This is a genomic window from Amycolatopsis sp. MEPSY49 (assembly GCF_051337345.1).
GTDB lineage: Bacteria > Actinomycetota > Actinomycetes > Mycobacteriales > Pseudonocardiaceae > Amycolatopsis.
Genome location: NZ_JBDLYJ010000011.1, coordinates 166,792 through 220,106, shown reverse-complemented (window position 1 = coordinate 220,106; position 53,315 = coordinate 166,792). Strand labels below are relative to the sequence as shown.

The 53,315-nt window shown below is 69.5% G+C and carries 59 protein-coding genes, 1 tRNA gene and 1 pseudogene (2 of these 61 only partly in view); 42 read left to right on the top strand and 19 right to left on the bottom strand.

Features of this window, described 5'->3' with window-relative positions; translation table 11 throughout:
- The 6 genes in view from ABFJ78_RS37925 to ABFJ78_RS37900 are tightly spaced (at most 22 nt apart) and all read left to right on the top strand, a layout consistent with a single transcriptional unit that may run on beyond the window.
- On the top strand, positions 1-306 hold the end of the coding sequence (locus ABFJ78_RS37925; RefSeq protein WP_436392255.1) for an ABC transporter ATP-binding protein. The gene continues 588 nt to the left of window position 1, outside the view; 306 of the gene's 894 nt are visible here — the last part of the coding sequence; its start codon lies beyond the left edge, outside the window; the stop codon is at positions 304-306.
- A gap of 22 nt (positions 307-328) precedes the next feature.
- Positions 329-1,048: an ABC transporter permease gene (locus ABFJ78_RS37920; RefSeq protein WP_400869680.1), complete on the top strand. Its 720-nt coding sequence runs from the start codon at positions 329-331 to the stop codon at positions 1,046-1,048.
- The gene (locus tag ABFJ78_RS37915) at positions 1,045-2,010 is read left to right on the top strand and encodes an ABC transporter substrate-binding protein (RefSeq protein ID WP_436392254.1); all 966 of its coding nucleotides are present in this window, start codon (positions 1,045-1,047) and stop codon (positions 2,008-2,010) included. Before ABFJ78_RS37920 ends, ABFJ78_RS37915 begins: the two co-directional genes overlap by 4 nt.
- Positions 2,007-2,711 carry an isochorismatase family protein gene (locus tag ABFJ78_RS37910; RefSeq protein ID WP_436392253.1) on the top strand — a complete coding sequence of 235 codons (705 nt, stop codon included), beginning with the start codon at positions 2,007-2,009 and terminating at the stop codon, positions 2,709-2,711. Before ABFJ78_RS37915 ends, ABFJ78_RS37910 begins: the two co-directional genes overlap by 4 nt.
- Positions 2,708-4,126: a UbiD family decarboxylase gene (locus ABFJ78_RS37905; protein WP_436392252.1), complete on the top strand. Its 1,419-nt coding sequence runs from the start codon at positions 2,708-2,710 to the stop codon at positions 4,124-4,126. Before ABFJ78_RS37910 ends, ABFJ78_RS37905 begins: the two co-directional genes overlap by 4 nt.
- Positions 4,126-4,839, top strand: coding sequence for a GntR family transcriptional regulator (locus ABFJ78_RS37900; protein ID WP_436392251.1), 714 nt, complete (start codon positions 4,126-4,128; stop codon positions 4,837-4,839). The genes ABFJ78_RS37905 and ABFJ78_RS37900 overlap by 1 nt, the downstream gene beginning before the upstream one ends.
- Before the next feature lies 1 nt (position 4,840).
- On the opposite strand, the gene ABFJ78_RS37895 is transcribed toward ABFJ78_RS37900, so the two are convergent.
- Genes ABFJ78_RS37895 through ABFJ78_RS37885 form a run of 3 tightly spaced genes read right to left on the bottom strand, consistent with a single transcriptional unit; the run spans position 4,841 to position 7,103 of the window.
- On the bottom strand, positions 4,841-5,539 hold the full coding sequence (locus ABFJ78_RS37895; RefSeq protein WP_436392250.1) for a GntR family transcriptional regulator: 699 nt from the start codon (positions 5,537-5,539) through the stop codon (positions 4,841-4,843).
- The gene (locus ABFJ78_RS37890) at positions 5,536-6,468 is read right to left on the bottom strand and encodes a LysR family transcriptional regulator (protein WP_436392249.1); all 933 of its coding nucleotides are present in this window, start codon (positions 6,466-6,468) and stop codon (positions 5,536-5,538) included. The genes ABFJ78_RS37895 and ABFJ78_RS37890 overlap by 4 nt, the downstream gene beginning before the upstream one ends.
- A complete protein-coding gene (locus ABFJ78_RS37885) occupies positions 6,465-7,103 on the bottom strand; it encodes a UbiX family flavin prenyltransferase (protein WP_436392248.1) in 639 nt (212 codons plus the stop codon). The genes ABFJ78_RS37890 and ABFJ78_RS37885 overlap by 4 nt, the downstream gene beginning before the upstream one ends.
- 128 nt (positions 7,104-7,231) lie before the next feature.
- On the opposite strand from ABFJ78_RS37885, the gene ABFJ78_RS37880 reads away from it, so the two are divergent.
- The 7 genes and pseudogenes from ABFJ78_RS37880 to ABFJ78_RS37850 all read left to right on the top strand — a co-directional run.
- Complete coding sequence (locus tag ABFJ78_RS37880; protein ID WP_436392247.1) at positions 7,232-8,230, top strand: amidohydrolase family protein; 999 nt, start codon at positions 7,232-7,234, stop codon at positions 8,228-8,230.
- Positions 8,227-9,003, top strand: coding sequence for an alpha/beta fold hydrolase (locus ABFJ78_RS37875; RefSeq protein ID WP_436392246.1), 777 nt, complete (start codon positions 8,227-8,229; stop codon positions 9,001-9,003). The genes ABFJ78_RS37880 and ABFJ78_RS37875 overlap by 4 nt, the downstream gene beginning before the upstream one ends.
- Complete coding sequence (locus tag ABFJ78_RS37870; protein ID WP_436392245.1) at positions 9,000-9,869, top strand: FAD binding domain-containing protein; 870 nt, start codon at positions 9,000-9,002, stop codon at positions 9,867-9,869. The genes ABFJ78_RS37875 and ABFJ78_RS37870 overlap by 4 nt, the downstream gene beginning before the upstream one ends.
- Complete coding sequence (locus tag ABFJ78_RS37865) at positions 9,862-10,344, top strand: (2Fe-2S)-binding protein (RefSeq protein WP_436392244.1); 483 nt, start codon at positions 9,862-9,864, stop codon at positions 10,342-10,344. The genes ABFJ78_RS37870 and ABFJ78_RS37865 overlap by 8 nt, the downstream gene beginning before the upstream one ends.
- Positions 10,337-12,670, top strand: a complete 2,334-nt coding sequence (locus ABFJ78_RS37860; RefSeq protein WP_436392243.1) for a xanthine dehydrogenase family protein molybdopterin-binding subunit — start codon at positions 10,337-10,339, stop codon at positions 12,668-12,670. The genes ABFJ78_RS37865 and ABFJ78_RS37860 overlap by 8 nt, the downstream gene beginning before the upstream one ends.
- Positions 12,670-13,284 carry an SRPBCC family protein gene (locus ABFJ78_RS37855; RefSeq protein WP_436392242.1) on the top strand — a complete coding sequence of 205 codons (615 nt, stop codon included), beginning with the start codon at positions 12,670-12,672 and terminating at the stop codon, positions 13,282-13,284. Before ABFJ78_RS37860 ends, ABFJ78_RS37855 begins: the two co-directional genes overlap by 1 nt.
- Positions 13,281-14,573 (top strand): annotated as a pseudogene (locus tag ABFJ78_RS37850) (uracil-xanthine permease family protein); the annotation flags it as partial. The gene ABFJ78_RS37855 and the pseudogene ABFJ78_RS37850, both read left to right, overlap by 4 nt.
- 13 nt (positions 14,574-14,586) lie before the next feature.
- Here ABFJ78_RS37850 and ABFJ78_RS37845 read toward each other — a convergent pair.
- The gene (locus tag ABFJ78_RS37845; RefSeq protein WP_436392241.1) at positions 14,587-15,549 is read right to left on the bottom strand and encodes a cation diffusion facilitator family transporter; all 963 of its coding nucleotides are present in this window, start codon (positions 15,547-15,549) and stop codon (positions 14,587-14,589) included.
- Between the two features lie 54 nt (positions 15,550-15,603).
- Here ABFJ78_RS37845 and ABFJ78_RS37840 point away from each other — a divergent pair, with 54 nt between their 5' ends.
- Positions 15,604-15,954, top strand: a complete 351-nt coding sequence (locus ABFJ78_RS37840; protein WP_436392240.1) for an ArsR/SmtB family transcription factor — start codon at positions 15,604-15,606, stop codon at positions 15,952-15,954.
- Here ABFJ78_RS37840 and ABFJ78_RS37835 read toward each other — a convergent pair.
- A complete protein-coding gene (locus ABFJ78_RS37835) occupies positions 15,951-16,754 on the bottom strand; it encodes a MerR family transcriptional regulator (protein WP_436392239.1) in 804 nt (267 codons plus the stop codon). The genes ABFJ78_RS37840 and ABFJ78_RS37835 overlap by 4 nt on opposite strands.
- Positions 16,755-16,761: 7 nt before the next feature.
- A complete protein-coding gene (locus ABFJ78_RS37830; RefSeq protein ID WP_436392238.1) occupies positions 16,762-18,021 on the bottom strand; it encodes an amidase family protein in 1,260 nt (419 codons plus the stop codon).
- Between the two features lie 99 nt (positions 18,022-18,120).
- Here ABFJ78_RS37830 and ABFJ78_RS37825 point away from each other — a divergent pair, with 99 nt between their 5' ends.
- Positions 18,121-18,717: a TIGR03086 family metal-binding protein gene (locus ABFJ78_RS37825; RefSeq protein WP_436392237.1), complete on the top strand. Its 597-nt coding sequence runs from the start codon at positions 18,121-18,123 to the stop codon at positions 18,715-18,717.
- Positions 18,718-18,979: 262 nt separating this feature from the next.
- Entirely contained in the window at positions 18,980-19,432 is a 453-nt protein-coding gene (locus ABFJ78_RS37820) for a nitroreductase/quinone reductase family protein (protein WP_436392236.1), read from the top strand.
- On the opposite strand, the gene ABFJ78_RS37815 is transcribed toward ABFJ78_RS37820, so the two are convergent.
- On the bottom strand, positions 19,429-20,202 hold the full coding sequence (locus ABFJ78_RS37815; protein WP_436392235.1) for an ANTAR domain-containing protein: 774 nt from the start codon (positions 20,200-20,202) through the stop codon (positions 19,429-19,431). The genes ABFJ78_RS37820 and ABFJ78_RS37815 overlap by 4 nt on opposite strands.
- Positions 20,203-20,390: 188 nt before the next feature.
- Here ABFJ78_RS37815 and ABFJ78_RS37810 point away from each other — a divergent pair, with 188 nt between their 5' ends.
- From ABFJ78_RS37810 to ABFJ78_RS37800, 3 genes are all read left to right on the top strand, one after another.
- Positions 20,391-20,999 carry an HSP18 transcriptional regulator gene (locus ABFJ78_RS37810; protein ID WP_436392233.1) on the top strand — a complete coding sequence of 203 codons (609 nt, stop codon included), beginning with the start codon at positions 20,391-20,393 and terminating at the stop codon, positions 20,997-20,999.
- 297 nt (positions 21,000-21,296) lie between these two features.
- Entirely contained in the window at positions 21,297-21,530 is a 234-nt protein-coding gene (locus ABFJ78_RS37805) for a DUF6480 family protein (RefSeq protein WP_436392231.1), read from the top strand.
- Positions 21,531-21,559: 29 nt separating this feature from the next.
- Positions 21,560-21,733 (top strand): hypothetical protein, encoded by a 174-nt coding sequence (locus tag ABFJ78_RS37800; protein ID WP_436392230.1) that lies wholly within the window; start codon positions 21,560-21,562, stop codon positions 21,731-21,733.
- Here the strand turns inward: ABFJ78_RS37800 and ABFJ78_RS37795 are convergent.
- From ABFJ78_RS37795 to mdlC, 4 genes are read right to left on the bottom strand one after another with little or no spacing between them, the layout of a single operon-like run.
- Positions 21,730-21,891, bottom strand: coding sequence for a hypothetical protein (locus ABFJ78_RS37795; RefSeq protein ID WP_436392229.1), 162 nt, complete (start codon positions 21,889-21,891; stop codon positions 21,730-21,732). The two genes, ABFJ78_RS37800 and ABFJ78_RS37795, sit on opposite strands and share 4 nt — an antisense overlap.
- An 8-nt stretch (positions 21,892-21,899) precedes the next feature.
- Positions 21,900-23,120 carry an MFS transporter gene (locus tag ABFJ78_RS37790; protein ID WP_436392228.1) on the bottom strand — a complete coding sequence of 407 codons (1,221 nt, stop codon included), beginning with the start codon at positions 23,118-23,120 and terminating at the stop codon, positions 21,900-21,902.
- Positions 23,121-23,131: 11 nt separating this feature from the next.
- Complete coding sequence (locus ABFJ78_RS37785) at positions 23,132-24,559, bottom strand: benzaldehyde dehydrogenase (RefSeq protein ID WP_436392227.1); 1,428 nt, start codon at positions 24,557-24,559, stop codon at positions 23,132-23,134.
- A 2-nt stretch (positions 24,560-24,561) separates the two neighbouring features.
- Positions 24,562-26,136 (bottom strand): benzoylformate decarboxylase, encoded by a 1,575-nt coding sequence (gene mdlC, locus ABFJ78_RS37780; RefSeq protein WP_436392226.1) that lies wholly within the window; start codon positions 26,134-26,136, stop codon positions 24,562-24,564.
- 97 nt (positions 26,137-26,233) lie between these two features.
- Between mdlC and ABFJ78_RS37775 the strand changes: the two genes are divergently transcribed.
- From ABFJ78_RS37775 to ABFJ78_RS37765, 3 genes are read left to right on the top strand one after another with little or no spacing between them, the layout of a single operon-like run.
- Positions 26,234-27,124, top strand: a complete 891-nt coding sequence (locus tag ABFJ78_RS37775; RefSeq protein ID WP_436392225.1) for a LysR family transcriptional regulator — start codon at positions 26,234-26,236, stop codon at positions 27,122-27,124.
- A 20-nt stretch (positions 27,125-27,144) separates the two neighbouring features.
- A complete protein-coding gene (locus ABFJ78_RS37770; RefSeq protein WP_436392224.1) occupies positions 27,145-27,336 on the top strand; it encodes a tryptorubin family RiPP precursor in 192 nt (63 codons plus the stop codon).
- Positions 27,337-27,385: 49 nt separating this feature from the next.
- Positions 27,386-28,447 (top strand): cytochrome P450, encoded by a 1,062-nt coding sequence (locus ABFJ78_RS37765; protein ID WP_436392223.1) that lies wholly within the window; start codon positions 27,386-27,388, stop codon positions 28,445-28,447.
- Here the strand turns inward: ABFJ78_RS37765 and ABFJ78_RS37760 are convergent.
- A complete protein-coding gene (locus tag ABFJ78_RS37760; RefSeq protein WP_436392222.1) occupies positions 28,419-29,183 on the bottom strand; it encodes a cellulose-binding domain-containing protein in 765 nt (254 codons plus the stop codon). The genes ABFJ78_RS37765 and ABFJ78_RS37760 overlap by 29 nt on opposite strands.
- A 166-nt stretch (positions 29,184-29,349) precedes the next feature.
- On the opposite strand from ABFJ78_RS37760, the gene ABFJ78_RS37755 reads away from it, so the two are divergent.
- From ABFJ78_RS37755 to ABFJ78_RS37730, 6 genes are all read left to right on the top strand, one after another.
- Complete coding sequence (locus ABFJ78_RS37755; RefSeq protein ID WP_436392221.1) at positions 29,350-30,291, top strand: NmrA/HSCARG family protein; 942 nt, start codon at positions 29,350-29,352, stop codon at positions 30,289-30,291.
- A gap of 36 nt (positions 30,292-30,327) precedes the next feature.
- Positions 30,328-32,082: a BTAD domain-containing putative transcriptional regulator gene (locus ABFJ78_RS37750; RefSeq protein WP_436392220.1), complete on the top strand. Its 1,755-nt coding sequence runs from the start codon at positions 30,328-30,330 to the stop codon at positions 32,080-32,082.
- A tRNA-Leu gene (locus tag ABFJ78_RS37745) sits at positions 32,048-32,131 on the top strand. The genes ABFJ78_RS37750 and ABFJ78_RS37745 overlap by 35 nt, the downstream gene beginning before the upstream one ends.
- Positions 32,132-32,239: 108 nt before the next feature.
- Entirely contained in the window at positions 32,240-32,716 is a 477-nt protein-coding gene (locus ABFJ78_RS37740; protein ID WP_436392219.1) for an AbrB/MazE/SpoVT family DNA-binding domain-containing protein, read from the top strand.
- Entirely contained in the window at positions 32,713-33,738 is a 1,026-nt protein-coding gene (locus tag ABFJ78_RS37735; protein WP_436392218.1) for a tyrosine-type recombinase/integrase, read from the top strand. The genes ABFJ78_RS37740 and ABFJ78_RS37735 overlap by 4 nt, the downstream gene beginning before the upstream one ends.
- Positions 33,739-34,180: 442 nt before the next feature.
- Complete coding sequence (locus ABFJ78_RS37730) at positions 34,181-34,735, top strand: hypothetical protein (RefSeq protein ID WP_436392217.1); 555 nt, start codon at positions 34,181-34,183, stop codon at positions 34,733-34,735.
- A 131-nt stretch (positions 34,736-34,866) separates the two neighbouring features.
- On the opposite strand, the gene ABFJ78_RS37725 is transcribed toward ABFJ78_RS37730, so the two are convergent.
- Both ABFJ78_RS37725 and ABFJ78_RS37720 read right to left on the bottom strand, forming a co-directional pair.
- Positions 34,867-35,613 carry a hypothetical protein gene (locus tag ABFJ78_RS37725; RefSeq protein WP_436392216.1) on the bottom strand — a complete coding sequence of 249 codons (747 nt, stop codon included), beginning with the start codon at positions 35,611-35,613 and terminating at the stop codon, positions 34,867-34,869.
- 478 nt (positions 35,614-36,091) lie between these two features.
- The gene (locus ABFJ78_RS37720) at positions 36,092-36,373 is read right to left on the bottom strand and encodes a hypothetical protein (RefSeq protein ID WP_436392332.1); all 282 of its coding nucleotides are present in this window, start codon (positions 36,371-36,373) and stop codon (positions 36,092-36,094) included.
- On the opposite strand from ABFJ78_RS37720, the gene ABFJ78_RS37715 reads away from it, so the two are divergent.
- From ABFJ78_RS37715 to ABFJ78_RS37705, 3 genes are all read left to right on the top strand, one after another.
- Positions 36,272-36,595, top strand: coding sequence for a hypothetical protein (locus ABFJ78_RS37715; protein WP_436392335.1), 324 nt, complete (start codon positions 36,272-36,274; stop codon positions 36,593-36,595). The two genes, ABFJ78_RS37720 and ABFJ78_RS37715, sit on opposite strands and share 102 nt — an antisense overlap.
- Entirely contained in the window at positions 36,571-36,855 is a 285-nt protein-coding gene (locus tag ABFJ78_RS37710; RefSeq protein WP_436392215.1) for an N-acetyltransferase family protein, read from the top strand. The genes ABFJ78_RS37715 and ABFJ78_RS37710 overlap by 25 nt, the downstream gene beginning before the upstream one ends.
- An 88-nt stretch (positions 36,856-36,943) precedes the next feature.
- A complete protein-coding gene (locus ABFJ78_RS37705) occupies positions 36,944-37,579 on the top strand; it encodes a hypothetical protein (protein ID WP_436392214.1) in 636 nt (211 codons plus the stop codon).
- A gap of 72 nt (positions 37,580-37,651) precedes the next feature.
- Here ABFJ78_RS37705 and ABFJ78_RS37700 read toward each other — a convergent pair whose 3' ends face one another.
- Complete coding sequence (locus ABFJ78_RS37700) at positions 37,652-38,215, bottom strand: hypothetical protein (protein WP_436392213.1); 564 nt, start codon at positions 38,213-38,215, stop codon at positions 37,652-37,654.
- A 349-nt stretch (positions 38,216-38,564) separates the two neighbouring features.
- On the opposite strand from ABFJ78_RS37700, the gene ABFJ78_RS37695 reads away from it, so the two are divergent.
- Together ABFJ78_RS37695 and ABFJ78_RS37690 are read left to right on the top strand one after the other, a co-directional pair.
- Entirely contained in the window at positions 38,565-39,206 is a 642-nt protein-coding gene (locus ABFJ78_RS37695) for a hypothetical protein (protein ID WP_436392212.1), read from the top strand.
- Positions 39,207-39,258: 52 nt separating this feature from the next.
- Positions 39,259-39,903, top strand: a complete 645-nt coding sequence (locus tag ABFJ78_RS37690; protein ID WP_436392211.1) for a GNAT family N-acetyltransferase — start codon at positions 39,259-39,261, stop codon at positions 39,901-39,903.
- Here ABFJ78_RS37690 and ABFJ78_RS37685 read toward each other — a convergent pair.
- Both ABFJ78_RS37685 and ABFJ78_RS37680 read right to left on the bottom strand, forming a co-directional pair.
- Positions 39,874-40,761: a phosphotransferase family protein gene (locus ABFJ78_RS37685; protein ID WP_436392210.1), complete on the bottom strand. Its 888-nt coding sequence runs from the start codon at positions 40,759-40,761 to the stop codon at positions 39,874-39,876. The genes ABFJ78_RS37690 and ABFJ78_RS37685 overlap by 30 nt on opposite strands.
- A 13-nt stretch (positions 40,762-40,774) precedes the next feature.
- Positions 40,775-41,236 (bottom strand): glycine-rich domain-containing protein, encoded by a 462-nt coding sequence (locus tag ABFJ78_RS37680; protein ID WP_436392209.1) that lies wholly within the window; start codon positions 41,234-41,236, stop codon positions 40,775-40,777.
- A 358-nt stretch (positions 41,237-41,594) separates the two neighbouring features.
- Between ABFJ78_RS37680 and ABFJ78_RS37675 the strand changes: the two genes are divergently transcribed.
- Genes ABFJ78_RS37675 through ABFJ78_RS37665 form a run of 3 tightly spaced genes read left to right on the top strand, consistent with a single transcriptional unit; the run spans position 41,595 to position 43,312 of the window.
- Complete coding sequence (locus tag ABFJ78_RS37675) at positions 41,595-41,849, top strand: hypothetical protein (protein ID WP_436392208.1); 255 nt, start codon at positions 41,595-41,597, stop codon at positions 41,847-41,849.
- Positions 41,850-41,908: 59 nt separating this feature from the next.
- Positions 41,909-42,820 (top strand): hypothetical protein, encoded by a 912-nt coding sequence (locus tag ABFJ78_RS37670; protein ID WP_436392207.1) that lies wholly within the window; start codon positions 41,909-41,911, stop codon positions 42,818-42,820.
- A 15-nt stretch (positions 42,821-42,835) separates the two neighbouring features.
- Complete coding sequence (locus tag ABFJ78_RS37665; RefSeq protein ID WP_436392206.1) at positions 42,836-43,312, top strand: hypothetical protein; 477 nt, start codon at positions 42,836-42,838, stop codon at positions 43,310-43,312.
- Between the two features lie 7 nt (positions 43,313-43,319).
- Here the strand turns inward: ABFJ78_RS37665 and ABFJ78_RS37660 are convergent, their stop codons facing one another.
- Both ABFJ78_RS37660 and ABFJ78_RS37655 read right to left on the bottom strand, forming a co-directional pair.
- Positions 43,320-43,580: a hypothetical protein gene (locus tag ABFJ78_RS37660; RefSeq protein WP_436392331.1), complete on the bottom strand. Its 261-nt coding sequence runs from the start codon at positions 43,578-43,580 to the stop codon at positions 43,320-43,322.
- Positions 43,580-44,698, bottom strand: coding sequence for a Scr1 family TA system antitoxin-like transcriptional regulator (locus tag ABFJ78_RS37655; RefSeq protein WP_436392205.1), 1,119 nt, complete (start codon positions 44,696-44,698; stop codon positions 43,580-43,582). The genes ABFJ78_RS37660 and ABFJ78_RS37655 overlap by 1 nt, the downstream gene beginning before the upstream one ends.
- A gap of 87 nt (positions 44,699-44,785) precedes the next feature.
- Here ABFJ78_RS37655 and ABFJ78_RS37650 point away from each other — a divergent pair, with 87 nt between their 5' ends.
- The 6 genes from ABFJ78_RS37650 to ABFJ78_RS37625 all read left to right on the top strand — a co-directional run.
- Positions 44,786-45,808 (top strand): helix-turn-helix transcriptional regulator, encoded by a 1,023-nt coding sequence (locus ABFJ78_RS37650; protein ID WP_436392204.1) that lies wholly within the window; start codon positions 44,786-44,788, stop codon positions 45,806-45,808.
- A gap of 334 nt (positions 45,809-46,142) precedes the next feature.
- The gene (locus ABFJ78_RS37645) at positions 46,143-49,718 is read left to right on the top strand and encodes a hypothetical protein (RefSeq protein ID WP_436392203.1); all 3,576 of its coding nucleotides are present in this window, start codon (positions 46,143-46,145) and stop codon (positions 49,716-49,718) included.
- Between the two features lie 483 nt (positions 49,719-50,201).
- A complete protein-coding gene (locus ABFJ78_RS37640; RefSeq protein ID WP_436392202.1) occupies positions 50,202-50,846 on the top strand; it encodes a Shedu immune nuclease family protein in 645 nt (214 codons plus the stop codon).
- A 285-nt stretch (positions 50,847-51,131) separates the two neighbouring features.
- Positions 51,132-52,178 (top strand): IS481 family transposase, encoded by a 1,047-nt coding sequence (locus ABFJ78_RS37635; RefSeq protein ID WP_436392201.1) that lies wholly within the window; start codon positions 51,132-51,134, stop codon positions 52,176-52,178.
- A gap of 273 nt (positions 52,179-52,451) precedes the next feature.
- Complete coding sequence (locus ABFJ78_RS37630; protein WP_436392330.1) at positions 52,452-53,105, top strand: YdcF family protein; 654 nt, start codon at positions 52,452-52,454, stop codon at positions 53,103-53,105.
- A 159-nt stretch (positions 53,106-53,264) separates the two neighbouring features.
- A protein-coding gene (locus ABFJ78_RS37625) for an MFS transporter (protein ID WP_436392200.1) crosses the window boundary here: on the top strand, positions 53,265-53,315 show its beginning. Its footprint extends 2,571 nt past the window's final position; only the first 51 of its 2,622 coding nucleotides appear in the window; it begins with the start codon at positions 53,265-53,267; its stop codon lies beyond the right edge, outside the window.

Genomic DNA, 53,315 nt, shown 5'->3' with positions numbered 1-53,315 from the left:
TTCGTGACCCACGACGTCAACGAGGCCGTGCTGCTCGCCGACCGCGTGCTCGTCTTCTCCCCGTCGCCCGCGCACGTCGCCCTCGAAGTCGTCATCGACGTGCCCCGCCCGCGTGACGCCGCCTGGCGCCGCAGCGCCGAATTCCTCGCCTACGGCGACAAGATCCTCTCGGCCCTCCACCACGAACCCGCAGCTTCGGAGCCGGACCATGACAACAGCGTCACTCCCGCGCACGACCACCGCACCGACAGCGCCGAAACCGCCGGCGGCGTCGGCGAGCTCCGGCTGGGCGCGGCGACACCGTAGCGGGCTGCTCGGCACCGCCGGGATGGCGATCGTCCTGGTGCTGTGGCAGCTCTCGACGGCGCTCGGCCTCGTCGACGTCTCCTTCAGCAGCAACCCGCTGCGCATCGCCGCGGCCGAGGGGAAGCTCTTCGGCTCCGGCGAAATCTACCCGGCGCTCGGCGCGACCGGCCTGGAACTGCTGTGGGGCCTGGGCATCACGTTCGTCCTCGGCATCCCGATCGGGCTCGTGCTCGGCCGCAGCAAGATCCTGCACGACATGACCGAGCCGATGGTCAACATCCTCTACTCGGTGCCGTACGTGATGTTCCTGCCGATCATCATCTTCTGGTTCGGCATCGACAACACGTCACGCGTGATCGTCATCGTCTGGGCCGCGATCCTGCCACTGATCATCAACATCACGGCGGGTGTGCGGAACCTGGACAGCGACTACACCCGCGTCGCGACGGTGTTCTGCACACCGCGGCTGAAGTTCTTCTACACCATCGCGTTGCCCGCGACGCTGCCGTACATCCTCGCGGGCGTGCGCCTGGCCGTCGGCCGCGCGCTGGTCGGCGCGATCGTCGCCGAGCTGTTCCTGGCCAGCCAGGGCCTCGGCTACTTCGTGCAGACGCAGACCTCCAACTTCAACATGGACTCGGCGATGGCCGGGATCGTCCTCCTCGCCGTGGTCGCGCTGCTCCTGAACTGGGCCGTCCGCCTCGTCGAACGCCGTTTCACCCACTGGGCAGGTGCACAATGAAGATCCTCCTCGTAGCGGCGAGCCTGGTGCTCGGCCTGACGGCGTGCGCGGGCGGCGGGGCCGGCGGCACGGTCGCCGCCGACGCCAACGGCGCGCTGCCGGTCACCATCGGCTACACCGCGCTCGGCGCGGGCTACTCCGACCTCTACACCGCGCAGGACTACGGCATCTTCGCCAAGCACGGCCTGAACGTGAAGCTCAACCGGCTCAACGACAGCTCGCAGCTGGTCGCCGGGCTGGCCAGCAACAGTGTCCAGATCGGCGTCGGCGTCGCGGCCGACACCGCGGCGGCGATCATGAAGGGCGCGGACCTCAAGTACGTGGCGATGTCCGAGCCGCACTACAACCTGGAGATGTGGGCGAGCCCGGAAGTCAAGTCGGTCGCCGAGCTCAAGGGCAAGAAGGTCGCCATCACCTCGCCCGGCTCGGAAAGCGATTTCGGACTGACGGCGCTGCTGGAGGCGAACGGCCTCAAGCGCGAGGACGTCACCGCGGTGTTCGTCAAGGGCGTCCCGGCCGAGGTGGCCGCGCTCGGCAGCGGCGCGGTGTCGGCGATCCTCACCCAGCCGCCCAACGGCACCGAGAGCCGCGAGAAGGGCGCGCACCGGCTGGCCGCGCTGTCGAACATGCCCTTCCCGCTGGGCGCCTACACCGTGCAGTCGAAGTACCTGCAGAACAACCGCGAGGTCGTCAAGCGGTTCGTCGCGGCGGAAGCCGAGGCACTGCAGTACATCCGGAGCCACAAGGACGAGACGGTCAAGAGCATCCAGAAGTACAGCGGCGTCAAGAGCACCGAACTCGCCGCCTACGCCTACGACTTCTTCCTCGACGTCTGGGCGAAAACCCCGGTGGTGGACGAGAAGGTGATCAAGCAGGCCTTCGACGAAGCCGCGGAGAACGCCAAAACCACTGCGCCATCGGACATCGCGAAGTACATCGACAACAGCCTGACGACGTCATGACCTTCGCAGCCGAATGGTCGAAGTACCTGACCGAACGGGACCGCGCGGTGCTCGCGGCGACGTCGTGGGCGAAGCGCGCCCCGTTCGGTCTGGGGGAGAACCCCGCCGTGCTCGTCGTCGACCTGTACTACGCGGCGCTGGGCCTGCCCCGGCGCGACATCCTCGACGCGGTCGCGGACTGGCCCAGCGCGTGCGGCGCGGACGGCTGGGCCGCCGTCGACCGGACCGTCCCGCTGCTGCGCGCGGCCCGGGACGCCGGCGCGCCGGTGATCTACTTCCACGCGACGCCGCCGGAGTACGGCCGGTGGAACCGCAAGCCGGGCGGCGCCCTGACCCCGAAGTCCACTGTGGATCCGAACGCGATCGTGTCCGAAGTGGAGCCCTGGGCGGGTGACGTCGTGCTGGAGAAGATCGGCCCCAGCTGCTTCCACGACACCCCGCTGGACACCATTCTCCGGATGGGCGGCCACGACACCCTGCTCGTGGCCGGCGAGGCCACCAGCGGGTGCGTGCGCTCGACCGTCGTCGACGCGTGCAGCCGCGGGTACCGCGTCGGCGTCGTCGGCGACTGCTGTTTCGACCGGTTCGAGGCATCGCACTGGCTGAGCCTGTTCGACCTGGACCAGAAGTACGCGGACGTGCTCACCGCCGAGGCGGCGATCGGCCACCTCCGCCAGACCTCGCGAAGGATCCCGGCATGACCGACCTGCGGAAGTGGCTCACCGAAGCCGAAGCGGCGGGGGAGGTGCAGACCGTCGAAGGCGCCCACTGGGAGCTGGAGATCGGCGCGCTGTCCCAGGTGAACTACCGGCGTTCGCACCCCAAGGCGCTGGTGTTCGACGCGATCAAGGACTACGCCTCCGGGTCGCGGGTGCTGTCCGGTTCGGTCAGCAACCCGCGGCTGCTCGGGTCGGTCCTGGGGCTCGGGTGGGACAACACCGACGAGGACCTCGTCGAGAAGCTCGCCGTCAAGCCGGGGGAGTGGATCTCCCGCTCCGGCGACTTCCGCGCGGTGTCCGTATCGGACGGTCCGCTGCTGTCCCATGTGGACGACGACGTCGATCTGCTGAAGTTCCCGGTGCCGCGCTGGCACGAGGGCGACGGCGGCCGGTACATCGGCACCGGTTGCGCGGTGGTCACCCGCGACTACGACACGGGCCGGATCAACCTGGGCGCCTACCGGATGCAGGTGCAGGACGAAGGTCGCGCGGTGAGCGTCAACATCGAGGCCGGCAAGCACGGCGCCCAGCACCTGCGCCGCTGGTTCGAGGCCGAGGGCCGGGCGCCGATCGCGGCGTCGCTGGGCCACCACCCGGCCTACCTGGTGGCGGCGGGGGTCGAGGTGCCCGGAGACGTCTCGGAGTACGACTACGTCGGCGCGATGGCCGGCGAGCCCGTGCGCACGATCGACGGGCTCGCGACCGGGCTGCCGCTGCCGCACGACGCCGAGATCGCGATCGAAGGCTGGGTGCGGCCGGACAACAAGCGGCCAGAGGGGCCGTTCGGCGAGTGGACGGGTTACTACTCCGGCTCGCGCGACCCGATCCTCACGATCGACGTCGAAAAGGTGTACTACCGCGACGACCCGATCCTGCTCGGCGCGCCGCCGGGCAAGCCACCGCACGACTACTCGTACATGCGCACGGTCATGAAGTCCGCGATCATCACGGATTCCCTGCGCAAGACGGGCCTGCCGGGGCTGCGGGGCGTCTGGGCGCACGAGGCGGGCGGCGGCCGGTCGCTGCTGATCGTCGCGATCGAACAGCGGTACGCCGGGCACGCGCGCCAGGCGGCGTACCTGACGTCGCAGCTGCCGAGCGCGGCGTACATGAACCGGTTCACGGTGGTCGTCGACCACGACGTCAACCCGCGCGACCTCGGCGAGGTCGTCTGGGCGATGTGCGGGCGGACGGACCCGTCGCTGGACATCGAGGTGATGCGGCGGACGTGGGGCAGCCGCGTCGACCCGCTGACGCTGCCGGGCGCGGTGCCGTTCACCAGCCGGGCGATCATCGACGCGTGCCGCCCGTTCGAGCGGCTGGGCGACTTCCCGGCGGTGGCGGAGTCGAGCCCGGCACTGGTCGCGGACGTCAGCCGCCGCTGGCCGCTCGGCTGATGACGGTGCCGGATCTGGTGGACCTGCCGGACCTGCGGCGGGAGCTGCTCTTCACCGCGCTGCGCGGGGTGGAGGGCGGCTCGTCGCTGGCGTTCACGATCTTCCAGGAGATCGCGGTCGGCATCGTCGAGGGGCGCCTGCCCCCGGGGCACGAGGTGAACTCGGCGGAGCTGGCCCGGCGGTTCTCGACGTCCCGGACCCCGGTGCGGGAAGCGTTGCTGCTGCTGGAACGCGAGTCCCTGGTGATCATCCCCCCGCGCCGGCGGCCGTACGTGTCCCCGGTGGACATGGCGCAGGTGCGGGAGATCTACGAGATCCGTGCTTCGCTCTACGCGCTGGTGAGCGAGTTGCTGGTGGCGCGGGCGTCGGACGAGGAGATCGCCGGGCTACGGCGGTGGCAGGGTCTTTTGGAGTCGGACGCCGCTTGTGGTGACGTCGACGCTTACTTCTGGCACAACGTCGGGTTCCGCAACGCGGAGGTGAGCTTGGCGAAGAACGGGGAGTTGCAGCGGCGGTTGAGTTCGCTGGGGCTGCAGATGCACCGGTTCCGGCATTTGAGCCTGTCGTTGCCGGGGAGGCTGCTGCATTCGGTGGCGGACCACGAGAGGTTGGTGAACGCGTACGCGGACCGGGATGCGGCGTTGGCGGCGGCGGTGAGCAAGTCGTTGGTGATGCGGGGCTACCGGGCGATCGAACGAGCGGGCGGCGTCTGACTCACTCCGTTTCGGCGAGCCCCGACCAGCCGGAAGCCTCGATCGAGTGCAACCCGGTCATGATGATCGACCGCGTCAACGCCACCGCCAACACGGCATCCCCATCGGCATACGCGGCCAGCAACCGCTCATGATCGGCCACCGACCGCGCCAACCGCCCCGGCAACGACAAGCTCACGTGCCGCAGCTGCAACGTCCGCAACCCCAACGACCCCAGCAACCGCGTCAGCTGCCGGTTCCCCGCCGCCTCCGCCTCGGCTTGGCGGAACGACACGTTGTGCCAGAAGTACGCGTCGACGTCTCCCGCCGCAGCGTCCTCCCGCAGCCGGGCCTGCCACGAAGCCAGCACCGACAGATCCGGCGACCCCGCCACGATCAGCTCGCTCACCAGCGCGTGCAGCGACGCCCGGATCTCGTACAGCTCCCGCGCCTGGGCCAGCGTCACCGGAGCGACCCGCGGCCGGCGGCGGGCCGGGATGTCCACCAGCCCCTCGCGCTGCAGCGTCAGCAACGCCTCGCGGATCGGGGTCCGGGACGTCGAAAACCGCCGGGCCAGCTCCACCGAGTTGACGTCCGCGCCCGGGGGCAGGGAGCCGTCGATGATGCGGCGGGCCAGGTCCTCGACGATCCGGTCGACCAGCGAGACGTCCGTGCGTCCGTCGAGCAGCATCCGGCGCAGGACGTCGGGCGGTTCGGTCACGCGGGTTCCTCCGGGTCGGTCGTCGCCACCACCCGCAATACTTCCAGCATCTGCCGCGCCGCGGGGGGATGACTCGCCTCCAGGAGCCGCACGGCCGCGATCCGGCGCCGCGGGGCCGCCGGGGCGATTGCCACCGCGACGACGTCGGGGCGCTGTGCCACCAGCGCGAGCCGCGGGGCCGCGCCGATGCCGATCCCGGCCGCGACCAGGCCCTGCACCGACAGGTAGTCCTCGGTCGCGAAGCCGATCCGCGGCTCGAAACCGGACAACCGGCACAACGTCGTGAACGCCTCGTCGTACGGCGGCCGGTGGCTGCGCACCACCCACGTCTCGCCCGCCAGCTCCCGCAGCTCCACTTCGGACTCCCCGGCGACCGGGTGGTCGAGCGGCACCAGCACGCACAGCGGGTCGTCGGCCAGGTGCACCCACTCGACGTCGGCGGGCACCGAGCGCGGGTCGAAGTCGTAGTCCCAGACCAGGCCGAGGTGGATCGAGCCGTCGCGCAACGCCGCCGTCATGTCCGACGCGTGCGCCGAGCGCAGCACGATCTTCGTCTCCGGGTACCGGCGCTGGTACTCGCGCACGACGCGGGGGATGAGGTCGGCACCGGCCGTCGGGAACGCGCCGAGCCGCACCGACGAGTGCTGCGCCTTGAGGTCCGACATCTCCTGCTCGATGTGGGCGATCGTGCCGAGCAGTCCGGTGCTGCGTTCGGCCAGCAGCCGGCCCGCCTCGGTCAGCTCGATCCCGCGCGGCCCGCGCAGCATCAGCGGCACACCGAGCTGCCGTTCGAGCAGCGCCATCTGCTGCGAGACGGCGGAATGGGTCATGAACAGCGCCTCGGCCGCCGCGGTGAACGAGCCGTGCTCGGCCACCGCGGAGAAGATCTGCAGCCGCCGCGCCTCGAGCACTCCGGTCCCCTTCGTCACCGCCCCAGCAGGTCGGCCGGGTCGGCCCTGGTCAGTTCGCCGTCCCACGGTTCCGGCGCCAGCTCCCATAGTCCCACCCGGGCCAGCGCGCGGCGAGCCGTGTAGTCGACGAGGTCCCCGACGGTCCGCGGACGCGGGTAGAACGCCGGCACCGGCGGCGCGACGATCGCGCCGGCCTCGGTCACCGCGACCATCGACTTGAGGTGCCCCAGGTGCAGCGGCGTTTCGCGGACCATCAGCAGCAGCGGCCGGCCTTCCTTGAGGCAGACGTCGGCGGCGCGGCTGACCAGGTCGTCGGTGTAGCCGGTGGCGATCGCCGAGAGCGTCTTGATCGAACAGGGCGCGACGAGCATGGCCGCGACGGGGAACGAACCGGACGCGATCGCCGCCCCGATCTCGCCCGGCCGGTGGGTGACGTCGGCGAGCGCGCGGACGTCGGCCAGGGTGAGGTCGCATTCGTGGCGCAGCGTGAGGATCCCGGCCTTCGACAGCACCAGGTGCGTCCGGATCCCGGGCTGTTCCCGCAACAGTTGCAGGACGCGCACACCCAGGCACGCTCCGCTGGCACCGGTGATCGCCACGACCACGTTCCGGGTTTCCGTCACGACCGCCGCCTTTCCGTTGTGGACTGCCATCGCAGCACGATCGCGCGCCGGAAGCGAGGTTTCCGCTGTCAGATCTCCTTACGCCTGCTGCCAGGAAAGCGCGCTGGTCCCCGGTCCGGCGCCGACTTAGCGTCAGGGCACCAACCCGACCGGTGGAGGTGAGTCGGACGGAAGTCCTCGACACGCACGCGCACATCGTGCCGCGCTCGCTGCTGACCGCGCTGGAACAGCGCCCCGTCGCGGGGTTCTCGGCGCGACGCACCGAGCAGGGCTGGGTGGTGGCGGTGCCCGGCACCGGCGAGACCCGGCCGATCGGCGCGCGGATGACCGACCCCGGCGCCCGGGACGGCTGGCAGCGGCAGGCCGGCGTCACGCGGCAGATCCTCTCGCCGTGGCTGGACATCCAGTCGGCGCCGCTGAACCCGGCCCGCGCCCGGGACTGGGCGCGCACGGTCAACGACGCGATGGCCGAGTCGGCGGTGGGCACGGTCGCGCTGGCTTCGGTGGCCACCGACGACGGCGACCAGGCTGCCGAAGACCTTCTTGAAGCGTGGAAGCGGCCCGAGTTCGCCGGGCTGATCCTCAACACCGACCCGCCGTCCGGGCCGGCGCCGCACGAGCCGTCGATCGATCCATTGTGGACGCTCGCCGCCGCCGAAGGCATCCCGGTGGTGCTGCACCCGCCGACGTGCGGGCCGTCGGCGGACCTCGCCTCGCTGGGCACGATGGGCAACGTCCACGGCCGGCTCGTCGACAACACCGTCGCGGTCACCAAGCTCATCCTCGCCGGTGTCCTCGACCGCCACCCGGACCTGCGGCTGGTGCTCGTGCACGGCGGCGGGTTCCTGCCGTACCAGGCCCACCGGCTCGACGGCGGGTACCGCACGAAGGAAGCCTTCGCCGGCGAACTGCGGCGCGGGAAGCCGTCGGCGTACCTCGGCGACTTCCACTACGACACGGTCGGCCTGTCCGGTCCGTCGATCGCGTTCCTCGCCGGGCTCGTCGGTCCCGGGCGCGTCCTGCTCGGCAGTGACTACCCGTTCGCGCTCGGCGACCCCGAGCCGGTCCGGACGGTCCGCGAAAGCGGCCTCGACGACGCGTTCGTCGAAGCGATCCTGCACACCAACGCCGACGCGCTTTTCCGGAGGCCCGCATGAGCAAGCCCTTGGCCGTCCGCCGCCGCGGCGCGGGGGAGCCCCTGGTGCTGCTGCACCCGCTGGCGCTGTCCGGCGAACTGTGGACACCCCTGGCCGAAGCCCTGTCCGACGAGTTCCAGGTGTTCGCCCTCGACCTGCGCGGCCACGGCGACAGCGCCTGGGACGGCACGCCGTTCTCGATCGAGGACCTCGCCGACGACGTCGCCCGCACGCTCGACGCGCTCGACCTCCGGTCGGCGAGCCTGCTCGGGCTGTCGATGGGCGGCAGCGTGGCGGTGAACTTCGCCGGCCGCCACCCCGAGCGCGTCCGGTCGCTCGTGCTCGCCGACACCACGGCCTGGTACGGCGAAGACGCCGTCACGACGTGGGCCGAGCGCGCCCAGAAGGCCGTCGCCGTGCCGCGGGCCAAGCAGGTGGCCTTCCAGCTCGACCGCTGGTTCTCCCCGGAGTTCCGCGAGCGGCACCCGGAGGAGGCCGACCGCGTGGTCAAGATCTTCCTGCGCACCAACAGCGAAGCCCACGCCGCCGCGTCGATCGCGATGGGCGCCATGGATTCCCGGCCGCTGCTGCCGTCGGTCACCGCGCCGACGCTGGTGCTGGTGGGCCGGCACGACTACGCCACCCCGCCGTCGATGGCCCGCACGCTGGCCGACGGCATCGCGAACGCCGAGCTGGAAGTCCTGTCCGACCTGCGGCACCTGTCGCTCATCGAACGCCCGTTGCTCGCCGGCCGCGTCCGGCAGCACCTGCGCCGCGTCACGGAGACCCGATGAAACCCGCCCGCTTCACCTACCACGCGCCGCGCGAGCTGGACGAGGCCCTCCAGCTGCTGTGCGATCTCGGCGACGACGCCAAGGTCCTGGCCGGCGGCCAGAGCCTGATGCCGATGCTCAACTTCCGCCTCGCCCACGTCGAGCACCTCGTCGACGTCAACCGCCTCGGCGCGGAGTTCGGCACGCCGACGTTCGGCGAGGACACGATCACCATCCCCGCCCTGGTCCGCCAGCGGCAGCTCGAACGCTCGCCCGAGGCCGCGCGGCTGCTTCCGGTGCTCACCGAGGCCCTGCACCAGGTCGCGCACCCGCAGATCCGCAACCGCGGCACGATCTGCGGCAGCCTGGCCCACGCCGACCCGGCCGCCGAGCTGCCGAGCGTGCTCACCGCCCTGGACGCGAAGTTCACCCTGGCCTCGGCCCGGGGCGTCCGGACGGTGCCCGCGGCGGACTTCTTCCTGTTCCACCTCACCACGGCGCTGGAACCCGACGAGCTGTTGCTGGAGGTGAGCGTCGACCGGCCGGCCGCGAACCGGTTCTCCGCGTTCCGGGAGTTCGCCACCCGGCGCGGCGACTTCGCGCTGGCCGGCGTCGCCGTGGTGTGCGAAGTGGACGACGGCGTCGTCACCGCGTGCCGGATCGCGGCGGCCGGCGTGGCGCCGACCCCGCACCGGCTGACCGACACCGAGCTGCTCGTGATCGGGCAGGCCCTCGGACCCGACCTGGGTGCGGCTGCTGAGGCCACCGCCCGCGCCCAGGTCGACCCCACCGGCGACATCCACGCGAGCGCCGCCTACCGCGCCCGGCTCACCGGCGTGCTGGTCAAGCGCGCGCTCGCCGACATCACGGAGAAGGCCCATGCCTGACCTCACCCACCGCGTCCGCGGCACGGTCAACGGCGAGCCGTTCGACGAAGCCGTCGACTCGCGCATGACCCTGGCCGACTTCCTGCGCGAGAAGCTGCGGCTCACCGGCACGCACCTGGGCTGCGAGCACGGCGTCTGCGGGGCGTGCACGGTGATCGTCGACGGCGCCGCGACCCGCGCGTGCCTGATGCTCGCCGTCCAGGTCGACGGCGCGGCCGTCGAGACCGTCGAAGGCCTGGCGACCGACGGCGAGCTGGCGCCGCTGCAGCAGGCGTTCAAGCGCAACCACGCGCTGCAGTGCGGGTTCTGCACGCCGGGGTTCCTGATGAGCGTCACGGCGGCGCTGCGCGAGGACACCGTCCGCGACGAGACCGAGGCGCGCGAGGTGCTGAGCGGGAACATCTGCCGCTGCACCGGCTACACCGGGCTCGTCCAGTCCGTTTTGGACGTCGCGAAAGGACGGTCCGATGCCTGACCCGATGATCGGCGCCCGGCTCCCGCGGCGCGAGGACCAGCGGCTGCTCACCGGCCGCGGCCGCTACCTCGACGACCTCGACCTGCCGGACGCCTTGGCCGCGGCGTTCCTGCGGTCGCCGCACGCGCACGCCCGGATCACGGCGTTCGACGCGTCCGAGGCCCGCGCGCTGCCCGGCGTCGTCGCCGTCTTCTCCGGCGCGGACCTGATGGAGATCCAGAAGCCCTTGGCGCCCAAGGTGCAGCACCCGAAGCTGCGCGACTACCCGCGGCTGCCGATGCCACCGGAGGAGCTGCACTACGTCGGCGAACCGCTCGCCGTCGTCGTCGCGGAGTCGCGGTACCTCGCCGAAGACGCGCTGGAACTGATCGACGTCGACTACGAAGTGCTGCCCGCCGTCGGGTCGACCGCCGCCGCGCTGCGCCCCGGCGGCCCGCTCGCGCACAGCGGTGACGAGTCCAATGTGGCCGTCCTGCTCACGCAAAGCGCCGGCAACGCGGCGGAAGCGCTGAGCACCGCGCCGCACACGCTGAGCGAGGAGTTCTACCAGATGCGCGGCGGCGGCCACTCGATGGAACCGCGGGCCGTGGCCGCGCGCTTCGAGCCGGCGACCGGGCAGCTGACCATCTGGGACACCACGCAGTCGCCGCACTACGCGCGCCAGCAGCTGTCGATGATCTACGAGATGGCCGAGGACGACCTGCGCGTGATCGCCCCGCCGGACGTCGGCGGCGGCTTCGGCCCGAAAGCCCAGTTCTACGGCGAAGAAGTCGTCATCCCGTGGGTCGCGAAGAAGCTGCGCCGCGCGGTGAAGTGGGTCGAGGACCGGCAGGAGAACTTCGTCTCGGCGATGATGGAACGGTCGCAGACCCACCGCGTCGAGGTCGGCTTCGACGACGACGGCCGGCTGCTGGCGGTCAAGGACGTCATCGAGCACGACCAGGGCGCGTACTGCGCCGGGCTGCAGGTGCCGTCGATCACGACGTCGACCGTGCCCGGCCCGTACAAGGTGCCGAACATCGACATCGAGCTGCGAGCCTGTTACACCAACATGGTGCCGACCTCGTCGGTGCGGGGCGCGGGCCGGCCGCAGGCGGTGTTCGTGATGGAACGCATGATGGACCGGATCGCCGCGCACCTCGGCCTGGACCCCGCGGAAGTGCGGCGGCGCAACCTGATCCAGGCCGACGAGTTCCCGTACCAGGTCGGCATCATGTTCCGCGACGGCAGCCCGCTCACCTACGACAGCGGCGACTTCCCGGCGTTGCTGGAAGGCGCGCTCGAACGCATCGGCTACGCCTCGGCCCGGGAAGAGCAGGCCCGGCTGCGCGAAGAGGGCCGGTACCTCGGCATCGGGCTCGCCGTGTACGTCGAAGGTTGCGGCCTGGGCCCGTACGAGGGCGCGAAGATCCGCGTCACCAACCGGGGCCGGATCCTGGTGACCCTCGCCGCGGCGGGGCAGGGTCAGGGTTACGAGACGATCTACGCCCAGATCGCCGCGGACGGCATCGGCTTGGACATGTCCTTCATCGACGTCACCACCGGCGACACCGCCCGGATCCCGTTCGGCCAGGGCACGTTCGCCTCGCGCATCACGGCCACCTGCGGGCCTGCGGTGTTCGACGCGGCCAAGCAGATGCGGGCCCGGCTGCTCGACACGGCGGCGGTGCTGCTCGGCTGCTCTCCGTCCGAAGTGGACTTCGACGGCGATCTCGTCTGCCTGGGCGGCGACCGCGAGAAGTCCGTTTCCCTGCAACAGCTCGCGCAGGTGGCGAACATCGGCAAGCACGGCATCACGCTGCCCCGCGGGATCACCGCCGGCCTGGAGACGGCCAGCTACTTCTCGCCGGAGCGCGCGGCCTACGCGAGCGGCGCGCACGCGGCGCTGGTCGAGGTCGACCCGGAGACCGGCGGCATCACCATCCTCAAGTACGTCATCGGCCACGACTGCGGGACCGTGATCAACCCGCTGCTCGTCGACGGCCAGGTGCTCGGCGGGTTCGCCCACGGCCTCGGCAACGCGATGTACGAGGAAGCCGTCTACGACGACGAGGCCACCCCGCAGGCGACGAGCTACCTCGACTACGCGCTGGTGTCGTCGGCAGAGGTGCCGCCGGTCGACCTCTTCCACATCTCCTCGCCCAGCCCGCTCAACCCGCTCGGCGCGAAGGGCGCGGGGGAGGGCGGCACGGTCCCGCCGCCGGCCGCGATCGCCAACGCCGTCGAGGACGCGCTGCGCCCGCTCGGTGCCCGCGTCACCCGCGCGCCCGTCACCCCCGCCCGGATCGTCGATGCCCTGCTCGCCGCCGAAAAGAAGGTTTCCTGATGCTCATCGAGAACTCCTTCGAGGTCGCCGCCGACCCCGACGAGGTGTACCGCTTCCTACAGGACGCTCACAACGTCGCCGCGTGCTTTCCGGGCGCAGAACTGGTCGAAGACCTGGGTGAGGACGCGTATCGCGGCAAGGTGAAGATCAAGGTCGGCCCGGTGACGGCGGCCTACCAGGGCGTGGCGAAGGTGGTCGAGCGCGACGAGGTGGCCCGCACGGCGGTGCTGCTCGCCGACGGCAAGGACACCCGCGGTTCGGGCACGGCCAAGGCCCGCGCGACGATGCGCGTGACGCCCGCGGGTGAAGGCGCGAACGTGGTGCTGGCCACGGATCTGACGATCTCGGGCAAGCTGGCGCAGTTCGGCCGCGGGATCATGGCGGACGTTTCGGGCCGGATGGTAGGGGAGCTGGCCTCGCGGGTGCGGCAGCGCATCGAGCACGGCGACGAGCCGGCCGTCGAGCCGGTCGTCGCGGAGACCGCACCGATGTCCCCATCTCCAGTCGCCGAGGTCCCGGCCATGAAGGTGTCCGCGCTCGTCCGCGTCGTGCTCGCCGGCATCCTCGAACGCTGGGCCGCCCGCCTGCGCGCCACCGCCCCGGAGTCGCCATGACCACTCGCATCACCGTCCCGGCGCCGCCCGAAGCGGTGCCCGTCTTCGACGTCGGCATCGACGACAAGGTCCGGGTCTCCAGCGCGGTCGGGCTCGGGATCCAGAACATCCTCGGCATGGCGGGCCTGCTGATCTTCCCCGCGCTGATCGGCACCGCGTTCAAGCTGTCCGCCGCCGACACCGCCTATCTCTACGGCGTCACGTTCATGACCTCCGGCCTGGTGGTGGTCCTGCAGTCGGTGTTCCTGCTGCGGTTGCCGATCATCCAGGGCCCGTACGCGGGTTCGCTGGCCGCGCTGCTGGCCGTCGGGCACGGGCGCGGCGGCCTCGGCGCGGCGTTCGGGTCGATGGTCGTCGCCGGGCTGATCTGGTGCGTCCTCGCGATCCCGCTCCGGCGGTTCGGCCCGATCACGTACCTGGCGAAGTTCGTGCGCGACCCGATCATCGCCGGCGTGCTCGTCCTCATCCTGGCCACCCAGCTGACGGGCACCGCCCTGCCCAACTGGCTCGGCACGCCCGCGAGCCCGGGTTTCCCGTGGGTGAACCTGCTCGCCGGCGGCGTCGCGGCGGCGCTGGTCGTCGCGTTGACGTTGCTGCCCAAGGGAACCCTGCTGCGCCGCGGCGCGGTGCTGGTCGCGGTGGTCGCCGGGACGATCGTCTACGCGCTGCTCGCGCCGACGAGCTTCGGCGCGGTGGGGGAGAACCTCGGCGTCACGGTGCCGCGGATCTTCCCGTTCGGCTTCGCCGTGCAGGGCGACCTCGTGCTGATCTTCTTCATCACGCTGCTGCCGGCGATCGCCGAGAGCATCGCGACCTACGACATCGTGGCGGACTGGGGCGGCCAGGAGCTGTCCGGCTACCGCGTCTCCCAGGGCGTGTTCGGCGAAGTCCTCGGCAGCACGGTCGGCGCGGTGTTCGGCGGGCTGTCCACTTTGGCCTACCCGGACAACATCGGCCTGCTGCGCGTGACGAAGGTGGGCTCGCGGTACGTCACGCTCGCCACCGGCGTCATCCTGCTGGTGCTGGGCGGGCTCGGCCCGTTCGACCGGCTGCTGCAGGCGGTCCCGCTGCCGGTGCTGGCCGCGGCGGGCACGGTGCTGTTCGGCGTGCTGTTCGCCAGCGCGATCGACGTCCTCTCGGGCGTGCACTGGTCCCGGGACAACCTGATGCTGGCCGGGTTCCCGTTCATCACGGCGATCGGCGGCCTGTTCGTGCCCGCCACGACGCTCAAGGTGATGCCGACGGTCGTCCAGCTGGTCCTCGCGCAGCCGCTGATCCTCGGCACGGTGCTGCTGGTCGTCCTCAAGCTGGCGTTCGGGTTGCGCCGGAACCAGCCGGTTCGGTGTGGACGACGACCGCGGTCAGGTGGGGCACCGCGTGCACCATCCGGTGCTCCACCTCGTGCGCGAGCGTGTGGGCCTGGGTGACGGTCAGGTCCGCCGCGACCGCGACGGCCAGCTCGGCCCGCAGGTGGTGCCCGATCCAGCGCATCCGCATATCACGGACCTCGACCACCCCGTCCACTTCGGACGCCGCCCGCTCGGCCAGCTCGACCGACGCCGGGTCGACGGCGTCCAGCAGCCGCCGGAAGACCTCCCTCGCCGCGTCGCGCAGGACGAACAGGATCGCGACCGTGATGCCGAGCCCGACGAGCGGGTCGGCGGCGGGGAAGCCGAACGCGACCCCGGCCGCGCCCGCGACGACGGCCAGCGAGGTGAAGCCGTCCGTGCGGGCGTGCACGCCGTCGGCGACCAGCGCGGCCGAGCCGATCTCGCGGCCGACCTTGATCCGGTACCGCGCGACGAGCTCGTTGCCGGCGAAGCCGATGACCCCCGCCGCGGCGACCACCCACGGGTGCCCGACCGGCTGGGGATCGAGCAGCCGCACGACGGACTCGTACCCGACGAGCACCGCGGAAGCGGCGACGACCAGCACGACGACCACCCCGGCGAGGTCTTCGGCGCGGCCGAGGCCGTAGGTGTAGCGGCGGGTGGCCGCACGCCGGCCGAGCAGGAAGGCGATACCGAGCGGGACGGCGGTCAGCGCGTCGGCGAAGTTGTGGATGGTGTCCCCGAGCAGCGCGACCGACCCGGTGACGAGCACGAGCACCAGCTGCGCGACGGCGGTCCCGAACAGCGCGGCGAACGACCAGGTCAACGTGCGCAGACCGCGCCGGCTGGTTTCGAGGGCGTGGTCGACGCGGTCGGCGGAGTCGTGGCTGTGCGGGCGCCACCTGGAGTGGCCGTGCCCGTGTCCGTGTCCCATGCTGCGAGTCTATCTGCGCACACACGCAGATACGCAAGTAGTAGGGTTCACGGCATGCACGCGTCGCTGCCGGACTTCGACATGCCCACCGACGAGCAGGTCCACCTGGCGGCGGAGTCGTTCCGCCTCCTCGCCGACCCGACCCGCATCAAGGTGTTGTGGGCCCTGCTGCAGGGCGAGTCGTCGGTGGCGTGCCTGGCCGAACTGGCGGGCGCGGCCCCGACGGCGGTGAGCCAGCACCTGGCGAAGCTGAGGCTGGCGGGCCTGGTGAGGGGCCGCCGGGAGGGAACGTTCGTGTACTACTCGGCGGCGGACAACCACGTACGCGGATTGCTGGCGCAGGCTTTGCACCACGCGGACCACCTGGACCGTGACCTGCCCGCCGAGCACGCCCACCGGCCCTAGCCGATCGGCTCCTGCAGCTCCGTCACCCAGCCCGCCGGATCCGCCGGGCAGTCCAGGTACAACTCCCGCTGCGGCCCCGCCGACGCGAACCCCTGCTCGTCGATCCACCGGACCACCGCCTGCCAGCTCGGCAGGACGCCGTCGATCGCGCCGCGGTGGACCAGCGTTGCCGCGCGCGCCGCCGGCAGGTCCGCCACCGTCAAGCCGTTCAGGTCACCCTGGCCCACCGATGCCGGAACCGCCGCGTGCACGACGACCTCGTCCTCGGCGCGCTGCTCGTAGTAGCACGTCAGCCGTCCCGCCGGGGTGACGTCCGCGGTGGCCAGGCGCCGACCGAGCTCCGCGCACAGCGGGCGGACCACCGGGCCGATCGCCTCCGGCGCGAACCCCGCCGCGACGCCCGTCAGCTCGACCACCCGCAGCGCCGGCAGCTCCTTGACCACGACGTCGGGTGCGGTTCCTTCCGCCTCGATCGTCCGCAACCGGGCCTCGACCTGGGCGAGCCGCGCCGCGCCCTCCGCCAGCGCGGCCTCCAGCTCCGCTCGCCGCAACGTCAGCATCCCGCGCACCTGCTCCGCCGAAACCTCGTCGGCCAGCAGCGTCGCCACCTGCTCGAGGGTGAAGCCGAGGTCCTTCAGCGCGACGATCCGGTTGAGCCGCGCCAGCTGGCCCGCCGCGTAGCTGCGGTAGCCCGTCGCGGGATCGACGCGCGCCGGCCGCAGCAGCCCGAGCGCGTCGTAGTGGCGCAGCATCCGGACCGACACGCGGCCGTGGCGGGCGAAGTCGCCGATCGAGAACACGCGCCGATCATCCCGCAGGCGGGACGAACCCGCCGACGACGTCCGCGGCGAGCTCGGCGAACGTGATCGCGGTGTCGTCCTCGCGGGCCGGCCCGACCACCTGCAGCCCGGCCGGCAGCGGGCCGCCGATCGGCGCGCTCACCGCCGGCAGCCCGGGCAGCGACGCCTGCGCGATCCAGAACACCTGGTCGTCGTAGCGCCGCCGGTCGTCGTGCGCGGGCGCCGTCGTGAACACCGTCGGGCAGAGGAAGACGTCGACGTCCGCGAAGTACCGGGCCCACGCCGCGCCCAAAGCCGCCCGCTGCCGCTCCTGGTCGTCGGCGCCGTCCGGTTCGCGGCCTTCCTGCGCGGCGAAGAACCACTCGACCTGGAAGCCGAACGCCTCCGCCTGGACGACCGGGTCGACACCTTCGGGCCAGCCGTCGACCACCCGCACCCCGGCTCGGGCAAGCGCGTCGACGGCGTCCGACAAGACCGCGCCGACCTCACCGGTGACCGGGCAGGCGGGGTCGTCGAGGACCACGCCGACGCGGAAGTCCGCGAGCCGCGACCGGCGCGAAGACGTCAGCTGCTCGGCAGTGACGCTCAGCGCGAGCCGCAGGTCGGCGGCCGACCGGGCCAGCGGACCGACCGCCGACGGGAACTCCCGGACGAGGTCGGCGGGCGGCCCGGGTGGCTGGAAACCCCGCAGCGGCACGGTTCCCGGCGTCGGCTTGAGGCCGTAGACGCCGCAGTAGGCCGCCGGGATCCGGATCGACCCGGCCAGGTCCGAGCCGTACTCCACAAAGGACAGTCCGGCGGCGAGGGCGGCCGCCGCGCCGCCGCTCGAGCCGCCCGGCGTCCGCGCGTGGTCCCGCGGGTTCAGCGTCCGACCGAACACGGGGTTCTCCGTCCGGCCGAAGTCGGCGAGCAGGTGGTGCACGTTCGACTTGCCGACGACGATCGCGCCCGCCGCCTGCAGCCGTTCGACCACGACAGCGTCCCGGTCCGCCACGGACTCGGCGAACGCGGGCTCGCCCCAGGTCGTCGGCAGGCCCGCGACCGCGAAGGCGTCCTTGATCGTCATCGGGACGCCGTGCAGCGGGCCGCCGGTGGTCGCGTCGGCGCGTGAAGCGGCTTCGAGCGCGAACTCGCGGCGGGTCGCGACGACGGCGTTGACGTCGGAGGCGTCGATGCGCGCGAAGAGCTGTTCGGTCAGCTCACGCGACGACAGCGCGCCCCGGCGGAGGTCGGCGGCCACCTCGGTGGCGGTGCGGAAGAACGTCATGGGTCCGGGATAGAACCTCACACGGTGTCAGGGTCAACTGTCGAGTCCGGCCACGCCCGTTCGTCCTCGGTGCCAGAGCACTTTCGACGAAGGAGCGAAATGGACACGATGGACTTGTACCGGCGCGCCCAGGACGGGTTCGACGCGGTACTGGCGGCGGTGCGGGACGACCGGTGGGACACGCCGTCGGCGTGCGCGGAGTGGTCGGTGCGCGACGTCGCCGGGCACGTCGTCTGGGGCCAGCGTCAGCTGCGGGCCTGGGCGAGCGGCGCGGACTACGGCGAGACCGCGGGCGCGCCGGGCGCACCCCACCCCGCGGTGCTGGCGGGCGCGGACCCCGTCGAAACGTGGCGCGCGGCGGCGGTCCGGACCCTGACCGAGGAGGAGCTGGGTCGTCCGGTTTCCCTGCCCGGCCTGGGCGAGGTGCCGGTCGCCGGGATCGTGCCGTTGCTGATCACCGACCTGGTCGCGCACAGTTGGGACATCGACCAGGACGTGCGCATCGAGCCGGAGCTGGTGGCGGTGGCGTTCGGCTGGGCCCGGGCGAACGTCGTGCGCCGGCCGGGGTTCTTCGGCCCGGAGCTCGTCCCGCCCGCCGGCGCCGACGAGCAGACGCGGATGCTGGCCTTCCTGGGCCGCCGGGTGCCCGTGGCCGTGGGGGTTTCCGGTTCGCGCCCTGGTGGTAGCCACCAGTGATCGCCGTCCGAACGGCGGACGGCGCGGCGTGGCGGAGGGAAGACCGATGCCGAACGCAACCCGCATGACCGCACCCCCGGCGCCGCCCGAACCGGTGGGCCCGGAGCCGGTGCCGCCCGGCCCGGGCCCGGACCGGCCGGCGCCCGACCCCGGCACGCCCGTCCCGGACCCGCTGCCGCCGGAACCGCAGCCCGGCCCCGAACGACACTCATACGGATCACAGATAATACGAGTTACGTATGATCTGGTGTACGGTCGTGGCATGACAACAGCGCAGAAGTACCGGCGGATGGTCAACGCCGGCAACAAGATCGTCGTGGGGCTGCAGCGGCTGGGCGTCGCGTTCGGCCCGATGCAGCTGCTCACCGTCCCGGGACGGCGCACGGGCGTGCCGCGCACGTTCCCGATCGCGGTCATCCCCATCGACGGCGACCGCTACATCTTCCAGGCCTACCCGAAGGCGGCCTGGGTCGCGAACGCGCGGGCGGCGGCCGAGGTGACGCTCACCCGCGGCCGCCGGACGTCCCCGGCGCGCTTGGCGGAAGTGCCCGTGGAGGAGCGTCGTCCGCTCCTGCGCCGGCTGGTCGCGGACAGCCCGGCGAGTGTCGGAAAGCGGCTGGTGACCACGGGTTTGGCCGAGGCGGCCACGCCCGACGCGGCCGCGGCGGCGGCCGAACGCATCGCCGTGTTCCGCGTCGAGCCGGTCAGACGCTAAGGGCCGGTCAGCTCGGTGTGGCCGGGCTCGAACGCCCGCAGCACCTGTTCGGCGGCGACACGCGCGGCGGCGCTCGGTTCGATCGTGCGGTCGCCGTCGGGCTGCGGTGCCGGCGCGCCGCCCAGCAGTTCCACGAGTGCGACGGCGAGTTCGCGCACCTTGACGTTGAACTGCTGGCTGGCGCGCCGCAGCGTCGCCCACGCCTCGTCCGGATCGCAGCGGCGCAGGGCGATGACGATGCCCTTCGCCTCCTCCAGCGCGGCCCGCGACTGCAGGAGGTCCAGCATCTGCTCGGTCCGGTCGGGCCGGGCCGCCTCGGCGACGACCAGCGCCATCGCCGTGAACCTTTCGTGCCGCCGCAAGACCTTCAGCGTCTCTTCGGTGGCGGGCCCGTCGAGCGTCACCGACAGCACCAGCCTGCCCTCGGTGTCCCACGGCGCGGGGAGCGCGGCGACACCCCGGACGCGCGGCCAGTCCGTCCCGGGGTGGCGCTCCAGCAGGGTGGTCAGCGTGAGCGACGGCCAGCGTTCGTCGGCGAAGACGTCCGCGGTGACGACCGGCAGACCGGTGTCGCCGGCGGTCGCGACCGGCCCGCCGAGTCCATCCAGCTGGGCCGGGACGAAGACGTCCGCGAGCCCGTGGCTGGCGGCCACGCGCAGCGGCGATCCGGGGTGGTGCACGGAAACGGCCGCGCCGAGGGCACCCGGCACGTCGGCGGCGATCCGCTTCAGGAGCTCTTCGAGCAGCGCGGACACGGGCTCGGTGAACACGTGATCGTCCTGGACGTCGTGCGGAGGGTCAGGCCGCGTTCCGCCGCCTTCCGCCGGAGCTGAGGTCGCGAAAGGATCCGGTGCGCGTCATCATCGGAAACCACCTCCGGGAACTCGACGAACGGTGGCCCCTGTTCTAGCATGTCGTCAGAACGATGACAATGTCGGGGTCGTCGGAAGGATGACGAATGGGCGATAGTGATCCCGCCGGCGCGGTGAGCCGGCTCCACGAGGTGGTCGCGGCGGCCCGCGCGGGCACCGCGGACCGGGACGGACTGCTGACGGCGCTGGCCGACCTGCGCGTGCTGCGCGAGGAGCTGGCCGGCTGGGAGCCGGAGCTGATCACGGCGGCCCGCACGGCCGGCGCGAGCTGGGTGGCGCTGGCCCCGGCGCTGGGCGTGGCGAGCCGCCAGGCCGCGGAACGGCGCTACCTGCGGCTGCAGCCGTCGCACACGGGCGAAAAGACGGGCGAGGCGAGAGTCGACGCGGAACGCGATCGCCGCGCGGGCGACCGGGCGGTCGCCGACTGGGCCCGCCGCAACTCGGCGATCCTGCGCCAGCTGGCCGGCCGCGTGAGCGCGCTGGACGGCCTCGACCCGGCGGCGCAGAAGAGCGCGGACCGCCTGGGCGCCGCCCTGGGCGACGACGACCCGGCGACGCTCCTGCCGCCGTTGGCCGCGGCGCGGTCCCATCTGGCCGGTGACCACGCGGGGCTGGCGAAGGAGCTGGGGGAGATCTCGGCGGAGACGGACCGCCTCCGCCGCGACGCGGTCGGCAACCGGCGGGCGAGGGACTGAGGCGCGCTCCGCGGCCGCGCGGCTTGCTTGCGGTGGTTCAGGCAGGGCAGTCGGTTCGGTGAGGGGCGGGCAGTGGGTGAGCTGTGTGGGCGACGTGTCCGGGCTGGGCAGTCGGTTCGGTGAGGGGCGGGCAGTGGGTGAGCTGTGTGGGCGACGTGTCCGGGCTGGGCAGTCGGTTCGGTGAGGGCCGGGCAGCGGGTAACCCGTACGGGCACGCACCCGGCGCGCGCCACCGGGTTTGCCCGCTTCCCCGCCGGGCACCCGTCGCGCAAGCCGACCGCGACGGAAGGACCCGCCATGACCGCCCAGCCCCCGGATCCGGACCCCGGCCGGACCCCGGACCTCGAGGCCGGCGGGGGCGTGCCGCCGGGCAGCACGCCGCCCGATTCCGCGCAGACGTCCGGCCTCTCGCACCCGCAGCCGATGCCCGGCAAGACCGCGCCGGTGCTCTGGCTGATCCTCACCGGCGTCCTGGTGCTGATGGTGGCCGGGCTGGTGATCGCGCTCGCCGTCGGCTGGCTGGGTGTCTGAATCCCGCCGTGATCGGGTACCACCCCGGCATGGACGACAAGATCCCCGACCGGACGGAAACCCGCGCCGAGCTGCTGCCCGAGGAACAAGCCGCCGACAGCGCCGATCCCGAAGCGCAGGCCCGCCAGGTGCTCGAAGACTCCGACCGTCGCACCGAGCACCCGAAGCCGACCATGCGCCGCCGTCCCGAGGAGACGGCCTAGTCGCCGCCGCGGAAGTTGTCGTGCGCGCCGGGATGGCCCGGCCGCGCACGCGCTTCCTCGTCCTCCAACGGCCCGTCCGGCTCGTCGCGGCGGGGCGGCACGTCGACCGGGTTTCCGCTCGAGTCCTCTTCGCCGGCTTCGTCATGTGGTTGCGTCATCCTGGCGGCTACCCCGCGGACGCCGGCGTCAACCGCGACGGCTCCCGTGCCTCGCCACGCAGCATCAGCACCGCGACCAGCCCGAACGCGGCCACCACGGCGAAGAAGTAGAAGCCCCACGGGTACGCGACCCCGGCGGTGACCAGCGCGCCGGTCACGAACGGCCCGAGGATCGAGCCGAGCCGCCCGACCGCCGACGTCAGCCCGAGCGCCGTCCCGCGCGCCCGCGCCGGGAACGCCTGGGCCACATACCCGTAGATCAGCACCTGCGCGGAGAACACAAACACCCCGGTCAGCAGCACGACCGCGTTGAGCACGAACGCGTTGCCGATGCGCAGGCTCAGCGCCGCGAGCAGCACGGCACCGGCGCCGAACCAGATCCGGGCGATCGGGCGGATGCCGAACCGGTCGGCGATCGTGCCGGCCAGGACCAGCCCGAGCACCGCGCCGATGTTCAGCACCAGCAGCAGCGTGATCGACGTCGAAATCGGGTAGCCCGCGGTCCGCATCAGCTGCGGCAGCCACGTGTTGAGCCCGTAGACCAGCAGCAGCCCCATGAACGACCCCGTCCACACCGCGATGCTGATCCGCCGGAAGCGCGCGCCCAGCAGGTCGCGCAGCCCGACGCGCTCAGCGTCGTCTTCGCGAGCCGCCAGGTACGCCGCGGATTCGGGCAGCTTCCACCACATCAGCGGCACGGCCAGCAGCCCGACGATCCCGCCGCCGTAGAACAGCACGTGCCAGTCTTCTTTCGCGGACAGCGCGAGGATCGACGTCAGCACCGCGCCGACGTGGTAGCCCGTCATGGTGAACGTGCTCGCGCTCGCGCGCCGCCGCGCGGGCAGGTTCTCCGACATCACGGTCAGCGCCACCGGCATGCACGCGCCGAGCCCGAGCCCGGCGACGAACCGGAAGACCCCGAACGTCGCGACGTTCGGCGCGATCGGCGTCAGCAGGGTGAACAGCGAAAACAGCAGAACCGAGCCGATGAGCATCACGCGGCGGCCGAACCGGTCGGTGAGCGGGCCGAGGCAGGCCGCGCCGACGGCCACGCCGACCAGCGACACGGTGGCGACCGCCGTCGCGCCGGCCGCGGTGAAGCCGAGGTAGCCGCTCTTGAGCAGGGTCGGGATGGTGGCGCCGAGCGCGACCAGGTCGTAGCCCTCGAGCAGGACCGTCAGCCAGCAGAGGACCGCCGTCCACACGGGACGGGCGGGAGACGTCGTCATTGCCGTGCTCCTTAGAAGGGGTAGCCCGCGATGTCCGCGCGGACGGTCAGCCACTGGGTTTCGGTGAAGGCCTCGATGTTGGCCTGGGCGCCGCCGAAGCGGGAGCCGTTGCCGGAGTCGCCGACCCCGCCGAACGGCGCGGTGGGCTCGTCGCCGACGGTCTGCTCGTTGATGTGCACCTTGCCCGAGCGGACCTCGTCGGCCAGCGTCATCGCGGTGCCGACGTCGCCGAGGATGCCGACCGACAGGCCGTACTCGGAGTCGTTGACCAGCCGCGCGGCCTCGTCGAGGTCGCGGTAGGCGCGCACCGGCGCGACCGGGCCGAAGATCTCCTCGCGCCACGCCGGACTCTCGTCGGAAAGTCCGAAGAGGACGGTCGGCGGGTAGAACGGCGCGTCGGGCTTGCCGCCGGCCAGCACGCGGGCGCCGGCCGCGACGCTGCGGTCGACGACGTCGGTGACGTGCGCCAGCTGCCGGTCGTCGATGATCGGGCCGAGCGCGACGTCGTTCTCGGCCGGGTTCCCCACGGGCAGCCGCCGCGCCTTCTCCGCGAGCGCTTCCACGTATTCGTCCACTTGGGACTCGTGGACGAGGTGACGGCCGGTGGTCATGCAGATCTGGCCCTGGTGCAGGAACGAGCCGAACGCGCCGGCGGACGCGGCCTTGGCGACGTCGGCGCCCGGCAGCACGACGAGCGCGTTGTTCCCGCCCAGCTCCAGGTGGACGCGCTTGAGCGAGCGCGCGGCGGCCTCGCCGACCTTCCGCCCGGCCGCCGTCGAGCCGGTGAACGACACGACCGACACCTCGGGCGCGTCGACGACCGCGGCGCCGACGGCGGCGTCGCCGGGCAAGAGGTGCAGCAAACCGGCAGGCAGCCCGGCCTCCTCGAAGACTCGCACGATGCTGACGCCACCGGAAACCGCGGTGCGCAGGTCCGGCTTGAGCAGCACGGCGTTGCCGAGCGCGAGGGCGGGCGCGACCGAGCGGATCGCCAGGATCAGCGGGAAGTTGAACGGCGAGATCACCGAAACCACGCCGGCCGGGACGCGCCGGGCCAGCGACCAGCGCGGTTCGCCCGTGCTCAGCACCTCACCGCGCGGGTGGGTCGGCAGCGCCGCGGCCTCGAAGCAGATCCCGGCCGCCATCTCCGTTTCGATCCCGGCCTTGGGGCGCGTCGAACCGGCTTCGCGGACGATCCAGTCCTGCACCTCGGCGGCGTGCGCCTCCCACAGCTCGCCCGCGCGGCGCAGCACCGCGGCGCGCTCGGCGGGCTTGCGGTGCGCCCAGTCGCGCTGGGCTTCGGCGGCGGCGCGGGCCGCGTCGGCGACATCGCCGGGCGTCGCGATGCCCACGCTGCCCAGGGTTTCCCCGGTCGCTGGTTCGACGACCGCGTGGGTCCCGCCGCTGCCGGTGAGGAACTCGTTGTCCAGCAAGGTCATGATCACTCCGGTGTGGTCGGTTCGGTGTCGACCTGGATCAGCCGCGGGCCGTCCGGGGTCGTCTTGAGCTGGGCGTGCAGGTCGTCGACGTCGACGGCGGTGGTGGCGGGTACGCCGTAGCCGGCGGCGATGGCGGTGAAGTCGAGCCCGGGGATCTCGGTGCCGGGCACGTCCGGCGTCCCGAGCAGCTCGCCGAACCACCGCAGTGCGCCGTAGACGCCGTTGCGCAGGATCACGAACGTGACCGGGACGCGGTAGTGCGCGGCCGTCCACAGCGCCGTGATGCCGTAGTTGGCCGAGCCGTCGCCGATGACGCCGACGACCGGGCGGTCCGGGCTGCCCATCGCGACGCCGACCGCGGCGGGCAGGCCGAACCCGAGGCCGCCGGCGGCGGGGAAGAAGTACGAACCTTCCTGCCGCAGGTCCATCTGCCGCCACCACGCCGAGTTCGTCGACGTCGATTCGACGACGTACCGGGTGTCGGCGGCCTGAGTTTCGCGCAACGCCGCGAAGACCTGCTCGGGGTGCAGCGCCTGCTCGCCCGTTTTGGGCGCGGGGCTCGCGACGTAGTCCCCGCTCGACGCGCGTCCCGGCAGCTTGGCCAGCAGCGCCTCGATCACCGGCGCCGGGTCGGCGACCAGCGCCTCGCCCATCGGGGCGCGGGCCGCGGCGCCGAAGTCGTCGGTCACCTGTACCAGCCGCGTGCCCGCCGGCAGGTAGGCGCCGGGCACGTACTGGTGGTAGCGGAAGACGGGCGCGCCGAGCACGAGCACGAGGTCGTGCCCGGTGAGCGCGTCCGAAACCGAAGCGATGCCGGCCGGCAGCACGCCGCGGAAGAGCGGGTGCCGGTTGGGGAAGGGCAGCCGATGCGGCGACGGCGCCACCCAAGTCGGCAGGTCGAGGTGCTCGGCCAGGGCGACGGCGCGCTCGAACAGGCCGAGGGCGTCGAGGTCCCCGCCGAGGACGAGCGCGGGGTTCTTCGCTTTCGTGATGCTCGTCGCGAGGTCGTCGAGCTGGTCCGCGCTCGGCGTGAGTCCTCTTTGGACGTTGCGGTCCAGCGTCACGGCGGCGTTGTGGTCCAGCTCGACGGCCCAGTCGTCGTAGGGCACCGAGAGGTAGCTCGGCCGCCGGTGCAGCTCGGCCTCGAACACCGCCTGGGCGAGCGAGCGCGGGACGTCCTCGGCGCAGCTCGGCTCGCCGGACCAAGCGGCCAGGGGGCGCATCAGCTGCGTGGCGTCGACGTTGGCGAGCATCGCCTCCATCCCGATGGCCGCGCGGACCTGCTGGCCGGCGGTGAGCACCAGGGGAGAGCGCGAGTAGACGGCGTTGGTCAGCGCGCCCATGGCGTTGCCCGAGCCGGCGGCCGCGTGCAGGTTGACCAGCACCGGGCGGCCGGTCGCCTGGGCGTAGCCGTCGGCCATCCCGACGACGGCGCCTTCGTGCAGGCCGAGGACGTACCGGAAGTCGCCGGGCAGCTCGGCGAGGAACGGCAGTTCGTTGGAGCCGGGGTTGCCGAAGATCGTGGTCAGGCCGCGGCGGTGCAGGAACTCGTGGGCGAGCCGACGGGCGGTGGGCATGCGCTGTCCTCCTCGGGCGGGTTGGACCAGACCCTAGGGAGACGGCGGCGTGTGTTCCAATAAATGTTGCCTCGGTGGTTCATAGACAGGATCGATGATGCGCGACTTCGACCTCAACCTGGTGCGCACGTTCGTGCTGCTCTACGAGACCCGCAGCGTCACCGCGACGGCCGAGTCCCTGCACGTCACGCAGCCGACGATCAGCTACAGCCTGCAGAAGCTGCGGCGCCGGTTCTCCGACGAGCTGTTCCGCCGCACGGGCGGCGGCCTGGTCCCGACCACGACGGCCCGCGCGCTGTACGAACCGCTGCACAGCGCGTTGTCGGGCATCGAGACGGCGGTCAGTGGCGCGTGGTCGTTCGACCCTGCTTCGGCGAAGGCGGCGTTCACGCTGTGCCTGTCCGATCTGGGGGAGATCTCGCTGCTGCCGCGTCTGATGGCGGCGCTGCCTTCTCGGGCTCCCGGCGTGACGCTGACCGTCCGGCCCCTCGACGTCGAGCGCGCCGCGGACCAGCTCGGCCGCGGCGAGATCGACGCGTTCATCGCGTCCCCGCTGATCAGCTCCCAGCGCGTCGCCCGCGTCCCGCTGTTCTCGGAGGGCTACCTGGGCATGGTGGCGCGGGACCACCCGCGCCTGGGTGCGTCGGTGGACTTCTCCGCGCTGGCGGCCGAGCGCCACGTGACGGTGTTCGGCCCGACCGGCCACGACGGTCCGCGCCGCGCGCTGGAGGCGCACGGGCTCCTGGACCGGGTGGTCCTGGAGGTGACGCGCTTCGCGGCCCTGCCGTACCTGGTCCAGGACGGCGAGCTGGTGGCGATGGTGCCGCGCCTGGTGGCGGAGATGTTCGCGGCCCAGCACCGGGTCCGGCTGTTCGAGCTGCCGCTCGAGGTGGAACCGGCGCAGGTGTCGGTGTACACGCGCCACACGCACGCGCGCAGTCCCGCACAGCATTGGCTTGTGACATTCATGCGTGAAGTGCTCAGCTGATTTAACACACATTTTTCTTCGTGCCCATTTCCCGCCGAAAGGTCTGGGCCGAACGTGTAGTGCTTGGTGCTGAACCGATCCCGCCCTGCCTAGTGTCGATCACGGTCCTGACACCCGAGCTAGGGAGGAATCCGGTGAAGCTCGTCCGCCTGGTGAAGAAAGCGCTTCCCAAGAAGAGCCTGAAGGCTTACGCCTGGTACGGCTGGATCTGATCGCGCGGCCGGTCCCGGTCACCGGGACCGGCCCCGTTCCCTTCGAGGAGTGCCGAACGTGGTCATCGCGCCCGCCCACCGCACGGTCGTCTTCGCTCCCCGCCTGGAAAACCTGCTGCGTGAGCACCGGGACGGCGGGCTCTTCCGCCTCGAGCCGGACACCGTCGGGATCGCCGACCCGGAGCTGATGGACGCCGTGCTGCGCGCCCGCCCGGCGAACGCCGAGGAGCGCCCGACGTTCAAGCCGGTACTGGGCCGCGAGGTCACCCGCGCCGAATCCGCGAGCCTGATGCAAGCGCTGGGCGCGGACGTCCGGGCCGCGCTGAAGCGGCCCGCCGACGACCCCGGCCTCACCGGCGCGTGGCCCGCCGTGCCGCACGACTACCTGCGCCGATTCGTCTTCGGGCCCGAGACGCGCCGGTTCCGTGTGCTCGTCGACCGCCGCCTGGAGCTGACGCCGAAGCTGACGTGGTCGGCCGTCGCCGCCGGGGCCGCGCTGGCCCGCAGGCCGGCGCCGGGCGCGGAACTGTCCACCCTCGCCCGGCACGTCCTCGCCGCCGAGACCCTGGCCGAGCGGCGCTTTCGGATGTACCTCTACCGCCGGGTCGCCGCGCCGATCTGCTTCACCGTGGCCGCGCTGGTGACCAACGCCGTGTGGCTGGGCGCGCCGTTCGACGACGACGTCCCGAACGAGCACGTCCTCAACGAGGCGCTGCGGCTGCTGCCGCCGTCGTGGAACCTCCTGCGCGTCCGCTCGCCGGAGTTCACCGAGGTGGACGCCCGCATCACGCCCGGCGACGACGTCCTGCTGCTGCCGCTGCTGAGCCACCGCTCACCGAAGCTGTGGGAAGCGCCGGACGAGTGGCGGCCACGGCGCTGGGCCGGGCTCGACGCCGATCGCCACCCGGGTTACCTGCCGTTCGGGCACGTCAGCGAGCGCTGCTGGGGCCGGCACCTGGTGCTGCCGCTGGCGAGCCGCCTGCTCGACGTCGTCCGCGCGCACGGCCTGGTGCCCGACCCGCGCCGGACGTCCGCGCGTGTGGAGCTGGACGGCCTGCTGGAGCTGGCCGACGTGCGGGTGGTCAGCCCGCGTCGCAGCGGGCGCCGTTGAGGGTGAACGCCGTGGGAGCAGGGTTCCCGTGCTCGAAAGCCCCGTTCAACCCCGTGCTGACGGTCGCGCCCGGCGCGAGCGTGGCGTTGTAGGACTCGGCGGTCACGGTCACCCGGCTGCCGCTCTGGCGGTACACGCCGTCCCAGCCGTGGGTGACCTGCTGGCCGGCGGTGAACGTCCAGGAGAGCGTCCACGGCGAAAGCGTCTTGCCGCTCTTGTTGGTGATGGCGACGCCCGCGGTGAAACCGTCGTTCCACTGGTCCGACACGGAAAAGCGCACGACGCACGTCGCCGTTTCGACCGGCGGCGGCGCGGCCGAGGTCGAAGCCGGTGCCGACGTCGCGGTTTGCCGCAGCACGGTCGGGATCGGCGTGGGACTCGGCCGGCTGAGCGAGGGAGTTGTCGGACGCGGAGTCGTCGCCGGCGCGAGCGGGTCCTGCGGCCTGGCCTGCCGCTGCTGCGCGCTGCCGGACGTCACCGCGATGAGCACGAGGCTGCCGAGCACCACGACGGCGCCGGCGAACGCGAAGATCCACCGGATCCGCCGCCCGGCCCGCTGCTGGACGGCCGCGGCTTCGCGGGCCCGCTGCTCGAGCCGTTCGCGGTAGCCGTCGCCGGTGTCCTCCGCGCGGGACGGCGCGGGCGCGGGCGGCCCGCCGAGCGAGCGCGGCGTCGCGCCCGTCTCCCGGAGCAGCTCGGCGACGGAGATCTCGTCGTCGTCCCGCCGCCGACCCATGCGAAAACCTCCCGTTCTGCGGCCCGACCGGCGAATCCTAGGAAGCGGCGGCGACCTTGTAAACCGTGTGCACGCGGCGTGCACCCGCCGTGCACGAGACGCTGATGTCCGGGCGGTTTCCTGAGGCGGTGGCCGGACGCACCGGCCCGATCCCAGGAGGTTCCCGATGTCCGACCCGAAGATCATCGCCGTCGTCGGCGCCACCGGCCAGCAGGGCGGTGGCCTGGCCCGCGCGATCCTCGACGACCCGGAGCGGCGGTTCGCACTGCGGGCGATCACGCGCAACCCGGACTCCGCGGCCGCGCGGGCGCTGGCCGCCCGCGGCGCCGAAGTCGTCGCGGCCGACCTGGACGACGAAGCCAGCCTCACGAAGGCCTTCGAAGGCGCGTACGGCGCCTACCTCGTCACGGCGTTTTGGGAGTACAACTCCGTCGAGCGCGAACAGCAGCAGGCGCGCGCGATGGCCGCGGCGGCGAAGGCCACGGGCCTGCGGCACGTGATCTGGTCGACCCTGCCCGACACCCGCCTGCACCTGCGCGACGACCGCGTCCCGACACTGCACGAGCGGTACAAGGTCCCGCACTTCGACAGCAAGGCCGAGGCGGAGGCGTTCTTCGTCGAGGCGGGTGTGCCGACGACGTTCCTATCGACGACGTTCTACTTCGAGGCCTTCCTCGACTTCTTCCGCCCGGTCCGCGACGACGACGGCGTCGTCGCGCTGCACCTGCCGATGGCCGACCGGACGCTGCCGGGCATCGCGGCGGAGGACATCGGCCGGACGGCGTTCGGCGTCTTCGCGCAAGGGCCGTCGCTGGCCGGCGAGACGATCAGCATCTCGGGGGAGAACCTGACCGGCGAGCAGTACGCGGCGGCGTTCGCCAAGGAGCTCGGCATCGAGGTCGCCTACCGGCCGATGAGCGTCGAAGACCTGCGATCGGCGGGTTTCCCGGGCGCGGACGACCTGTCGAACATGTTCTTCTACTACGCCGAGCACGAAGCCGCGTTCGCCGGCGCGCGCGACCCGGAGGCGGTGCGGAAGCTGAACCCGCGGCTGCAGGACTTCGCGACCTGGCTCGCTTCGCGGCGGGAGGCCTTCGAGGGGCTGTGACGGAATACCGGTCCGCGGCCGCCGGTTGCGCTCTGCGTGACCGATGCGGTGCGGTTCGAAGTCCTCGGCCCGGTCCGGGCGTGGCGCGGCGACGTCGAGCTCGAGCTGGGCCCGCCCCGGCAACGGGCGGCCCTGGCGGTGCTGCTCCTGCAGGAAGGCACGCCGTTGTCGCCATCCCAGCTGGTCACGGCGTTGTGGGGCGGCGCGGAGCCGCGGGCGGCGGTCGGCATGGTGCGCTCGTACGTGTCCCGCCTGCGGCACGCCGGCGTCCCCATCGAGTCGGTCGGAGGCGGCTACGCGATCCGCACGGGCACTTCGGACGTCGCGGAGTTCGAGCGCCTTTTGTCTTCGCCGCGCGACGCTCTGGCACTGTGGCACGGCACGCCGCTGTCCGGAGTGAACGGCGAGTACGCGGAGGCGGCCCGCGAGCGCCTGACCCAGCTGCACTTCACGGCCCGTGAGGACTTGGCGGCGGCGGACATCGCGGCCGGTCGGCACGTCGACCTGAGCGATCTGATCGCCGAGCAGCCGTTGCGCGAGCGGCCGCGCGAGCTGCAGATGCTGGCGCTGTACCGCGCCGGTCGCCAGGCCGAGGCGCTGGAGCTGTTCACGTCGACGCAGCGCCTGCTGGAGTCCGAACTGGGCCTCGACCCGGGGCCGGAGCTGCGGGAGATGCAGCGCCGCATCCTGGCGGCGGACCCGTCGCTGGCGCCGTCGGTGTCCCGCCCCTCCCAGCTGCCGCCGGACCTCCCGGAGTTCGTCGGCCGCGCGTCGCTCACGTCCGCGCTGTCCGAGGCACTGACCAGCCCGCGCGCACCGCTCCCGGTGATCGGCATCGAGGGCCTGGCGGCGATCGGCAAGACAACGCTGGCGGTCCACGTCGGCCACACGGTGGACTTCCCGGACGGCCGGCTGTTCCTGGACCTGGCGGAGTCGCCGGACCCGCTGTCCGAGCTGCTGCACGGAATCGGCGTGACGGACCTCCCGGCGTCGGCGAGCGAGCGGGCATCGTTGTGGCGAACCCGCACGTCAGGCCGCAGGGTCCTGGTGATCCTGGACAACGCCCGCCCCGGCGACGACGTCCGTTCCCTCCTCCCGGGCGCAGGAGGCCCGGCAGTGGTGATCACAGCCCGCCGGCGGCTGTACGACGTACCGCACGCCCACTGGACGAAGCTGGATGGTCTGAGCGTCCAGGAGTCGGTAACCCTGCTGGCGCGCTTGGTGGGCCAGGACAGAGTGGCCGCTTCCGCGCGGGAGACGCAGGTACTGGCGTCGCGAACAGCGGGTCTCCCGCAGGTCCTCCAGGCGATCGGCGAGAGGTTGGCATCCCGCCCGGAGTGGACGATGGCGGAGGCGTTGCAGAGGGTGGGCCGCCCAGCCCCGGGAGCGCCGGCAAGGCCCCCGGAGTGCCAGGCGATAGAGAGGCCGTACGAGTCGGCGATAGCGGACCTGACCCCCTGGCAGAAGCACGCATTCGAGCGGCTGTCGGCATTCCCCCACTTCTCGACGACGACGGCATCGGAGGTCCTGGACCTACCACCCCGAGACACGACGATCCTCCTGGAATCCCTGGTGGACGCACACTTGCTGGAGCTGGCAGGCCCGGACGCGTACGGCTACCAGGAGCCGGTGCGCCTGTTCGCTGAATCGATGCAGCCAGACCGAAACCGACCGATGATGCCAGAGGGCGCCGAGGGGGCGATCCAGACCCCCCTGAACGGGGTGCCGGAGGCGCCGTATACTCTTTCTTCAGCAGGTCCGAGTGGCGGAATGGCAGACGCGCTAGCTTGAGGTGCTAGTGCCCTTAACGGGCGTGGGGGTTCAAGTCCCCCCTCGGACACATATTCGTGGCAGGCCTGCCACATCTGACGTACCAGTGCTCGAACGCACTTCAACAAGCTGATCAAGCGCTCTTTCAGTTGCCCCGCCTTCAGTGGCGGTGGTCGTCATGACCGGCGCTGTGATCAAGCCGCTGGTCTTCCCGGCCGTTCCTGACGGCGGACGTCCCCCAGCCGCACCGGCTGGTCCACAAACAGGTCGGCGAACGCTGCCGCTGCCGGTCGTTCCGACGCCGCGCTCGAGCAGCGTCGTGTACGGGCTGGCGGCCGTTGACTGCCGGGGCCGCGTGGCCGATCACGCGATCATTGCCGCCCTTGGCTGGCAGCCCGGCGGCCGCCTACATATCCACGAGTCCCACGGCCTACTCGTCATCCGCCCTGACGTGCACGGCCTCTTCAGCATGACCAACCAGGGGTACCTGCGGCTGCCCGCTGCTGCCCGGCACTGCTGTGGCCTCATCCCCGGGGATCGTGTCCTGCTGGCCGCCGATCCCGGGCGGGACGTGCTGATCGTGCACCCACCGGCCGTGCTCGACGACCTGCTCGCCGCACGCCACGCCGAGCTGCTCGGCGGTGATCTCGGATGACCGCGCAGACCTCGGCCGCGAGCGCAGCCGAGTTGGACGCCGCGCGGCTGCTGCTGGCCCGGATGGGCGTCTCGCCCGAAGACCTTCTCGCCGAACCTGCCACCCGGCCGCCGGTGCCGACGTTCGCGGAGTACATCCCGACCGTCTCGGCTGCCGTCACCGACGGCACCCGCCGCGTGTACGGCTCCTACTGGAACCGCATCGCCGAGCACTGGGGACACCGCCACCTCGACGAGCCGACTCCCTCGGAGATCAAGCAGCTAGTGGAGCACGTGAAGCTCAACGTCGTGGCCCGGCGCAACGCCCGCGGCGGACGTAGTGCCGGCGAGCACTTGATCGCCGCGTTGCGCTGCCTCTACCGGCACGCCGAAGACGACAAGCTGATCGACGCCGCCGACAACCCGGCGGCCAAGGTCGCCAAACCCCGCCGCCTGCCCTCGACCCGGCGGGCGGTGGCCGATACCCGGCTGGCCGAGATCAATGAGACCGCCGCCACGACCGGCAACGACCCGGCGTTGGACAGCCTGCTGTTGCGGCTGCACGCCGAGACCGCCTGCCGCCGCGGCGGCGCACTCGCGCTCCGGCCGCAAGACCTCGACCCGGACCAGTGCCTGATCTTCCTACGGGAGAAGGGGGAGACGGTTCGCTGGCAACCGGTCTCGCCGACACTGATGGCGCACCTGGTCCGGCACGCCGCCGAGCGCGGCGCCCCACGCGACGGTCAACTGCTGCGCTACGCCGACGGCCGGCCGATCACCACCCGCCGCTACGACCACCTCTGGACCCGGCTCAGCAAGCACCTGCCGTGGGTGACCACGCAGCAGATTTCGACTCACTGGTTGCGCCACACCACGTTGACGTGGGTGGAGCGCAACTTCGGCTACGCCGTCGCACGCGCCTACGCCGGACACGCCGACTCAGCCGGCGACGCCGGAACCACAACAACGTACGTGCGGGCCAGCCTCCAGGAAGTCGCCGCCGCGCTGGCCGCGCTCACCGGAGAGCCCCACCCGCTTGCATGAGGTTGGTCGGAACAAATCGGTGCGACCGATCGCCCGAAAGCGGCTGGTTAATGGCGTCCCTCCCCGCCCGAGAGGAGGGACACTGCAGCCAAAGTGCCAGTCGGATCCCCGGGTGAGATCCCGGCGGCAATCACACCAATCGTCCTGCCTGACGGGCTGCTAATCCGCGGCGACGTGCGGCTTGGTGATGGAGCGTCGGCCGCGGGGGGAGCGCGCGGTGAACAACATGCGCAGGTTCGAGCCCTCGGCAGGACTATCGAAGGATGGGAACGGGTCTGACCAGGGTCTTTACATCGGCAAGTTGATGGTCGAGGCGAGCTTCGAGCTGCCTGGCTCTGGCGGTAACCCGTCATGAGCGCCAGCTCGCAGGTGGTTGCCCGGTTTGTCACGATCATTATGGGGTTGGTCATCGGTCTCACGTTTCCTGTTCGGCTTCGGGAATGTGCTGGACCTGGCGTTGAAGTTGCAGGTGCCGGCGCTGGTGGCGCCTGCAGTCGACTTGACGCTGCTGGGGTTACTCGTTGGTACGCGGCATCTGGCCCTGTCCGGGGCCGGCGATGATGTGTTGCGGCCAGCGCGCCGCCTACTGCTGGCGGCGAGCGTCGTGACCCTGCTGTTGAACATCGCTGACCCGGTATTCGCTGGTCAGTGGGGCAAGGCCGCGTTCGACTCGGTAGGTCCGCTCCTGCTGATCGGATGGGCTGAAGCGGGTCCAGGCCTCATTCGCGCGCTGACCGCTGCGAGTTCCGATCTGCAGTCGGTACCGCGAGTTGGGTCCTCGCCCGCGGACTTGGTGAGCGGCAGCCTCGAGCAGGATGTGCCGGACTCGAGGCGGCCGCAGTTCGGCAAGCAGGAAGCACCAGTAGTCCCGGGGCTGCCGCGCTCCGCGAGGAACTCCTGGAGTGCGCCCGGCAAGCGGACGCTGAACACTGGCGCCGTCACCGACGCCCCATCTCTGCGGAGACCCTGCGGAAGCAGCTTCGGGTCGGAGCAGTGACGTCGCCGGATCTCGTGGCGGTGGTAAGACGCGAGAACGAGCCAGTCGTTGCGACTGGCCGTCCGTGATCGGTTACCGCGCTGGCTCGGCTGTTCAGGTGCTGCTCATCGGGGGTCGCGCCAACGGCGACGTCAGCGCTCACGACCGATCGCGCTCGACTCTGGTTCCGGATCGGGTCCGGCTTGGATCTCGGCGAGCCGCCGCAGCATCTGGTTGGTCCCCTGCTCCATCAGGCCGGCGCGTTCAGGGCTGAGCGTGTCGAATTGGCCGTGTGCGGCGAGGTTGCGCATGCCACCGTAGGCGTCCAAGTCCTTGACGTCCTGGACGGTGAGCAGCCCGGCAGTGCGAAGGGCCTTGGCGAGGTTGCTGATGCCGGGCCGATCAGGGTAGGGGACGTTCTTGGCGTCGGCCAGCGCGCGCAACGCGATCTCCAGGGCGGCCCCGCAGAGCACGATCGCTGCAGCCGGGTGGCTCTGCCGGTCCTCCAGCAGTTGCCGCACCTGGCCCATCAGGTCGGTGCGGGTGCCGGCGATCTCGTCGAGCGCGCGTTCACCGACGATCTCGATCACGCCGTGGCGCACTTGCTGGCACCACGCTTCGAGCAGATTGCCGATGGCCCGGATCCCGGTTTCCCGGGACTGGTTCTCGCCGTGGTTGAGGTAGAGCTGCTCGGCCTGGGCCAGCCAGTGGCTGTCTGGCCCGGCATAGACGCGCAGGAACTCCCGGGCTTCGGTCGCGACGGCGACCAGCTTGAACAGCTCGCCCTGCTCTTGGGTCTTCCAATAGCCGCGGCCGGGGCTGTTGGTCTCCCAGACCATGTTCTGGCGAAGACGGCCCGCCAGCTCCTCGGCGTACTCGAGCAACTGTTTCTTCTGCATCGCCGGAGAATGCCACGACACCCCGACAGTTCCGGCGCCGCCACACCCGGGGTCGTCCGTGCGAGGGCAATCAGAACAGTCCGCCCTCGACTGCCGGCAGCCCCCGCAGCCGAGCCTGGGCGGATTGGGGTCAGTCCGATGAGCCACCGGTCTCTGGAGTGGGTCGACGATCGGCTCGAAGCTTGACTTTCATGACAACAATCGAGCAACACTTGGCGGGTTGCTGTGGCACCCTCGCGGCACCTGCATGGCCTTCTGATGGCCCGCCATGTCGTGCGAGGGTGAACTCCTCATCAGTCACGACGGGCCAGCGAGCGAAGCAGGGTGGCACAGGCTCCCCGAGAGGTGCTCCTAATCTTCGGCTAACATGAGCACGAATTGGGAGATGGGTGGACCCTGCAGGCCATGAGTGAGGAGCTTGTGTCTTGCTGTCCACGATCTTCGGCGGCTACGCCATTCTTGTTGCCCTACTTGTCACCTACTCGGCACATATATCCTTATCCGGCCAGGACAAGCAGCGTCGCGATGACGCGTTTCGGGTTCTGAAGCTGGTCTGGGGTACCGCGACTGGCGCAACGGGCCTGACCGCTGTCCTCCTGCAACTGCACAACGCCGGGCTGCTGTGATAGACGCGGATCGTGGTGCCTTGCTCGCTGGTGTGGACGCGGACAAGGTCGGCGAGGGCGTGGACCAGGAAGAGGCCGCGGCCGCCGAGCTGGTTAGCGGGCGCCGGATGGCGGCCGAGAAGGGGATCGGTCAACCGGCCCTGGTCGGCGACCTGGCAGATCACGTGCTCGGCGTCGCGTCAGACGCTCAGTTCGGCGGGGCTTGCGGCGTGGAGCAGGCTGTTCGTGACGAGTTCGTCGACGATGAGTTCGACTTCGCTGAGCCGCTCCGGCCCGAGCCCGCCATTCCGCGCCCGCTCCAGCGCGAAGGTGCGCGCCGCGGCGAGTTTCGGTGGTGGAGAAGATCGTGGTGGTGACAGCGTCGGAGGTGGGATGCAGCGGCAAGGCGCTGATCCGCACGCAAGTCACCAAAGCTGACACCGCCGGGCTCTGGACGCTGCAGACGTCGATCTTCAACGAGAACCGGGCCTCGATCGCGCTGCACCGCGCGGCCAGTTTCAGCACCCTCGGCGTCCGCGAGCGCATCGCCCAGCGCGACGGTAGAGTACCCGAACTCGACGTGGCCGAGGAGCCGGCTGTGCACGTTCATTGGGTCCTTGAGTATCTCAGATCGTAATAGTGGGAGTGGAAACCTCTTGCAGGCCCGACGCGATCTATCTCGCAAGTGAGATGTGATCGTCAGTCGCGGACGGAGGTGGGCGCCCGTGGTCCAGCAGTTCGGGGTGGGCCAGCACCCTGACCTCCCTCCGTACCTGGTGCACTTCACCGGACGGCCGCGCGGGATCCACTCACCTCCGCTTGGTGTCCCCGCGAAACCCGAAGATCGGCTGGCCATGATTTTGACCTGCGGCTTCATTCAGGGATTTTCGACCTTCGGTACGTGGGGACCCGTGGTATGCACGTCCGAGGTTTCCGGTGCCGGCTTGGCTGCCTTGTTCAGCACCGGAGTGACCAGTCGCGGTCCCTATGAGCCGTGGGCAGTGGTGCTCAAACGCGATGCCGCGATTGACCTGGGATTTCGACCGGTTTGGTATATGGACACTCAGGAGAGGGTGGCGACGAATGACCTTCCAGTTCGCATGCTTGACCGGCGGGTCACCTATAACCCTGGACTGGAGGACTGGCTCGCGGAACGTGAGTGGCGACTTTGTTGGGGGGACACGGAAATTCGTCCTGGCAACGTGCCAGCCATCAGTTTGCCCGGCCTGATCACCGCGGTGATAGTGGGTCAATCGGGGTGGCAACCACTGCGCGGTCCAGCTCCCACGTGGTTCGACGGGATCCCGCGCTGTCTCTGGGATGGCCAGAACCTCGTGGTGGACGGGGTATTCGCCCCATAAATACGTTCGTCGGCTCCGAAGAGTTGCCGGTCTCGCCCGTATCCGGCGGCTTCTTGCGACGCTTGCTGAGCGCTAGGACGCCTCGCCTGACGCCAGAACCGCTTCGCGAAGCGGGCCAAGGCCTTCGACGGTCACCCGTCCGATCTGTTTCATCTGGTGCAGTGCGCCCGGAAGTTCGTGGCGGCCGTAGAAGGCGGCAGCGGCATCCATTGCCTGCTGTCGTGCGTTCTTGGCTGGCCCGTGATGAACTGCTCCGGCGGTGTTGGCGAAGTAGTTGACCGCGTCTCGGACGGTGAGCCAGTTGTCGTTGCTGTACATGATCCGCCTGTTGACAAATTGATCCATCGTCGCCTCGTAAGGGTTGAAGGCAAAAGGAGAATCGGGATCGAAGGCATCCTCAATGATGTAGAAGATTGGAGGGTTATCATAATGAAAATGTTCGAACGGTGATACGCCGTTGATCCTGAACTGGATCCTCAGCCCGTGAGTGCGGTTGACCTGGTCGACCAACCGCAAGTTATCGAAGAGCAACTTCCGAAGTAGGGCCGCCGACATCAGTATCGTGTATTCGTCCGTTGACAGCGACCGCTCTTCGAGGTCTCGAAGCGTATGGATGAAGAGTCGTTTTGCGTCCACGTCGTTCACCTCGGAAGCCGTCGTGAGCAGTGTGAGTGCCCGTCGGCTCGGAAGGATAGCTTGCGGCACTCATGTTCGAGGGTTCGCTGTGGTCGGTGACAGATGGTGCGGAAGCGGGCGTCGCGCGTTGCCGGCGCAGTCACGGCGGGGTGAGCTTGACCGGCTCGACTTGACAGCGGCCACCCTGACCCGCAGTATCCGAACAAGTGTTCGATGGGTTCGGGTTCGCTCGCGACTTCCCTGCGTGGGCGTCTCCGGCGCGTGTTCGTGGTGCTGGAGGTGTGGGGTGGCGGTACCGGAGGTAGTCGCTGGGCTCGCGGCGATACCCGGCCTTCGCACAGCCGCACAGTTGGGCGAGCCGAACCCGGATGCCTCGGCGCCTGCAGGATCCCTGCCGCTGGCGCCGGCACTCACCAAGCTGGTGCCGGGCGGGTTGCGGCGCGGTAGCGCGGTGTCCGTCACGGGCTCGACCGCGCTGGTCTTCGCTTTGCTCGCCGAGGCGACCAGCGAAGGATCGTGGGCGGCGATCACCGGCATGCCCGAGGCTGGTCTCGTGGCGGCGGCCGAGCTGGGCGTAGACCTCGACCGGCTCGCTCTCATTCCCCATCCCGGGGCTGAGGCCGCCGCGGTGCTCTCGGCCTTGATCGACGGATTCGATTTGGTGGTGCTCGGCCCGTCCGTCGCACGCGGCATGCAGCCGCAGCTGGCTCGCCGACTGGCTGGACGGGTCCGTAATCGAGGCGCTGTCCTGTTTGCTGCCAGCTCGTGGCCCAACGCCGACCTTGAGCTGCGTGTGTCGAACCGTCGGTGGCGCGGTCTCACCGACGACGGCTTCGGTCACCTGGAGTTCCGGCAGGTTGTCGTGACTAGCCGTGGCCGCGGCGCTGCGGTTCGGCCGCGCACCGTCGCGCTGCAGCTACCAGGCCCAGACGGCGCTATCGCCGTTGTCGAGGCAGCTGCCGGGCGTGGGCTGACCGAGGTCGCTGGATGATCCGCACGTTGCAGTCGTACTCGAACTGGTCGCGGCAGTCACGAGGTGACCGATGATCGACCACCACGTCGACGGATCCGTTCGATCAGGCGCGCGTGGCGAGTTTGGTGGGCTGATTCGGGTCCGGCCTGCGACCAGCAGACTTATCGTCTGTCTACGTGGCCATCGGCTCGACCTGGACCTCTACGACAAGCACAAGCCCTACAGCCATCGCTACCGCCTGCACGGCACGCTGTGCGAAGTCTGTCGCGCACAGGAAGGCTGTGATCCGGCGGCTCGGCACCTCGCCGAGTGGGCGCACCTCGACGTCACCGTTCAGCACGCGCCCGGCGCGGACCCGGGCGACGGGCTTGTCCTCGTCGCCCATCCATCGGCCGCGGGAACGCTGGCTGGCCGGATCGAACTCCGTCTTGACCGCACTGAGGTCGGCGTCGTGACCGCCAGTCCGTGTGCGAGCTGCCAAACGGCCACTCTGGACTACGTCCACGTAGCGGCTGAGTACCGGCGTCTCGGCTTCGGCCGCACGCTGGTGGCGGCCGCGGTGGCCCGTGCCCCGTCCTTTAGGTGGACGGCGCCGCTACCGGACGGTCCAGTGGCGCAGTCGTTCCGTGCCCGGATCGCCATGCGCCGGCGCGGCCCGCCTTGTCATCACCGGCAGCAGGTGAGATCAGAGGGCGAGCCTGTGTCGAGCCCATGATCGGGCGGCCGCGGTGAGGGCCGCGCGGTGGGCCAGGGGTTGGTGGCGTTCGAGGTACTCCCAGATGCCCCAGATCGCGACCGCGAAAGCCGTCGTGGTTTCAGCGGGAGTCTGCTGCCAGAGTGGCAGCTCCTCCGCCCAGGTCTCAGCTGCTTCGGGAGCGTGGCCGGCCTCGATAAGGCGGGTGACGAGGAAGGCCGGATCGACTGCTGGATTGGCGTTTCGCGACCAGGCCCAGTCGACGATCTGGACTTTCTCCTCGTTGCTGAGCAGGTTCAAGGCGTGCAGGTCGGTGTGAGCGAGCGTGCTGCCTGCGACGTGCTCGACCGCGATGGCCTCCCAGCTCGTCAGCTCGTCCAGGTGGTCTCGGGCCCACGGATCGAGATCGTCAGGAGCGTCCTTGACGAGACGTCGCCAGGCAGCCAGCCTGGCCCACTGGTCCGCCAGGGACGGCGCGTCGACGGACACCGTGCTCAGGCCGGCTGCCATCGCCGTGACGACGTCGCGCACCGATCCCAGGTCGGCGGACCCTGGGGAGAGGTCGACGTGTTGGCCGGGCGAGTGCTCGAAGCCGAGGAGAAGCCAGCCGTCGGCCTCGGTGCGCCACCGCAGTCGAGGAGCGACCTCGGGCGGGAGGAGCGGGTTGACCGCGGCTTCGTGGCGGTGCATGCGGCCGCGCTCGCCGTCCGCGTCAGCGATGCCTTTGCAGAAGATGGTGCCCGTTTCGGTGTGCAGGGTGGCGGAGAAGTCGGAGTTGCGGCCTGCGTCGGGAAGTACGGCGTCCTGTACCCGGCCGGCTTCGCGCTCGATCGCGGTTCGCACCGCGACGGGCAAGGCTTCCCAGGTGCTGCGCGACATCGCGTCCGTCCTCCTAGGCCGCGACCGGCGGCGGGTCCTCGTGGCAGCCATTGTGACAGCCCGTGCAGCTGCCGAGCGCGGTACGTGGCCACAGCGCGTCGTCGAGGCAGAAGCCGAGCCGCCGCATTGCCGTGGTCGTCCGGGTGAGGACGGCTGCCGGTGACTCCCCGCTGTTCTGGCCGTCGGTGGGCACGTGGTGGAGGAACCGGCCGGCGACGCGGTCACAGAAGGCGGCGTACTCGTGGGTGTCGAGGATGAAGGTGTGCCAGCCGATGTCGACGAGCTCGCTCGGGGCGAGCGGGGCATCGATGTTGGAGCCGCACGCGGCGAGGAACGCCAACGCCTGGTCCAGGATGCGTTCGGCGAGGTCGCGCTCGAAACGTTCCACCGCGACGATGCGACTGGTCAGGCGCTGGAAGAGGTCTGCGGAGACAAGGGACCGCCCGGTCCGGTGCGTGCTGATGGTGATCGACATCGAGTTCTCCTGGGGTTCGGAGCGCTGGACGAACTCAGCTTCGGCGGCTCTGACGTCGGGAGGGAGACCAAGCTGTGGGGTGTCGCGGGGAGGCGCGGGGCAGATCGGGGCAGATCGGCTTCACGCGGTGACTCAACGCGCAGGCATGGCTACACTCGGCGTGACCGGGGAGGGGTACGTGCCAGAGCCGAATCGCCTCTTGAGGGCAGCGCGGGAACGACTGCCCTCGCCGAGCATGCCCGGTGAACACGCATCCCGAGCCGATGTCGCCGACGGGGTGACGCGCTGGCTGTGGGAAACGACTCAGACCAGGTACCCCTTCGACGCCCACTACGTGGCAAAGCTCGAGCGTGGCGTTGTGCGGTGGCCGAGCGCGGCTTATCGAGCCGCTCTCCGGCACGTCTTGGGCGCGTCGGACGACACCGCCCTGGGTTTCGCCGCCACCACGAGTTCCAGTAGCCCGGTCGTGCCGTCGTCGTTCACCGCTTGGCAGTCCGACGTCGTCGTCGACCGGGCGGTCACAGCGACCGAACAGGACCTCATGCCGACTCTCGCCGGAGTCTGCTCGCGACGGCTGCTGTCCTGGCCGGTTCGGCGCTGGCCGCCGAGCTGACTCCGTTCCTCTGGCCGTCCGTTGCGGCTGCGCCGCGGCGGACGTCGACCGCGTTCACCGTGGCCGAGCTGACCTCGGCAGAAGAGTTTGTCCAGTTCGTTCGTCGCTGGCGTTCGGCCAGCGGCTCCGTCGCACGCTCGACAGCCGTGGCGCAGCTCGACTCCCACCTTCGCCGTCTGAAGGAGGCTCCATCTGGTACCGCGGAGACGCGTCGCGCATTCCGTATCGGTGCCGAGCTCGCCGACATCGTCGCGACGATGGCCTGGGACGAAGCTGCGCACGGCGCGGCGCAGCGCTACTTCAAGCTGGCGGCTCAGCTGGCCCACGTCGCTAGCGATGACGCGCTTGCCTCCGTCGCTCTCGCCTCGCTGGCCCGCCACTGCTTCGACCTCGACCGGCCGGCCGACGGCCTGGAGGTCGTGCAACTGGCGCAGTACGCCACGCGCCGGACGGCCAGCCCGCGGCTGCGCGCTGTCCTGGCCACCCGCGAGGCATGGGCACACGCCCAGCTCGGTGACGCACCCGCGTTCCGACGGACGGTCCGGCTCGCCGAGGACTACTTCAGCGAGGGGCTTCGGGACGGCGACGCAGCAACCCCCTCCGTCAGGAGCTTGGACGAAGCCGAGCTGATGGGCGTCACCGGAGCCCGTTATCGCGACCTGTCGCGACATGACGTCCGGCATGCGGCCGAAGCCCAGGACTACATCGGCCGCGCGATCGCCCTGCGCGATCCCGATCGGGTCCGCAACCGCGTCTTCGACCTCGTCGGGCTCGCCCGCAGCCACCTGATCACCCGCGAGCCGGAACGCGCCGCCGAGTTGATCGGCATGGCCCTGCCTGATGCTGTGCCGTGGACGTCCGGGCGAGTCGGGGTCAAGCTTCGGGACTTCCATCGGGAAGCAGGGGCGTTCGCTACGGTTCCTGCCGTGCGCGACGTCCGCGAGGTCGTCGCAGCGAAGCTCGCCGTCTAGGAAGAGGACAACTCCGTGGTGCGCATCGGAATCACCGGCCACTCCAACCTGACCGCGGCCACCGCCGAGCTCGTGGCCGGCGAGCTCCGCGAGATCCTGAAGGAACAGCGCGACGATCTCGTGGGTGTCACCTGCCTGGCCCGCGGCGCCGACCAGGTCTTCGCCCGAGTCGTTCTGGAGCTGGGCGGGACGCTCGAAGTCGTGCTGCCGGCGGCGGACTACCGCGACCGCAAAGTCAAGCCGGACAACGCGGCCGAGTTCGACAGCCTCATCGCGAACGCGAGCGTCCACACGATGCCGTTCGCCGAGTCGAACCGTGACGCCTACATGGCCGCCAGCGAGCACGTTCTGTCCATCGTGGACAAGGTGGTGGCAGTGTGGGACGGCGGTCCGTCCGGCGGCCACGGCGGAACCGCGGATGTCGTTGATGCCGCGAGGGAGCGGGGGCTGGGCGTCACGGTCGTCTGGCCAGAGCATGCTGCCCGACTCTGAAAGTCCTTCAACAGCGGCCGATCCGATCGCGCCGTGACGGGATTCCCTTCCGTTGCCGGAGGACGTCGTCACAGGGCTCGCACTGCTGGTGGACGCGGTTGTTTCGACCCTCACCAGAAAGCTTGAACTCCGCCTCGCCGGATTCGCCGCAGAGCATGGTGACAGCTTCTCCCGGCTGGGGAACCGCAGTGAGGTCCATTCGATGCCACTTGCCGTTGAGGACCGGCTGGATCGTCTGCGGGTCGACGTAGATGACGGCGGCGACCATCACGACGCCCGAGTTTGGAGGGAATCGAGCCAGGTCTCGATCGTGACCGGCTTGGCGAAGGCGCGCCCCAGCAGTGCCCTCGCGGTGTCGTGGTACTTGTTCAGCACGTCCCTGTCCGTGCCGTACGTCGTGCAGTGGCTGTGCTTGAGCGCGACGGCGATCGGCCTGGGGCCGTCCTCGAAGAGCGTGAAGGCTGCCGCGGAATCGGGACCGGAGTGGACGATGTGGATTGTGACGTCGAGGCGGCGTCCTGCTTCGCGGAGCTGCCTGATCTGCTCGGCGCCGTCGGGTTCGTCGATGGCCATGCGCAGGGCCTCGTCGCCGATCAAGAAGACGTACCGGCGTCCGCCTTGCTCCATCGTCTGCCGACGACACTGGCGCTGAAACAGCTCCTGGTCGTGGCGTTCGGACTGCTCCGCGGTCTCGTCCCGAGCTGCAGTGGGCGGCGGTGGTGGCAGCAGGAGGTCCGGGATGCAGAATGGCGCCCACTCCACGATACGGCTCGAAAGCTGCTCGTACGTCCACAAGAGATCGATCAGTGGCGACGCGGTGTGGTCGACGAAGTTCGGGACGTCGAGCTGCTTGGCGATCTTCATGACCTGCTCGAATTCGGCGCGGCTGACTCGGAGGCACCCGAGGATCTGGGCGACCAGCGTGGGTTCGGGGACGTTTGTCCCCAGTTCCACGTTCGACAGCTTCTGCGCGCTGATTCCCAGCAGGCGAGCCAACTCGCGGAGCCCCATCTTCTGGCGCTCGCGCGCATCGCGCAGTCCGACGCTCACGGCGAGTACGGCAGGTTTGCGAGTTGCGTTCATCGTTCGGTCCTTGCTTTTACGTTGGTCAGCTGAAGAAGCTTCAGGAAGGTGACGAAGCCCGTGAAGTACGCGGCTGAGCAACACGTACAGAGCCAGGTCTTCCTCGTTCGGCCATTCGGGACCGCGCGCTGGCTCGTCGTCTGATTTCGGTTTCGAGGTCATGGTTTTCAGTTGCCGCCGGTCTTGGGTGGCACCCTGGTGACCGGGGCTCACATCGGAGGGGGAAGCGAGGTGGTCGACCAGCCACCGGGGTGCCGAAATCGACCTTCGCGGGTCGCCCAGCTGAATCACCAGGGCGTACATCCGGGGCGAATCTGTAGGAGATCTTGCGTACATCCATCTGACCTGCGGTAATCTGACGACCTCAGGCGGTGATCTAGGGAGTGAATCATGGGAACGCGGCGCCACGGGCTCATCCGGGCTCGTAAGGCAGCTGGCTACACCCAGGAGACGCTGGCCATCGAACTGGGCCTCGACACAACTACCGTCGGGCAGTGGGAACGCGGCAAATCGGAGCCGCTGCCGTACAAGCGGCCGAAACTCGCAAAGGCGCTCGGCGTCACGTCGCGTGGCCTCGAAGAGCTGCTAGCCGAAGGCGCCGCCGTGGTGTCCCGTCCGAGCGCTGACTACGAAACCTGGGCCGACGACCTGGACCGAGTCGCCGTCTGCCTCGGCCGCCAGGAGTTCGACCTGGCGAAGCTCCTGCTGGATCGCTGGACCGGCCGGCTGGTCCCCAGCGGCGATGACCGCGGGCTCTACCTCTACGGCCGGTCGCTACGGCTTCTCGGTGATTTGCGTCAGGACCAAGGCGTCCTCACCGGACCGATGTCCGCCCGGCAGAGCTACGGGCGCGCTATGGCGGTCTTCCGCGAGCTCGGTGCCGACCGGCGGGTCGCGCAGCTCGAACTCCAGCTGGCTGTCCTCGACGAGATGGGCGGCAACCACGAGCCTGCCGCCGAGCAGTACCGGCAGCTGGCCACGGACACTCGCCTCGACGCCCGCGACCGCACCCGCGCTCAGCTCTGGGTCGGGACCGCGCTCAGCAAGGCGGGCCGGAACGCGGACGCCATCACCTTCATCAAGCCCGCCATCCGGCAGTTCGAGGCTCTCGAAGAGCCACAGGACTGGTCGGTGGCGTTCCAGAAGCTGGCCTTGGCGCACCGTGGTGATGGCGACCTAAGCCAGGCCGGCGTCGCCTTCCAGGTGGCGCTCGACCACCGGCCCGGCGACGCACCCATGCAGCGCGTTCGCCTCGACACCGCGCACGGCCACCTCCTGCTGTCCGACCCCGCCACGGCCGATAGCGGGCTCAAGCTGCTGGAGGGCGCCGCCGCGACCTCGACGCAGTACGGGATGATGCATCAGCTACAGGCCATCTCGGGCATTCGCCGCGCGTACGAACGCCAGGCGTAAGCCCGTACGCGAGCCGTGACGAGGTGTCAAAACTGCTGCTGGTGGCGAGACAAGAATCGTCGGGATGAACTCGCGTTGAGATTCAGCGGTCTGATGGTCGCCCCGCTGTCCTAAGCACGGCTTTGACCGCACGCGTCGAGTTGCGGTTCGTCGGTCAAGGGAGATGCGTCGGAGGGCGAAACTTAACGGACTGCATCGAGGTGAAGACGACTTTCACCTTCGGGACGCGAGCTTCCCCAGCCGCAGCTGGTTGCCAGCCGTAGCATGTCTGCGGTGCAACGGTTAGCTGTCTTCTCCGAAGTGCAGCGATCAGCAGTTCGAGGGAGGACAGAACGTGGCGAAGCGGAAAAAGACCGTTGCGAAAGAGCCTGAGTGGTTACGTGAGCGCCGCGAACAGGAACGTTCGATGTTGGCTGCGCTGTCGAGCTACGGCGATCCGCTGCCAGCGATTCACGCGATCGTGTCATCCCCGATGGGGATGCATCGCTACCTGTCGTTGGCGCCTGCCGTGCGGCTCGCCGTACGCGCAGCAGTACAGGATCGTCCACCAACGGCACCGTCAGGCGGTATGAACGAATTGCTGGCCCTATCGGCCGTCCGCGCGGATCAACTTGTCGGTCTAGATTGTGCCATCTCGATCGATCCGCGACTACCTGCTGTAGCCGTGTTCAACCAGCGTCCTTACCGGCTCTACCCTGGGACACTAGAAAGACCCGTAGCAGCGTTGCGCACTGCGGAACTGCTCTCGAAGGCTGTCGACCCCTTCCTGCGGGAGACGTATGGGTTCGGAATCAGCGACTATGTGGAGGTGTGCCTTCGGCACACCGAGGCCGTGGTCGATGTTCTCGCCCAATCTTGGCCTGAAGGCGAGCTGCCCAACATCGAGGCCCCGCCGGCAGTCAGCACAGCTGAGGTCGAGGCCGCGAAGAGCGCGGTGGAGTGGACGCCGCTTGGATCCTGGGCGACCGACGAACATCGAAACGCGCTGAGGTGGGCGACAGTCTCCATAGGCCAGCTGCGTGTCGACGTAACCCAGGGCCTGACGGGCACTACCTTTGGAGTTGCGCTCGCTGTGGCCGGGCGTCGCGGTGTTCGGTTCGCGCTGCCGCTGCCGTATATCGCGGAGGCTTGGGAGTACGCGAGCCATACCCTCGCGCGCGAAGCCGCCGCTCTGTCGGACGAGTGCGGTAAGAACTGGTTGCGGATCGCTCGTGCCGAAGTCGCCCGCCTGCTTACCTCACTACGCGGAGCGCCGCCTTCCGGTTTGGTTATGGGGCCAGAGGGCCCTGCGGCCTTAATGCGCTTTGGCGCACGTCATATTCTCCTCTTCGCCGTGGCAGCGCCTCTTGGGGGTGGTGAAGTCGGGGCAGCTGAGAAGGCGCTAACGGCAATCACTCCGGGTACGGTCCTGCAGTCTGGTGACCGTTCCTTCTCGCTCTCCGCCGACGCAGAGATTGTTAGGGTGGTGGTAGTTGCGCAGGTGGGTCCCATATTCCTCGGAGTGACCGAGGACGTTGCCATGGTGACGCTCGAAGACCTGCAATGGATGGTGGCTACTTGCGACCGGGCGGATGAGCTGTTCGCGTTCTTCTTTGAAGACGTGGTCACCAAACAGGATGTTCATTTGATCGGCTGGGAGCCAGCGAACACCTGGCAGTTCTGGAAAGCGAACGAACAAGCCCTGCATCGAGCGGGGCTGCCTCCGACCACGATTCTCGTTGAGCCGCACCAGGTGGGCGGCCAAGAATGGGCCGAAGCTGCTGAGCGAGGTGTCCTTGAACGGACGCTGGCGGAGCTCGGACTACCCGCATCCAGGGAGCTGCCCGCGCTGGAGCTGAGCGATGGCCCGGTACGACTCTTGGCGCCGGACAACTCGGTGTACGTCCTGGCAATGCTCGAGGGACAGCGACGAGTCGGCGCATTCATAGCCGAGAGACTGTTAGGCAACATGCCGGTTGAGCTTCGGGAGTTCGCGCATAAGATGGTTGGCACCGTCTGTTTCGTCGCACTCGACAGTCCTGATGCAGCGGCCGCGGCGATCCGCGAAGGAGGCTACGACCGCCTGATCGTCACCTTCGACTTCAACGAGGACAGCGACGAGTCGCTCCGAGCCACCGCATCGGCCAACGAGGTTCGCTTAATATGGAATCAGAGATTGCTCGAGCAAGAAGTGGAGCGTCCGGGGTTCATCCAGGAGCGACTCGGCAGCTTGCTGAGCGAAGCACTATCCGTCCTTCCGACCGCGGGCGAAGTCGTGCACGCGTTCTCTGTAGCGTGGCAACAAGCACCCCGCATGCTCGTAGTATCGGCGTACGACGCGCCATCGCAGCACGCGTTGAACCTCCCCAGCCCCAAGTCGACTCCGTTGTGGGCGCTTTCCCAATCTAGGCTTCGGCTGGCTCGACATCTCCGGGTAACAGGTCACCAGCCCGGGCGGTTCGACCGGACGGCATCCCGGGCAATCGAGCTCGAAGTAGTCGTCCCGTGGCTTCACGCCGAGGTGAGCGAGCAGTTCAGCCGCTTCGACCACCTTGCTGTGCTCCGCAGGGCCGCTCGTGAGATCGAAGCGGTGACGGCAGCGAGGCAGAAGGAGCAGCGACAACGAAGCAACCGCAGTCAAATGCCGACTGCCCGCGCACGTGATGAGCAAGCAGGGCTGTCCGACGACCATGACTCCAAGCTCGCGGGGCAGGTCGCTGTGCTCGCCACGCTCCTCGAACTCGCACTCGCCGCCGATGGCGGCGGAACAACGACGCCGGACGACATCGAGTGGTACCAACTGCTGGCCCTGGCGCGTCTCTTCGTCGATTCGACTGTTCGCTGTGACGCGTTGCTGCATGAGATGAGCAGTGAGGTGACCACGATTTCCGATCGGTACGAGGTCACCACCGAGGCGAACGATGACACCGCCATCGATGTCGGCGGCTTCGCGGATGCGCGGCTACGCCACGCACGCGGTGAACGCCTGCCGGTCGAGCAGCAGCCGGCTGGACCTACCCCCGAGGAGATCCTGGCTATTGTCGATCCTGCCATGCTGGCCGATCTCGCCTGCACAGCCACGACGCTCATGAGCACTTGCGTAGTCATCGGTGGCTGGCCCGTGAGCGATGAGGAGCCAGTCGTCGAAGTCTCGCTTGACGAGTTGTACGAGGCTGTAGCCCGCGAACTCGAGATCGATTTGAGCCAGGCTCAGGCCGCAGTCGATGCTCTCACTCTCAGCCAAGAAGGGCTCCGGGCCGAGCGCGTTCAGCCGTGGAAGATGCGCGCCCGTGACCATCGCCTGGCCGCGCGGCCGGTCGTTCGGCTCGACGAGCATACTTGCCTACTGCTCCCCTGGAACACAGGTAACACGGGTCTGATTCTCGCCGGTCATCTTTCCGAAGGCCTTCTTCCATGGCCTGGCAGCCGAATCGACCAGAGTCCAAATTTGCGGAAGGCAATTCACCAAGTGCGTCTGGCATATACAAGAGTGCTGGAAGATCAGGTGGACGCGGAACTGAGAAGACTCGGCTTCATCGTGCGCAGCAGGATCAAGCCGGAGGACGCGCGCACGATTGGACTTCCCAGTCTTCCTGGCGAAGTCGATCACATCGCGGCACGGGCTGGCGGAGATACTTTGTGGGTGATCGACGACAAGGATCTCGCTCCTGCCTTCACTGCGTCGGAATTCGCGCGCAACGTCAACCAGTTCTACGATCCCCGGAAAGGTGAGGTTCCCAAACTTCTTGCCAAGGTTGCCGTCGTCGAAGCTAACCTCGGCAAAGTGGCGACAGCGTTGAAGATCCCGGCGCCGCACGCAGTTGTCGGGCTATTCGTGACCCGCAGTCCGGTGCCTGCAGCCTTCGTGCTGAACCCGCAAATCGCGTTCACGACGCTAAGGGGGCTGGGGCGGACGGTTGAGGGGAGCTGAGAGCGTGAACTGCGGCAGGCGCTGCTCGGGGTAAGCCGGCTTACGAGGCCATGTCACGTTGACCAGGTTGGCTGATAGTCGCGGTGAATCCCTCTGCTGACTTCTGGGCTGTCGAAAAGAATTTAACCGTCGGCAATCACAAATGCCGATTCTTTGCAAGACGTAAGCGAAAGGTATGCGATGCCGAGGAGTATGTCGTTGAATGATTTGAAGGTTCTTTATGGACTTTCGGCCGGAAGGTGTATGTATCCTGGATGCGATGTGGCAATAACTGAGCAGCTGCCTATGATTTTACAAGTGGCGTCGATTGTAGCCTCGAACTCATCGGGGCCTAGATATAGTCCTGAGCTGTCTAATGATGACCGATCCCGAGGGTCGAATTGTCTCCTTTTGTGTCCATCTCATCACCTGCTTATCGATACCTTTCCGGATGAATATTCTGTTGAGCGGCTACGGGAAATTAAGGCCGGACACTTCCGTCGCGTGAAAGCGAAGCTTGATGAAGCGGGTAGTGTCAACCCGCTGGGAGATCTTCTGCTGGAGGCGTCAGGTGTTCTCGGATCGGCATATCAGACTTGGATTGATAACGCGAGTAACAGTTCTGAAGAATTCTGGCAAAAGGTTTTCGACTCTACTCCGGCTTGCCTTATGCCAGTGCTGTCGGCAAAGCCTTATATTCTTCAGGGAAAAGCGTACGTAGGGGGTAAAAGTTTCACAAATAAGGGCGGTAATGTCCTGGATTTTATTGCCTTCTATAGGTCTAATGTAGCCTGTGTGGAGATTAAGACTCCTACTGCTGAGTTGATGGGCTCTCAGTATCGGGAGAACTCATACTTGCCTGGAAAAGAGTTAGTCGGCGGGGTTGCTCAGGTGTTGGAAAGTAGGCGATCGCTACTTAGTGAGTTCAATGGGCTAAGCCGTAGTTCGTCGACCGGCGACCAGCGCGTGGCGTACGATCCGACATGCTACTTGGTTATCGGCAACAGTCAGGACCTTGATCGAAAAAAGGTAGGCTCTTTCGAGCTTTATAGGAGAAATCTCAGAGATGTAGCTGTCTTTACCTATGACGAGGTCTTTGATGGCATCAAAATCTTGCTTGATGCATCGGGGAAATCACAATTTCCGTGATTGTTTTTCTGGCCTCGGCGCTGAAGCCAGCGACCTCATCCGTACTGTGCTGCCCTGGATTGGCCCGCTGTCGTCGTCCTTGGGGTAATAGCCCCGCTGAAGTAGGCGCAGTGCCCTGTGCTTTGCGTGACGCACGAGGCTGCCGCGAGAGAGCTGGGGTGGAAGAGGTGGCTACCAGTGAGTCGCGCCGATCCGGCCCGCGAGAGCACGTCTAGCTGTTGCGGGTCATGACGTTGGTGACGTGGGCGAGGGCCTGAGACGAGGGACGGGTCTTTCGGCGGCAGGATGAGAAGTGCGACCAACTCGTCCGCCGAGCAGAAAGACCCGTCCGTGGACCACCGTAATGCCCCCTTGTCTGTCGAGGGCCGCCGCCGGCTCGTCGCGCGTTGCCAGACCCGCCCGATCGCCCACGTCGCCGCTGAGATGGGCATCTCCCGCCAATGCGCCTCCAAGTGGGTCAACCGCTGGCGCCGCCACGGCGAGATCGGCCTGCTCGACCAGCCCAGCGTCCCGCACCGCCAGCCCACCGCCACCCCCGCCGAGGTGGTAGTCCGGATCGAGCAGCTGCGCCGGACCCGGAAGTACTCCGCCCGCCGGATCGCGACCGAGCTGGCCGCTGAAGGTGTCACCATCTCCGTCCGCACCGTCGGCCGGCACCTGCTGCAGCTCGGGCTGAACCGCCGCCGGTTCCTCGACCCGACCGGCCAGAACAACCGGCAACCGAGGCGGATCATCGCCCGCTGGCCTGGGCACATGGTCCACCTCGACGTGAAGAAGACCGGTCAGATCCCCGACGGCGGCGGCTGGCGCGTCCACGGCAAAGGCAGCGACCAAGACCGGCGGGTCGCCCGCACCAAAACCCGAGGTCAGCGGGCCCGCTACACCTACCTGCACTCCGCCGTTGACGGCTTCTCGCGCCTGGCCTACACCGAAGCCCTGCCTGACGAGAAAGCCCGGACCGCGATCGGGTTCGTGCACCGAGCGCGGGCGTTCTTCGCCCGCCACGGCATCACCCACATCCACCGCCTGGTCACCGACAACGGCTCCTGCTACCGCGCGAACGACTTCGCCACCGTCCTCCGCGGCGCCCGCCACCAGCGAATCACGCCCTACACCCCACGCCACAACGGCAAAGTCGAGCGCTACAACCGGATCTTGGCCGAAGAGTTCCTCTACGCCCATGTCTGGCTCAGCGAAGCCCACCGCACCGCAGCCCTGGCCGTCTGGAACATCCACTACAACTACCATCGACCACACACTGCCGCCGGAAACCAGCCACCGGTCACCCGGCTCCACACCGGCATCACCAACGTCATGGCCTCATACATCTAGCTCGTGATCGACAGCGTCGGTGCTGACGTGCTACTGGAATAGCACCGCGATGGCAGTCGTGTCGAGCGCGCCCGTCGGCGTGGGCTGGGCCGGATCGAGTTCGCATGGACGGGAGATGTCTACGACGACTGCTGACGCTAAGCTATCAGTGGATCACACCCATAAGACGAGGTACATCGCAAGCATCTTTGACGCCACGACCGCATCTACATCATCGGACGCCAGAAAGGCTCGATTCCTGCTGTGGTCACCTTCGAGGAGTACGAACGCGCCGTGACGCGGCAACTTACCGATGTGGAGTGGTACGACGCCGAGCTCGTGTGGGACTTCCACCAGGTCCACCACGAGATTTCTGCGTGCGACGTCGCCATCGCACTGGGATGCAACGACATCGGCGTCGCCGAGTACGCGGCCGAGCTGTACCACCGCGGCATGTTCCAGACGGTCGTCTTCACCGGTGCGACCAGCCGGGACACCGCCGCCATCTTCCCGCGCGGCGAAGCCGTCCACTTCCGCGAGCGCGCCTTGGAGCTGGGCGTGCCGGACACCGCCATCCTGGTCGAGCCTGAGGCCGCGAACACCGGCGCCAACATCACGCTCTCCCGCGACCTGCTCATCGGGGCCGGGCTGACACCGGACTCCGTGCTCCTCATCTCGATGCCGTACATGGAGCGGCGGGCGTTCGCGACCTGCCGGCGCCTGTGGCCTGAAGTCGCGGTGACGTGCACGTCGGCACCGCTGACGCTGGAGGAGTACGTCAAGACGATCGGCGACGCCGCCGAGGTCGTCGACATGATGATCGGCGATCTGCAGCGGGTGATGATCTACCCCGAACGTGGCTTCGCCATCGAGCAGCCGGTGCCGCCCGCCGTGGCCGCCGCGTTCGATCGCCTGGTCGCGGCGGGATTCAACAGCCGCCTGCTCTGATCGGCGGAAGTCGATCGCGCCAGTAGCGGACTGTCACGGCCGTGCTGCGATTGGGTGATCTGTCGCTACTTGTGTCCACATGGACACGGAGCGGGCATACCGTGGTTCTTCCAGGTAGGGGGCCTGCCGGGCGAGTTTCGACGGCGGTGGGGAGGGCCGATGACCGAAACCGGATCCCGCGGTTTTGCGGCGGCGCTGCGAGGCCGTGAG

What these genes read in the sequence shown, in the direction of transcription:
- ABFJ78_RS37920 (WP_400869680.1), top strand. Translation starts at nt 329, where the DNA reads ATGGCGATCGTCCTGGTGCTGTGGCAGCTCTCGACGGCGCTCGGCCTC.
- ABFJ78_RS37915 (WP_436392254.1), top strand. Translation starts at nt 1,045, where the DNA reads ATGAAGATCCTCCTCGTAGCGGCGAGCCTGGTGCTCGGCCTGACGGCG.
- ABFJ78_RS37910 (WP_436392253.1), top strand. Translation starts at nt 2,007, where the DNA reads ATGACCTTCGCAGCCGAATGGTCGAAGTACCTGACCGAACGGGACCGC.
- ABFJ78_RS37905 (WP_436392252.1), top strand. Translation starts at nt 2,708, where the DNA reads ATGACCGACCTGCGGAAGTGGCTCACCGAAGCCGAAGCGGCGGGGGAG.
- ABFJ78_RS37900 (WP_436392251.1), top strand. Translation starts at nt 4,126, where the DNA reads ATGACGGTGCCGGATCTGGTGGACCTGCCGGACCTGCGGCGGGAGCTG.
- ABFJ78_RS37885 (WP_436392248.1), bottom strand. Translation starts at nt 7,103, where the DNA reads ATGGCAGTCCACAACGGAAAGGCGGCGGTCGTGACGGAAACCCGGAAC.
- ABFJ78_RS37875 (WP_436392246.1), top strand. Translation starts at nt 8,227, where the DNA reads ATGAGCAAGCCCTTGGCCGTCCGCCGCCGCGGCGCGGGGGAGCCCCTG.
- ABFJ78_RS37870 (WP_436392245.1), top strand. Translation starts at nt 9,000, where the DNA reads ATGAAACCCGCCCGCTTCACCTACCACGCGCCGCGCGAGCTGGACGAG.
- ABFJ78_RS37865 (WP_436392244.1), top strand. Translation starts at nt 9,862, where the DNA reads ATGCCTGACCTCACCCACCGCGTCCGCGGCACGGTCAACGGCGAGCCG.
- ABFJ78_RS37860 (WP_436392243.1), top strand. Translation starts at nt 10,337, where the DNA reads ATGCCTGACCCGATGATCGGCGCCCGGCTCCCGCGGCGCGAGGACCAG.
- ABFJ78_RS37855 (WP_436392242.1), top strand. Translation starts at nt 12,670, where the DNA reads ATGCTCATCGAGAACTCCTTCGAGGTCGCCGCCGACCCCGACGAGGTG.
- ABFJ78_RS37845 (WP_436392241.1), bottom strand. Translation starts at nt 15,549, where the DNA reads ATGGGACACGGACACGGGCACGGCCACTCCAGGTGGCGCCCGCACAGC.
- ABFJ78_RS37840 (WP_436392240.1), top strand. Translation starts at nt 15,604, where the DNA reads ATGCACGCGTCGCTGCCGGACTTCGACATGCCCACCGACGAGCAGGTC.
- ABFJ78_RS37830 (WP_436392238.1), bottom strand. Translation starts at nt 18,021, where the DNA reads ATGACGTTCTTCCGCACCGCCACCGAGGTGGCCGCCGACCTCCGCCGG.
- ABFJ78_RS37825 (WP_436392237.1), top strand. Translation starts at nt 18,121, where the DNA reads ATGGACACGATGGACTTGTACCGGCGCGCCCAGGACGGGTTCGACGCG.
- ABFJ78_RS37820 (WP_436392236.1), top strand. Translation starts at nt 18,980, where the DNA reads ATGACAACAGCGCAGAAGTACCGGCGGATGGTCAACGCCGGCAACAAG.
- ABFJ78_RS37810 (WP_436392233.1), top strand. Translation starts at nt 20,391, where the DNA reads ATGGGCGATAGTGATCCCGCCGGCGCGGTGAGCCGGCTCCACGAGGTG.
- ABFJ78_RS37805 (WP_436392231.1), top strand. Translation starts at nt 21,297, where the DNA reads ATGACCGCCCAGCCCCCGGATCCGGACCCCGGCCGGACCCCGGACCTC.
- ABFJ78_RS37800 (WP_436392230.1), top strand. Translation starts at nt 21,560, where the DNA reads ATGGACGACAAGATCCCCGACCGGACGGAAACCCGCGCCGAGCTGCTG.
- ABFJ78_RS37795 (WP_436392229.1), bottom strand. Translation starts at nt 21,891, where the DNA reads ATGACGCAACCACATGACGAAGCCGGCGAAGAGGACTCGAGCGGAAAC.
- ABFJ78_RS37790 (WP_436392228.1), bottom strand. Translation starts at nt 23,120, where the DNA reads ATGACGACGTCTCCCGCCCGTCCCGTGTGGACGGCGGTCCTCTGCTGG.
- ABFJ78_RS37785 (WP_436392227.1), bottom strand. Translation starts at nt 24,559, where the DNA reads ATGACCTTGCTGGACAACGAGTTCCTCACCGGCAGCGGCGGGACCCAC.
- mdlC (WP_436392226.1), bottom strand. Translation starts at nt 26,136, where the DNA reads ATGCCCACCGCCCGTCGGCTCGCCCACGAGTTCCTGCACCGCCGCGGC.
- ABFJ78_RS37775 (WP_436392225.1), top strand. Translation starts at nt 26,234, where the DNA reads ATGCGCGACTTCGACCTCAACCTGGTGCGCACGTTCGTGCTGCTCTAC.
- ABFJ78_RS37760 (WP_436392222.1), bottom strand. Translation starts at nt 29,183, where the DNA reads ATGGGTCGGCGGCGGGACGACGACGAGATCTCCGTCGCCGAGCTGCTC.
- ABFJ78_RS37755 (WP_436392221.1), top strand. Translation starts at nt 29,350, where the DNA reads ATGTCCGACCCGAAGATCATCGCCGTCGTCGGCGCCACCGGCCAGCAG.
- ABFJ78_RS37740 (WP_436392219.1), top strand. Translation starts at nt 32,240, where the DNA reads ATGACCGGCGCTGTGATCAAGCCGCTGGTCTTCCCGGCCGTTCCTGAC.
- ABFJ78_RS37735 (WP_436392218.1), top strand. Translation starts at nt 32,713, where the DNA reads ATGACCGCGCAGACCTCGGCCGCGAGCGCAGCCGAGTTGGACGCCGCG.
- ABFJ78_RS37725 (WP_436392216.1), bottom strand. Translation starts at nt 35,613, where the DNA reads ATGCAGAAGAAACAGTTGCTCGAGTACGCCGAGGAGCTGGCGGGCCGT.
- ABFJ78_RS37690 (WP_436392211.1), top strand. Translation starts at nt 39,259, where the DNA reads ATGATCGACCACCACGTCGACGGATCCGTTCGATCAGGCGCGCGTGGC.
- ABFJ78_RS37685 (WP_436392210.1), bottom strand. Translation starts at nt 40,761, where the DNA reads ATGTCGCGCAGCACCTGGGAAGCCTTGCCCGTCGCGGTGCGAACCGCG.
- ABFJ78_RS37680 (WP_436392209.1), bottom strand. Translation starts at nt 41,236, where the DNA reads ATGTCGATCACCATCAGCACGCACCGGACCGGGCGGTCCCTTGTCTCC.
- ABFJ78_RS37660 (WP_436392331.1), bottom strand. Translation starts at nt 43,580, where the DNA reads ATGGTCGCCGCCGTCATCTACGTCGACCCGCAGACGATCCAGCCGGTC.
- ABFJ78_RS37655 (WP_436392205.1), bottom strand. Translation starts at nt 44,698, where the DNA reads ATGTACGCCCTGGTGATTCAGCTGGGCGACCCGCGAAGGTCGATTTCG.
- ABFJ78_RS37650 (WP_436392204.1), top strand. Translation starts at nt 44,786, where the DNA reads ATGGGAACGCGGCGCCACGGGCTCATCCGGGCTCGTAAGGCAGCTGGC.
- ABFJ78_RS37635 (WP_436392201.1), top strand. Translation starts at nt 51,132, where the DNA reads ATGAGAAGTGCGACCAACTCGTCCGCCGAGCAGAAAGACCCGTCCGTG.